This is a genomic window from Streptomyces sp. NPDC001880 (assembly GCF_053594575.1).
The window spans coordinates 1-42,376 of sequence record NZ_JBSFET010000054.1; the positions used below are offsets into that span (position 1 = coordinate 1).

Sequence of the window (42,376 nt, forward strand, 5' to 3'; positions counted from 1 at the left end):
ACGGTCTGCCCAAGTACAACGAGTACAAGAAGGCCGACAGCGACCACCTCCTGGAGACCACCGGCCGCGAGCTGCGCAAGCTCATGAGCTGGGTCGACGACGAGGACGCGTAGCCGCGAATCGGCCGACGGACGTCCGGCCCCCGGCGCGCGAAGGCGCCCGCGGGGACCGGACGCCGCGCCGTCCGGGACTGCCCGTGTCGGTTGCCGCCTGTGGGCGGGACGGCGAGCGGGTGCCGTGGCGGTCGACGTTCAGGTGGTCTTCGGAGCCGGGGCGGGCGCGGTCGACGGGCGGAGGGCCGACGTGGTCCCCACTTCGAGGGCACGGACATGCGCGCCGTCCACGGCGCAGTCGTCCAGGTCCGGCAGGTCGGTACGGCGTAGCCGGCTCAGCAGGGCTCTCTGCGCAGGCGGGGCCGGGCGCAGGCCTCGGTCCGGTCCCGCAGTCGGCGCCAGGCCGTCGCTCCGGAGCAGCCCACGGTCTCCGCGGGAACGTCCCGCCGGGCGTCACCGGTCCGCAGCACGTACATGACGCCGGCGAGAGCTGTTTTGCCGGGAACACTCAACCGCCCCGGAAAAGCCGAGTCAGCCGCCTCCCAGCACCACGAACCACGGTGATCGGGACGTGGAGTTGAGGCGGGCACGTGCAGCGGTCCCGTCAGCCGCTGTTGCGGAAGACGAGCAGATAGCGCCAGAAGAGGAGCCTGCGGATGCTGCAACCAGGCAGCAGGACTGCGGCCTGGCGACGGATCTGCAGCAGGGGAACGGTCGGCCGGCTCACCGGAGCCTTCACCTGTTCTCGACCGGTCGAAGCAGCGGCAGGGCGAAGCCTGTCCTGCAAGGCGACGGTCAGCCTGGCGACAGCGTTGACGGGCACGGCCGCCAGGCTCCAAGCCCAGTCGGACCGGGTCTTCTCCGGATAGCAGCCCAGGATCACGAGGACGCCGCCGGGCGCGAGTGCGTCACGCAGTGCGGCGACGGTGTCGAACGGCATGTGATGGATGCTGGCGAGGCACGAGATGAAGTCGTAGTGATTCTTGGGCAGTTCGACTTCGGTGACGCTCGCGTGCTTGAAGCATGGGCTCCGGTCACCGGCTGTCCGCCCCGACAGCGCGCGGGCCTCAGCGATGGCCTCCTCCGACGGGTCGATCGCATCGACCTCTATGCCCAGGCGGGCGAGCCGACGAGCGAACCGGCCGGTCCCACAGCCGATGTCCAGGGCCGCACCGCAATTCCGCGGCACCTGGCGCAACAGCAGCCTGTGGTAGTGGTCGTTGTGATCAAAAGGCATGGTCCGACCCTGCCACAGCGGACGCGCACGGCCCGGCGGTCCCACCACCAGAACCCGGGCCGTGAACGGTGCCACACCGGCGGGGCTGCCGGGGTGATTCCCGGAATGGGCGAGGTGGTGCGACGATCCGTGGATCGTGAGGTGCCCTCCCCGGATAGCCTGGGGAAATGCTCACCGAAGTCACAGCGACCCGCTATGTCACGCCCCTGCGGGAGGGCGGATCGCTGCCCGGGATCGTCGAGGCCGACGATCTCGGCACCTATGTCGTGAAATTCACCGGCGCCGGGCAGGGCCGCAAGACGCTCGTCGCGGAGGTCATCTGCGGGCAGCTCGGCCGCAGGCTCGGGCTGCGGGTCCCCGACCTCGTACAGATCCAGCTCGATCCGGTCATCGGGCTCGCCGAGCCCGACCAGGAGGTGCAGGAGCTCCTGAAGGCCAGCGGCGGGCTCAACCTCGGGATGGACTTCCTGCCCGGTTCGATCGGTTTCGACTCGCTCGCCTACCAGGTGGACCCGGTGGAAGCCGGACGGGTCGTCTGGTTCGATGCGCTGATCAACAACGTCGATCGGTCCTGGCGCAATCCGAACATGCTGATCTGGCACGGTGACCTGTGGCTCATCGACCACGGCGCCACCATGATCTGGCACCACAACTGGCCCGGCGCCCAGGCGTCCGCCGCCAAGCCGTACAACGCCTCCGACCACGCGCTGGCCCCGTTCGCACCCGATATCGCGGCGGCCGCCGCCGAACTCGCCCCTCTGGTCACCGAGGAGCTGCTCACCGAGGTCGCGGCGGACGTCCCCGACGAATGGCTGGTGGACGAGCCGGGCTTCGACACCACAGACGAGCTGCGCCGTGCCTACGTCGAGGCACTGCTGCCGCGCGCCGCGACCATCCATGAGCGGATCACGATGGCGGGTCCCACCGAGCCCAAGCCGTCCCAGGCCCCCGGCTGGCTCACCGAACACCTCACCCCCTGGCCGCACCCCACCAAGAAGAACGACAAGGACGGCCGGCCGTGAGCGAGCGCGATGTCTTCGAGTACGCGCTGCTGCGCGTGGTCCCGCGGGTGCAGCGCGGTGAGTTCTTCAACGCGGGTGTGGTGGTGTACTGCCGCGCACGCGGTTTCGTGGCCGCCCGCACTCATCTGGACGAGACCAAGCTGAAGGTCCTGGATCCGAGCGCCGACGTGGTCGGTGTACGGGCCGCCCTGCGCGCCGTCGAGGGCGTGTGCCGCGGTGGTACGGACGCGGGCCAGGCGGGCGGTGACGACGCCGGCCGCCGCTTCCGGTGGCTGATCGCGCCGCGCTCCACCGTTGTCCAGCCGGGCCCCGTGCACAGCGGCCTCACGGCCGACCCGGAGGCCGAGGTCGAACGGCTGCTGGAGCTGCTGGTGCGCTGATCCGCCGTCCCGCGGCGCCGCCCGTGGCCACCGTGCGGGCGGCGCCGCCGGGTGTGACATGCGCCCCGGCGGCCGTGGGCCGTTGACACCGGGTGCCAGGGATTCTAGCGTCTCGTCTGCTGAAGGTACTAAGCGGTTGCTCAGCTATCGGGAAGGTTCCGTGCGCATCAGGTTCCGTGCCGGGGCTGCCCCGACGTCCGCTGAGCGGCGATCCAAGGGCGAGGAGAACCAAGCATGTCCACCACCGAGCAGCGCGTCGCCGTCGTGACCGGAGCGGCGCGGGGCATTGGCGCCGCCACCGCGGTACGCCTGGCGGCCGAGGGCCGCGCCGTCGCCGTACTCGACCTCGACGAGGCGGCCTGCAAGGACACCGTCGAGAAGATCACCGCCGCCGGGGGTACCGCGCTCGCGGTCGGCTGCGATGTGTCGGACAGCGCCCAGGTGGAAGCCGCGGTCGCGCGGATCGCCGCCGAGCTGGGCGCTCCGACGATCCTGGTCAACAACGCGGGGGTGCTCCGCGACAACCTGCTCTTCAAGATGAGCGAGTCCGACTGGGACACCGTGATGAACGTGCACCTCAAGGGTGCGTTCCTGATGGCCAAGGCCGTCCAGAAGCACATGGTGGACGCCAAGTTCGGCCGGATCGTCTCGCTCTCCTCCTCCTCGGCGCTCGGCAACCGCGGCCAGGCCAACTACTCCGCGGTCAAGGCCGGTCTCCAGGGCTTCACCAAGACCCTCGCCAAGGAGCTCGGCAAGTTCGGCATCACCGCCAACGCCGTCGCCCCCGGCTTCATCGTCACCGAGATGACCGCGCAGACCGCCGCCCGGGTCGGCATGGGCTTCGAGGAGTTCCAGGCGGCGGCCGCCACCCAGATCCCGGTGCAGCGCGTCGGCCACCCCGAAGACATCGCCAACGCCATCGCCTTCTTCACGGGCGACGAGGCCGGCTTCGTCTCCGGTCAGGTCATGTATGTCGCAGGCGGACCGCTCAACTGACCCGAAGGGCTGGGGACATCATGACAGTGCAGGACAGCGGGAAGGTCGCGCTCGTCACGGGCGCGAGCCGGGGCATCGGCTACGGCATTGCCGAGGCGCTGGTGGCCCGCGGCGACAGGGTGTGCATCACCGGGCGCGGCGAGGACGCGCTCAAGGGGGCCGTGGAGCGGCTGGGCTCCGACCGGGTGATCGGCGTGGCGGGCAAGGCCCACGACGAGGCGCACCGGGCGGTGGCCGTGGATCGCACGATGGAGGCGTTCGGCCGGCTCGACTTCCTGGTCAACAACGCCGGTACGAATCCGGTCTTCGAACCGATCGCGGACCTCGACCTCAATGTCGCCCGCAAGGTCTTCGAGACGAATGTGCTCTCGGCTCTCGGCTTCGCGCAGCTGACGTGGAAGGCATGGCAGAAGGAGAACGGCGGGGCGATCGTCAACATCGCCTCGATCGCCGCCCTCTCCGCCTCGCCCTTCATCGGCGCGTACGGCATGAGCAAGGCCGCGATGGTCAATCTGACCCTTCAGCTGGCGCACGAGTTCGCGCCGGTCGTCAGGGTCAACGCGATCGCCCCGGCGGTCGTGAAGACGAAGTTCGCCCAGGCGCTGTACGAAGGCCGTGAGGCGGAGGCCGCGGCGGCATATCCGCTCGGCCGGCTGGGAGTTCCCGAGGACATCGGCGGCGCTGCCGCGTTCCTCACCTCGGGCCAGGCGGACTGGATCACCGGACAGACCCTGGTGGTCGACGGCGGGATCTTCCTGAATGCGGGCGTGGGCTGAGACAGCCTGTGCGGATTTGGTCCTGATTGACTCAAGTGCCCTGTCGGGCCTGCGGATTGACCCGACGGGGCACTGCGGTATGGTCTGCCGACCCATGGCTGATCGAGGAGCGTTCACGTGTTCTACCGGGCCAGTCTGCAGGCCACTGCAGCCGTTGCTTCCCTTTCTCTGCTGGCAGGCTGCGGACTTCTTTCCGACAGCGGTTCGGAAGTCGAGCAGAAGATAGTCGTCGGTACGACCAGCGAACCCTCCACCCTCGATCCGGCGGCGGCGTGGGACAACTCCTGGGAGCTGATGCGGAATGTCTTCCAGACCCTGGTGAGCTTCCCCACCGGCAGTACGACCCCCGAGCCCGATGCGGCGGAATGGTGCAAGTTCACCGACACCACCAGCACTTCCTACCGGTGCAAGCTCCGCGAGGGCCTGAAATTCTCCAACGGGGACAAGCTCGACGCCGATGCGGTGAAGTTCTCCATCGACCGGATCTCGGAGATCAAGTTCAAGGGCGGCCCGGTCGGCATGCTCGGCTCGCTCGACCGCGTCGAGACCAAGGGGGACGACATGGTCGTCTTCCATCTCACCAAGCCGGACGCCACGTTCCCCTTCATCCTCGCCACGCCCGCGATGTCGCTGGTGGCGCCCAGCGCCTATTCCCGGCACAAGATACGCAGCGACGGGAAGATCACCGGATCCGGTCCGTACCTCCTCGATTCGTACAAGCCGGGAAACCGTGCCGAACTGGTGAAGAACCCGGACTACAAGGGATTCGCCAACCGCAAGAACGACGCGGTGACCATCCGGTACTTCAAGGAGTCCGCCCCCGTGGTCGCGGCGCTGCGGAAGAACCGGATCGACGCGATCTACCGCGGCCTCACCGCCGAGGAGGTCGTCAGCCTGGAGGGGAACCAGAACAAGGACAGCAATCTGCAGATCGTCGAGACGGTCGGCGCGGACATCCGCTTCCTGGTCTTCAACCCCAAGGACCCGGCGGCGGGGAACGTGGCCGTACGGCGGGCCATCGCCCAGCTCGTCGACCGTGACGCCCTCGTGGCCAAGGTCTACCAGGGCACGGCCGAGCCGCTGTACTCCATGGTCCCCAAGGGCATCGCCGGGCACACCACCAGCTTCTTCGACGCCTACGGGGACCCGGACCAGGCCAAGGCGAAGCAGATCCTGGCCAAGGCGGGCATCACCAAGCCGGTCGAGCTGACGTTCTGGTTCGCCACCGACCGGTACGGCTCCTCCACGGCCCCCGAGTTCGACGAGCTGAAGCGGCAGCTGGAGAGCTCCGGGCTCTTCAGGATCACGCTGAAGGGCAAGCCCTGGAAGACCTTCCAGGAGGGCTTCACCAAGGGCCAGTACCCCGTCTTCGGCCGCGGCTGGTTCCCGGACTTCCCGGACCCGGACAACTTCATCGCCCCGTTCGTCGGCGAGGAAAGCATCACGGGGATGCCGTACATGAAGAACGAGATCACCAAGGAGGTGCTGCCGCAGACCCGCAAGGAAAGCGACCGGGGCGCGGTCAGCAAACAGTTCGAACGGGCCCAGAAGATCCTGGTCGACGACGTGCGGGTGCTGCCGCTGTGGCAGGGCAAGCTGTACGTCGCCTCGGGCGAGGACATCGGTGGCGGCGAGCGCACCCTTGACCCGCAGACGGTCATGCAGTTGTGGGAGCTGTACCGCAAGGCCAGCTGGTAGGCCCGGACGGGGCTGGCAGGGCGCTTTGTCAGTGGCCCCCGGTAGGTTCTCGGGTGAAAGGCTGATTGCTTACCGGAGGTTGTTGAAGTGACCGAAACCGACCTGCTGCCCGAGTCCTGGCGCGGCGTCCTCGGCGAAGAGCTGCAGAAGCCGTACTTCAAGGAGCTCACCGAGTTCGTCGAGGAGGAGCGGGCCAAAGGGCCGGTCTACCCCCCGCGCGACCAGGTGTTCGCCGCCCTGGACGCCACGCCCTACGACAAGGTCAAGGTCCTCGTCCTCGGCCAGGACCCGTACCACGGGGAGGGGCAGGGGCACGGGCTGTGCTTCTCCGTGCGGCCAGGTGTGAAGACGCCGCCGTCCCTGCGGAACATCTACAAGGAGATGAAGGAGGAGCTCGGCCTGCCGGTCCCGGACAACGGGTATCTGATGCCGTGGGCCGAGCAGGGCGTGCTCCTGCTCAACGCAGTGCTGACGGTGCGCGCGGGCGAGGCCAACTCGCACAAGGGCAAGGGCTGGGAGAAGTTCACCGATGCCGTGATCCGTGCCGTCGCCTCGCGGCCCGACCCGGCGGTTTTCGTCCTCTGGGGCAACTACGCCCAGAAGAAGCTGCCGCTGATCGACGAGGAGCGCCATGTGGTCGTGAAGGGGGCGCACCCGTCGCCGTTGTCGGCCAAGAAGTTCTTCGGCTCCAGCCCGTTCCGGCAGATCAACGCGGCGGTGGCCGCACAGGGGCACGAGGCCATCGACTGGCGCATCCCCGACCTGGGCTGACGGGCGGTTTCGCCCCGGCCGTCGGCGGGCGTCCGGCGGTCGGCCGGGGACGCCCGCCCGAGCCTCAGCGGGATTGACCGCCGCTGCGGCTAGCGTCGAACGCGAAACAGGGGGACAAGCGCGCAGGGAGGTCGCAGTGACGGAGCAGCGAGAGGCGTCCACGGACGCTGTCATGACCAGGATCGGCCAGGCGGTCATGCTGCTGCACGGCGGTGACCGGGAGGAGGCCCGCAATCGTTTCGGCGAGCTCTGGTCGGAGATCGGCGAGGACGGTGACGCCCTGCACCGGTGCACCCTCGCCCACTACATGGCCGACACCCAGGACGACCCGGGTGACGAACTGGCCTGGGACCTGAGGGCGTTGACCGCGGCCAACGGCCTGGCCGACGAGCGGGCGACGCAGCACCCCGACGCGCCGGCGGTACGGGCGTTCTACCCCTCGCTGCATCTCAATCTCGCGGCGGACTATGTGAAGCTCCGGCGCCCCGACGCGGCGTGGTTCCATCTGGGCCGGGCCCGCGCCGCCTCCGGCGTGCTCGCGGACGACGGGGCGGACGACGGATACGGGGGAGGGGTGCGTGCGGCGATCGCGCGGCTGGAGCTGCGGCTGCGTGAGCTGTGAGAGTGGCCCGTCCGAGGTGGACGGGCCACTGCTCCGTCGGTCCGTCTCGGGCTCAGTGGCCGTAGGTGTCGTCGCAGATCCGGGACTGCGGGCTGCCCGCGGGCCAGTGCCCGTAGCCCCGTCCCAGCGCGCAGACGCCCGTCCCGGAGACCGGGGCCGGCGGGGCCGGAGCGGGGGCGGTCACGGCAGGCGGGGCACGGTGCGGCCGGGGCCGCGTGACACTCGGGCGCCGTTGCTGCCGCGGGGCGCGGCGGGTGTCCGGCGGCGCGGCGTTCGCGGGGCGGCGGGTGTCCGGCGGCGCGGTGTTCGCGGGGCGGGACGCGGGGGCGGACGGCTCGGGGGCAGACGGTTCGGGGGCGGACGGTTCGGGGGTCGGCACTGCTCCCAGGGAGTCGTGGACGGGAGGCAGTACGGCCTGCGGTGTCAGATCCTGGGCGGGACCGCTGGTCCGGGGCCGGGGCGGAACATCCGCTCGCTGCTCCACGGACACACAGCCGGACAGCGTCGTGACGGCCATGCCGACCAGGAGGCTCACGGTGATTCTGGTTCGTTGCACCTGATCACTCTGCGGTGCTGACAGGGCTCCGGTGCGCCGGGCAGCCGGGATTGGCCCGCACGGGTGACGCCGGGCAGCGCGGCCCGGCCCACTGGAGCGAGTCAGCGCCGCCCTGCCCACTCGGGTCCCGGCATCCCGCGCAGCAGTTCGGCGAAGCCGGTACGCAGCTCCTTCTCGCTCGGGACGGAGCGGCTGTACGATGCCGCGGCGCACGAGAACATCAGCCCCTCGCACCAGGCCACCAGGGACAGGGCGTGCCGTTCGGGATCGGACGATCCGGCGGCCGTCATCAGCGCCATCACTGGCTCGCGGAACGGCCGGTCCGTCGCGTCGAAGAACTCTCGCAGCGCCGGACGCCGGGTGGCCTCCAGCGCGAGTTCGTGCCGCCGCGGCCGAGCGGTTCGGCGGCCCGATCGTCCTGCTGCACCGGGCCACCTTCGTCGACCGGCTCGTTACCACCGGGGCCGCACCCTACTGGTCGGCGACTGCGCGCACGCGATGGCGCCGAGCCTCGGCCAGGGCGGCAACCAGGCCGTCGAGGACGCGATCGTGCTCGCCCATCGTCTGGTGCCGGGCGGTGACCTCGGTGCCGGGCTGGCGGCGTACACCGCCGACCGGTTGCCCCGCTCGTCGGCCATCGTCCGCAAGGCCGCCCGCACTTCGCGTCCGATGCGCCTCACCAGCGCTCCCGCCGTCGCGGTGCGTGACGCGCTGGTGTCCGCCGTCTCGCGCCTCGGTCCCACCCTCGTCCTGCGCACCTTCGACGGGATAGCGGACTGGCAGCCGCCGTAGCACACGTATGCTGCCCCTCGCGAGGTGAACACCACGCCGGCGGGCACCGGACAGTGAGAGGGAGGCCCCTGTGAAGGTCGGCTGCATCGGGCTCGGCGACATCGCGCAGAAGGCGTATCTGCCCGTTCTGACCGCCCTGCCCGGGGTCCAGCTGCATCTGCAGACCCGTACCCCCGCCACCCTGGCCGCGGTTGCCGAGACTCACCGGATCCCGGCCGGGCAGCGCCACACCGACCTCGAATCACTGATCGCCCAGGGGCTGGACGCCGCGTTCGTCCACGCCCCGACGGCCGTGCATCCGGAGATCGTGGCCCGGCTGCTGGAGGCGGGCGTCGCCACCTACGTCGACAAGCCGCTGGCCTACGAACTCGCCGATTCCCAGCGGCTGGTGACCCTCGCCGAGGAGCGCGGAACGAGCCTTGCCGTCGGCTTCAATCGCAGGGTCGCGCCCGGCTACGCCCAGTGCGCCGAGCACCCGCGCGAACTGATCCTCATGCAGAAGAACCGGGTGGGCATGCCGGAGGATCCGCGCACCGCGGTGCTCGACGACTTCATCCATGTCGTCGACACCCTCCGCTTCCTGGCGCCGGGGCCGGTCGAGCACACCGTCGTGCATGCCAGGATCCGCGAGGGCCTGCTGCACCATGTGGCGCTGCAGCTGGCCGGTGACGGATTCACCGCCATCGGCACGATGAACCGGCTCAGCGGCTCGACCGAGGAACGGCTGGAGGTCTCCGGCCAGGACTCCAAGCGTGAGGTCGTCAACCTGGCCGAGGTGATCGACCACAAGGGGCAGCCGAGCGTGCGGCGGCGCGGCGACTGGGTGCCGGTGGCCCGTCAGCGCGGCATCGAGCAGAGCGTGCTGTCGTTCCTGGACGCCGTACGCGCCGGAAGGGTGCTGGATGCCGGGGACGCCCTGCGGACACACGAACTCTGCGAACGCATCCTGCGCGACCTGGACGGCGTGCAGAGTGTCGCGCCCTCATAGGCCGCCGGACCGGTGGGGCCGCTGAACCTCCGGATGCGTCGGGCCGCGTACCGATGCAGGCTGGGGTGGTGGACCACCGGCCCGTGGAGGTGACCTCGTGAGACCTCACGACGAGCCAAAGGGCTGGGGAGCGCTCCAGCCGCCGCCGGGTTACTACTCGGCCGACGGGCGGCCGCCCGACGAGATGCAGCGCGGCCTCATCCTCGACTGGGCGGTCAACCAGCGGATCGCGAGCGGCTGGCGGGTGGAATCGCGCTCCGGGACACAGGTCGTCATGGTCCGGGGGAAGCCGTTGAACCATGTGCTGCACGCCCTCCTGACGGTGTTCACCTGCTTCCTCTGGGGCGCCGTGTGGCTGGTGCTGGCCGTGACCAACAAGGTCGAGCGGGTCTCGCTCACCGTCGACGCCCAGGGGCGCATCGTCTCGGTGAACGGCCCCGGATAGGAGTCTCGGTGAACGGGCCCGGCCAGGACCGGCCGCTGCCGACTTGAGACCTCCCGGCTCATGGCCCCGAGCGGGCGGCCGGCCCGACAGCCGCACCTGCCTCACCCGTCACCCCGGCGGGCCCGACCCGGCCGCGCCTCCTGCGCGACCGGACCGCTTCGGCTACGCAGAACAGGACCAGCACCGCCGCCGCCCCCTGCACCGGCCAGTCGCCCAGCCGCACGTAGAGCGTGGTGCCCGTCGCCAGCGGCACTTCGTACACGGCGGTCCCACTCGTCTCCGTACCTAGCGGAGCCCCGACCCGCGCTCCCTGCGGTCCGTACGCAGTGCTGACGCCGGTGAGCGTGGCGTGCACCATCGGGCGGCCGTTCTCGGCGGCCCGCAGCGCCCCGAGCGAGGCATGCTGCTCGGGTGCCCAGCTGTGCTGGAACGTGGAGGTGGACGACTGGGCGATCAGCACCTGCGCACCGTCCTGGGTGAGCCGGCGGCTCATATCGGGGAACGCGGACTCGAAGCAGACCAGCGGGCCGATGCGCAGCCCGTGCCCGCCGTCGGCCCCGGGCAGTGACATGACCACCTGCCGGGTGCCCCGCAATCGGTCCTCGCCCGCCGCCCGGCCCAGGGACGTGACCCAGCCGAGCGCCGACCGGGCCGGGATGTACTCCCCGAACGGCACCAGCCGCATCTTGTCGTAGCGCTGTCCGGTCAGCCCGTCCGGACCCACCAACACCGCCGACTTGAAGATCCCCGTCCGGCCCGACCGGTCTGTCTGCTGGGCGTCCATGTTGACCAGCACATCCGCGCCCACCCGGCGCGAGAGGGCGGCGATCCGGGCGGTGATGTCCGGGTGCCGGCCGAGATCCACCCCCACACTGCTCTCGCCCCACACCACCAGGTCGAGATCGCGCCCGGCCAGGGAGCCGGTCAGCCGCTCACTGACGGCGAGCCGGCGCTCGACGCTGTGCACCCCGGCGACCACACCCGGCTGTACGACGGCGATCCTGGCCACCCCAGACTCCTCGGGCTGCGGCGCCCACCTCGCCATCGCCCCCACGGCCAGACCGCACACCACGATGCCCACCGCGGCCACCGCACGCGCGGCCGCGGTCACGAAGAGCAGGGCGACAGCGGTGTTCACCGCCACCACCAAGAGGCTCACCAGCCACACCCCGCCCACCGACGCCACCCGGAGCGCGGGAGCCACCTGCCACTGGCTGGCGCCGAGCAGACCCCAGGGACCGCCGAGCGCCTGCCAGGAGCGGGCCAGTTCGATCATCAGCCAGCCGCAGGGCACCACGACGACCGCCGAGGCGGCAGCCGCGGCGGACACCCGCCCGCCCAGCATCCGGAGGACCAGCAGCCCCCATGGGGCCCAGAGCAGACCGAGCAGGGCCGCCAGGACCAGGATGAAGACATGGAGGCTGGGCATCAGCCAGTGATGCACCGCGAGCATGTAGCCGGTGCCGCCGAGCCAGCCGTCCAGCGCCGCCCGGCGCCCCGTGCCGGCGGTCCGGATCAGGAGCAGCCACGGAACCAGGCCGAACCAGGCGAGCCACCACAGGGAAGGAGCGGGGAACGCGAGCGCGGGCAGCGCACCCGCGAGCACCGCCAGGCAGCCGCGCCACCGGCCGGACCGCAGCATCCGCGACCACTGTCCGCTCCGACCGGCCGGAATCCGCATGCCGCGCCTCCTCGTCCTGCCTGATGAGCAGTCTCCCCCCTCGGAGCCGTTCCGCAATCCCTGGCGGGCGTGCGACGCAGCCCTTCGTCCCCCGCTCCGCGGGTCTTCCCCGGTGTGGGAAAGGGGAAGCAGCGGTGGTGCGGCTCAGCCCACGGCCGAGGGGCTTGCCGGGCCGCGCCACTTCTCGTGGACGGTCACGGTACGGATCCGCCAGCCGCTGTCCGTACGCGAGAGCGAGAACGCGTACCGCCCGCCGGAGACGAAGTTCGGCGCGGTGGCCCGTACCTCCGCGTCGCCCGGACCGGCCGCGGCGCTCTCCAGCCGCATCGGGTTCAGGTAGTCGGCCAGCACCTCGGCACGGTCGCCCGGGTAGCCGTCGACGCCCTGGAACCCGATCCGGCGGTTGACGACCAGATGCTGACGTACGGGGAAGAGCCGCATCGTCCGCGCCAGCCACTCGGCGACCTCGTGCACCGGCCCTTCGACACCACCGGCACCGCGGTAGTCGGCGCGGCCGTCCGCGGTGAACAGGGCCCGGTAGTCCGCCCATTCACCGTCGTCCACCGCCACCGCGTAGCCGGTGATCACTGCATCGATGGCCAGCCGGTCCATCACGGTCGCGAGATCCACGCGCTGCGTCATCGGGTAAGTGTCTGCCCGCCGGCGTGCAAGGCCAAGAGGCGTGCACGCACGGCGGGACGGCGCCGCTGTCAGCAGGGCACCACGGCGACCGGGCCGAGCGCGTGCGTGAGCGTGGTCTGCGCGACGGGGGAGAGCCCGAGCCCGAGGGACTCACCGCCCCGGCGACGCCCGACCACGGTCAGCGCCGCGGTCGCCGACGCCGTGACCAGGGTGCGTGAGGCGGAGCCGCCGATCGGTTCCCTGACGACCTCTACCTGCGGGTACTTCTCCAGCCAGCCGGCGGTGAGTTCCGCGAGGGTCCGTTCGGCCGAGTCCGCCACCGCGTCCCGGTCGAAGACGGGGCCACCAGAGATCATCGAGGAGAACATCGTCCAGCCGTGCACGATCCGCAGTCGCGCACCGGGCCTGGAGGCAGCGGTCTCGAAAGCGAACTCGAGAACCCCTTCACTGCTCTCGTCGGCGGCCACCCCCGCGACGATGTCGGTGCGTGTTTCCGCCGCACCAGCTGCCCCTGCTGTCTTCGCCGCCTCCGTGTCCTCGTCCGAAGGCCCACTGCGGACCACGACGACCGGGCAGTCGGCCATCGACGCGATCGCCAGGCTGTTGGAGCCGAGCAGCAGGGACCGGAAACCGCCCATACCGCGGGAGCCGACGACCACCAGGGAGGCCTCACGGCTGAGCGATGTGAGCGCTGCCGAAGGGAAATCCAGCGGCGTCAGCTTCGAGGTGTGCAGCTCCGGAGCGATCTCGGACACCCTGCCCACGGACCGGTCGAGCAACTCCTGTGCCTCGCGCCGCTGCGCGTCCGGTTCGACGTGCCGGTCCGGTGTCCTGGCGTGCACGATCGTCAGCCTGAGGCCCCGTCGCACGGCTTCGTGGGCGGCCCAGTCGAGAGCCTCGAGGCTGTGTGACGAACCGTCGACTGCGGCGATCACGGGACGGTCGGTGCTGGTCATGAGTTCCCTCCAGGTTCCGGCGGTGCATGTCCCAGGCTGGTACGCGCGGTTGTCGCGCGGCAGGGACTTTCGACCCTATCTGCCCGGAAGATCCGGGACGTTCTGCCACTCGCTTCGGGCCGTGACGCCTGCCGGGTCAGTGGTTGGCGGCCGGCACGCGGCGCGCTTCCGCAGGAGCGGTCACGGGGGCACGGTCCTTGGTGTGGTTGCGGAGGAGGAGGCAGACCAGTGCCCCTGCCACCAGGGCGGTGATCGGCAGGACGGCTGTGGCATGCAGAGTGGTGGCGAAGGCCGTGGCGCACGTCTTTCCGGCGGCCGGTTTTCGGTGGGGAGCCTGCCCTGGAGCGGCGCGCCGACGGCTGCCGCGCCGACCACGGAACCTGTCCGACGGACGGTGCTGTCGACGCCGGAGGCGGCGCCCGCGAGGTGCTCCGGGATGTGGCGCATGGCCTCGGTGGACATCGGGGCGATGAGGCAGCCGACCCCCAGGCCGGTGGCCAGGGTGGCGGGGATGAAGGCGTACCGCGAGGTGGCGGGCCGGGCGGACCAGCAGCCGGCGAGCGGCGGCTCGGCCTGTCGGCGGCGGCGTGCACCAGCGGCCGGGTGATGTCTGGGACGTGGGGAGCACCGGCGCGATCACCGAGCACGAGGTCCGGGCCCGGGTCGCGGCGGTGCTGGGCCTGGACCCGGTGCGGACCGAGGCGTTCATGGCCGATCTGTGGGACGAGTACCTCGGCAGCCCCGACGAGGACCTGATCGCCCACGTACGAAGCCTCCGGAGCCGCTGCCGCCTCGGCATCCTGAGCAACAGCTTCGTCGGCGCCCGGGAGAGGGAGCAGGAGCTGTACGGCTTCGGTGGCCTGGTGGACGACATCGTGTACTCGCACGAGATCGGCATCAGCAAGCCCGATCCGGGCGCCTTCGAAGTGACGTGCGCCCGACTGGGGGTGCGGCCGGAGGGCTGTCTCTTCGTCGACGACGCCGAAGCCGACTCATTGCCGCGGAGGCGGTCGGCATGCGAGGGCTTCTGTTCACGGACAACGTGGAGACGGTCGCGGGCATCGAGGCCCACCTGGCGCTCCGATGCGCTCCGTGAGGCCTACTGCCCCCTGCGATTGTCAGTGCCGGGTGCGATCCTTCCCCCATGGACGAGCTGATGCGGCAGCGGCGCGTGTACGGCGCCGACCATGACGATCCCGACCCGGGGCCCCGGCCGGGTCACAGCTACCGGGAGTTGGTGGGCGGTCCGCTCGACGGCCTGCTTCTCGACGTGACCGGCTGGGCGGACCGGGCGCTGCGCGAGGGAGCGGCGCTGAACACGGAGATCGGGCGGTTCGGGCCGGGCGGGAGAGCGGAGTACGGGCCGCGGGACGGCGATCCCGACCGCTGGGACTGGTGGGGCGACACCCCCTGACCCGTGGGAGCGGGTCGCATGCCGGGGCCTGCGGGCGCGGCCGGCCATTGCCGACGCCCGGGGCCCAGGGGCGCAACGGATCCGGCCCGGCAGGACCAATCCGGCGAAACGCTCGATACTGGGTGCATGGCACAGAAGACGTCCGGACCGCATGCCCCTCCGACCCTGACCGTCAAGGGCCGGAATGTACGCGTCCGCACCATCGGCGCCGTGGTGCTGGCCGGGCTCGCGATCTGGTTCATCGCCGCGAACACCGGGTCGGTCCGGATCCGGCTGTGGATCCCCACCGTCACCCTGCCGCTCTGGGCGGTACTGGCCGTGACCCTGGTCGCCGGAATGGTCCTGGGCGGATACCTGTTCCGCCGCCGCGGCAGGCGCTGATCCGACGGCCGTGCCTGCCGCACCGGCGGCGGAACCTAGCCCGCCGACTCACCCGCGTGAGGGCTCAGCACACCCGCGGCCACCAGCACGAAGAGCAGCACACCGAGCAGTACGCGGTAGATGACGAACGGCATGAAGCTCTTGGTCGTGATGAACTTCAGTTCGTCACTCACGGCTCTTTGCTGCCTTGACCTGGGCTTTCATCCATTCGGCAAGATCGACTGGGAGGGAAGTGGGAGGTACTGGCAGCCATTCGGGGTCCAGCGTCACAACGAAACCCTCCCACCGCATCTGCAACGACTCCATCATGCGGCGTTCCATCGTCGTGGTGACGTTGCTGTACAACCCCTCGACACCCGCGACCTCATGCCCCATCCGCGACTCGACCACCACCCGGGCGTGCCCACCGCCAACCTCGTCAATCCACTCCTTGTGCCCGTGCCGCACCAGGTATAGGCGCTTGCCCGCGTATGGCGTCGCAGGAATCCTGGGCAGGGGCCGACGCGAGCGCACCGTCTGCTTCCGCCCCAGCCTCGTCCTGTCGAAGTTCTCATGGACCGCCCTTCCGTCGGCTACGGGCCTCCAGTAATGGTAGGTAAAGTTCGCGTTCGCCAGCAGACCACCACGTATGGACAGAAAGACCCATTCGCTGTCATGGCTGCTCAGAAGCATCTCCAGCAGTTCCGTCAAGAATCGGGGGATCACCAAGTCACGGTATGACTCGTACTTCGGTGGAAACAGCCTTAACTGGCCCTTTTCCCGCTGATGTTGCCACTGCACCCGTATCGCCGGCATCGTGTCCTGGCCGACGTATCGCTCCAGCGCCTCCTCTCGCCGGTCAGGGTCTGGATCGGCGGCTGGCCAGGCTGGGTGACAGAACTCGCGACGGAGTGCGTACAACTCGCCCGGCCGCATCCCGGTCATGGCCATCGTCCAGACGAACACGTAGCCGGGGAAGCCCCACGTCCGTGAGGCTGAGTCGCTGTACCGCCGACCTGAGACGACGAAGGAACGGCTGGTCAGCGAGCACGGCCCGTGCCAGCGGAAGCGAGAACCTACAAACGAAGCCAGCCCGGCCCGGTGTCCTGACCTGAAGCGACTGAGTTGGATGTCAGACGGCCCGTTTCACCCAGCTCACCCTCACGACGAGCGCGGGATCCCCACGAACACCCTCGCTCCGAGCGACCTTCTCTTCGCCAACGGAACAGCGTCGGCACCAGAACACATGGTCATAGCTATCGGCTACGGCTACGTGGTACACGTGTCCAGGACAGGCAGGTCGCCACGCACCCCGGACCATTAAGCCACTGGTATTGGGTCTAACCCCGGGCCGCCCCGGCCGAACGGGCGACCAGTGCCTCCGCGTTGCCCGAGAGCCAGGCGGATACTACGTCGTCGGGCAGCGGGAGCGCGGCCAGTTCGTCGGCCAGCGGGCCCGTCGGCCCCGGGTTGACCCAGGTCGAGGTGCCGAACAGGACCCGGCCCCGGGCCATGCCCCGGGCGTGGTGCAGCAGCGGTTCCCAGCCGGAGCCGGGCTTGGCCATGTGCCGGGGGCGGTGCGAGGAGAACTCCAGGAAGACTCCCGGGTGCCGGGCGGTGGTGAGCAGCGTCTCCTGCACGTCGGGCCAGCCCGCGTGCCCGGCGACGAGCAGCAGTCCGCGATGGCGGCCCGCCAGGGCCTCGACCGTACGCCAGCTGCCCAGGCCGCTCGGGTAGTCGCGGGCGAAGTGGTGGCCGGTGTGCAGCCACACCGGCAGCCGCGCCGAGGCCGCCGCGTCCCAGACCGGGGCGAACCGGGGGGCCGCCGGATCGGTGCCGTCCAGGAACGGGATCACGCACAGCCCCGTCGCCCCCGCCGCCAGCGACCGTTCCAGTTCGCCCAGCGCGGCGGCCGGGTCGCGCAGCGAGAGCCCGGCCCAGACCTGGACGCGGTCGGGCACGTCCCGGACAGTCTCCAGCAGCCACTCGTTGACCGTACGGCCGTCCGGCAGCCGCTCCTGCGAGCCCATGGCGAACTCGCGCGTCACCCCCTGCCGCCGCTGCTCCGCGAGGTGGGCGGCCAGGTCGAAGGGGGGGCGTCCGGGCGGCAGGAGCACGTCCACGGCGTCCTGCCAGCGGACGGCCAGCGCCTCGCGGTAGGCGGCGTGCCCGGCACCGAAGTACCGGCAGAACGAGGCGGAGAACACATCCAGGTACTCCGGGGCGTTCTCGCCGAGCCGGTGCAGGTACACCCGCCAGCCCGCGTCGTCGTACAGCAGTGCGCAGGCGTCCACGACCGGGGGGCGGGTGGGGGCCCCGGCGTCCGCCACGGCGGTGGCGGACGGGGTTCCGGGGCTCGGGGCGGGGCGGGACGACACGTTCACGGTCACTCCGTCGGGGATCGGAAGCGGGAAGCGGCCAGGAAGCGGCGCTGCGAGCGCGGACCCGGCAGTGGGCCGGGCCCCGGGCTCAGGAGGGGGCGTGCTGGGTCTCCCAGTCGGCGACCAGGGCTTCGGTCTGCTCCACGAACCCGCTGAACAGGTCGGCCAGCGAGGCCAGCCTGTTCCGGGCCTCGCCGTGCGCCACCGAGACCCCCGAGGTGAGCGTCTCGGTGAACTTGCGCATGTGCGCGTTGTTCACCAGCAGCAGGTGCTGGAGGTCGCCCATCGCCTCGTAGCCGACCCGCCTGCTGCCGGGCCGGGTGGAGCGCCGCACCAGGGTCCAGGACTCCAGCTGCCGGGCCGCCACGCTCAGGCCGCTCTTGGCCTGCCCGAGGTCCCGGGTCATCGTGTCGAGGTCCACAGGCTTGTTGCGCAGCAGCAGGTAGCCGAAGAGGCGCCCGGTCGCCTGGGGCAGGCCCCAGCGCTCCATCAGCGAGCCCATCTCGCTGATGAAGGAGGTCTCCCGGTCGCTGAGCCCGTCGGAGCCGGGGGCCGACGGTTCGCCGGCGGGGGTGGCAGCTGTGTCAGTCATGGTCTTGTCGGGTCTCAGGCTTTCAGGAAGGCGACGGTCAGCCGGTTGACCTCGTCGGGTCGGTCCAGATTGGCGACGTGTCCGGCACCGGGGATCAGGTGGAACTTGCTGTTCGGATCGCGTTCGTTCCACCGTCGCATCGCCGTGCGGATGTTACCCGTGCCGTCGTGCTCGCCGCAGATCAGGAGTTCCGGCTTGTCGATGCGGTAGTCCGGGGACGGGTCGATCGCATGCGTCATGCCGTCCCAGGTGGTGAGGAAGGAGCGCCGCCCGTTGGTCAGGAACGCCTCGTGCAGGTACGCCTGGGCCTCGGGGTCCTCGGCCGAGGCGCGGGCCATCGACCGGGTCAGCCGCTTGTAGGGCATCAGCCGCATCAGGGTGCGGGAGAGCGCCAGGCGGCAGCGCTCGCCCGGCGTGATGGACAGGGTGGTGGAGGTGGAGCCGATGATCACGAGCGCGGCGACCTCGTCGGGCCTGCGGCGCACGTACTCCTGGGAGATGTTGCCGCCCATCGACTGCCCCAGCAGCACCACGGGCCGGCTGATCCCGGCCAGGTCCAGCAGGGCCGCCAGGTCCTCCGCCGCGTAGGCGGTGCGGAACCGGCCGGTGTCGGAGAACGAGGCGCCGTGGTAGCGCACGTCCCAGCGCAGGGTGCGGAACCCGGCCTCGACGAGGGCGGGGATCTGCGGGTCGAACATGCGGTGGTCGGCCCCGGCGCCGTGGGTCAGGGCGATCACCGGGCGGTCCGCCGCTCCGGCGGTCCAGTAGTGCAGCCGGGCTCCGGAGACCACCGCGCTGTGCGCCGTCTCCTCGACCCCGGTGCCGCTCGCGGCCCCGTTGTCGGGGCCGGTCATGGGTAGGGCTCCCGGTCGTGGCCGGGGGTGGGCGGGGGCAAGGGCGGCGAGGCCGCCGGGCGGTGGATTCCAAGCGGTTCGTTCATCAGAATCAGAATACTCTTTTCGTCGCGGCCGCAAACAGAGGGCCCCGCCGTGCGCGCCGACGGGGCGGAAAGCATCCCTCCGGCGGCCGGGAACTGGCCGGCCGGGGCCCTCCGTACCGGTCAGCCGCCGGTGAAGCGGGGCGGGCGCTTCTCGGCGAACGCAGCCATTCCTTCACGGGCGTCGGCCACCGTGGCGTGCGTCTTGAGGTGGTACGCGTCCTGGAGCCGCAGCCCGTACTCGGCCGGCTGGCCCCAGCTCCGCTCCCGCAGCTCCTTGAACAGCCCGACCGACGCGGTCGGCAGCGCGGCGAAGCGGGCCACCAGCTCGGCGAGTTCGCGGTCGAAATCCTCGGGTTCGCACAGCCGGTCGAAGAGCCCCAGGCGGACCGCCTCGTCCCCCGAGACCATCCGTCCGGTGAGATAGATCTCCGTAGCCCGCGCCGGACCGGTCAGCCGCGACATCAGGACCACGTTCCCGACGTGCCCGACTCCGGCCAGGCAGCTGCCGATCGAGGCACGTGTGTCGGCCAGCCGGAAGTCGGCGGCGCAGGCGATCTCCGCGCCCGCCCCGGCCGCCGCCCCGGTCAGCCCCACCACCACCGGCTTCGGCAGGTGCAGCATCGCCTCGCAGATCCGCAGGTAGTGCGCGTCCGAGGTGACCGGGTCGAAGGGCGTGTCCACCCGGTCGCCCAGCCGCCACCGCTGCACGCTCTCCACGTCGTCGCCCGCGCAGAACGCGCCGCCGCTCCCGGTGATCACCACCGTACGGACCCGGCGGTCGTCGCCCGCCGCCATCAGCCCGAGCAGCAGATGGCGGGAGAGCGTCAGGTCGAGGCTGTTGCGGCGGCGCGGCCGGTCCAGCGTCAGGGTGGCGACGCCGCCCTCCAGCGAGGCGCGCAGCGGCACGTCCTCCTTGCCGTCCACCCGGTTGGCGAAGTCCGCGAACGACTCGGTCGCCGCCCCCGTCCACTCGGCCACGGGCTCCCCGCCCGTCCGGGACGCTTCCTGGCTCATACGATCCTCTCCCTGCGAATCCGGATGCCCGCCGCCTCGCGGTCCCACGTCCCCGCGACCAGGCCGTCGGCGCGCAGCGTGTGCTTGGTCGGCTTGCCGGTGGGGGTCTTCGGGAGCGCGGCCACCACCCGGATGTAGCGCGGCAGCATGAAGTGGGCCAGCCGCTCCCGCAGGAACTCCAGCAGCTCCGCCGGCTCCACCGGGACGGCAGGGTCCCGGCCCGCCACCACCAGCAGCACCTCGTCCTCGCCCTCGTCGCAGGGCACGGCGACCGCCGCCGCCTCCAGCACCGACGGATGGGCCACGGCCTGCGCCTCCACCTCGAAGGAGGAGATGTTCTCGCCGCGCCTGCGGATGGCGTCCTTCTTGCGGTCCACGAAGACCAGGCCGCCGTCCGGGGCTCGCCGGAAGGTGTCCCCGGTGTGGAACCAGCCGTTGCGCCAGACCTCGGCGGTCTCGGCCGGGCGTCCCAGGTAGCCGCTGAGGAAGGACCACGGACGGTCGGCGCGCAGCACCAGCTCGCCGGTCCCGCCCTCCGGCACCTCCCGGTCGTGGTCGTCGACCACACGGGCGGTGATCCCCGGCCGGGGGCGGCCGCAGTGCAGGGCCTCGGCCGGGTCGTGGTCCGGGGCGGAGAGCACCGGGCACGACACCTCGGTCATGTTGAACAGCGCGCGGACCGATACCCCGAACCGCTTGGAGAACTCCGTCGCCCCCTTGGTGAACGGGATGACGTAGGCCGCCCGCAGCGGGTGCCCGGTGTCCTCGGGGGACGGCGGCTGCTTGAGGAGGTACGTCGCCATCACGCCGAGCAGCGTGCACAGGGTCGTCCCGGTCCGCCGGATCAGCGGCCAGAACTCACTGGTGGTGAAGGCGGGCACGACCGTCACCGAACCGCCGCGCACCAGCATCCCGTACGCGCCGATCGTGCCGCCCGCGTGGAACAGCGGCAGCTGCAGCAGGTAGCGGTCCTCGGGCCCGGCCATGCCGTCGAAGGCGGCCGTGCAGCTGGCGTAGAGGTGCGCGTAGGAGGAGACGACGCCCTTGGAGGGGCCGGTCGTCCCGGAGGTGTAGATGACGGTCTGCGGGTCCCACGGCCGCGGCGCCGGCACCGGCTCCGTGAATCCGGCCCGGTCCGCCCGCAGTCCGGTCTCCACCCGGTAGTGGGCGGCCAGCCGTCCGGCGAGCGCGGCCACCTCCCCGGGCTCGTCGTCGGGCCCGGCCAGCAGCACGACCGTGCGCACCGCCCCGGCCCCGTCCGGCAGCTCCTCCAGCCGGGCCGCGAGCGTCGGCCGGCAGACCAGCACCTCGGCCCCGCTGTCGGCGATCACCTGGCTCAGGATCGAGCCCCGGTAGGCGATGTTGATCGGGACCAGGACGGCGCCCGCCAGGTTGACCCCGTACCAGACGCGCAGCGCGTCCGGGCCGTTCGGCAGCCAGCTCAGCACCAGCTGTCCCGGGGCCACGCCGAGCTCCTGGAGCGCGGTGGCCGTCTCCTCGGTCTCCCGGAGCGTGCGCGCGTAGCTCCACAGCTCGCCGTCGGGCATCAGCGCGTACGGCGCGTCCGGGGTGCCGACGGCGCGCCGCCGCAGCAGCGGGCCGAGCACGCACTGCTCGGCCGTCGGCACGGCGGGGGACGCCGGGTCGAGTATGCCGTCGTCGCTCACGAAGCCTCCTCGGCGCCCGGCGTGGGCAGGACCTGCAGCCGGAGCACGCTCTCGTACGGTCCGCCGTACCAGACCGACTGCCGGGCGGGGCGGCAGTGGTCCGCCTCGCCGACCGCGCCCGGAACGTTGGGGTGCCGGTCCAGGTGGGGGAAGTTGCTGCTGGTCACGTGGACCCGCAGCCGGTGCCCGGGGGCGAAGCGCCACGCGGTGTCGCCGAGCAGCAGCTCGGCCGCGAACGGCTCGTCGCCGGAGCCGTCCGCCGCGTCCAGCCGCAGGTTCGCCTCGGCCACCAGCAGTGAACGCCCGTCCGGGTGCACATCGGTGAGCTTGGCGACCACGGCGGTGGCGGGCGCGTCGGAGCCGAAGCGGAGGGACAGCCGCTGCCTGCCGACCACGTCCAGCGGCTCGGTGAGCGGCTTGGAGGTGAAGCAGAGCACGTCCGGGCGGGCCTCCAGGTGGCTCTGGTCGAGCGGTCCCGCCACCAGCCGGCCGAGCTGGAGCACCCGGCCGCCGTGCGAGGGCACCGGATTCTCCGGGTCGTAGGTGAACTCCCGGTGCCCCGGGGCCACGTCACCGGCGTCGGGCAGCAGCCGGCCGCCCTCTCCGTCACCCTCGCCGCCCGCCAGGTGCCAGGAGGAGCCGACGGCCTCCGGCGGCGGCCAGCTCGCGGCCCGGTGCCAGGTGTCGTACCCGAAGAGGAAGTACCGCACGTCGCCGCCGCCGTCCCCGGCGGAGCCCTCCCGCTCCGGCCGCAGATGGCGGTCGAAGAAGTCCAGGTGCAGATCGGCCAGCCGGGCGCCCTGGGCGGAGCCGTACAGGCCCGTGTTCACCTCGCCCTGCACCTGCGGCAGCTGGCCGGAGTGCACCCAGGGGCCCACGACCAGCTCGTGCCGTCCGGCCGCCGGGTCCTGGGCGCGCATCGCGCGGTGCAGCTCGATCGTCCCGTGCGAGAACACGTCGTACCAGCCGCCCACCGAGAAGGTGGGCACGCCGACCTCGCCGAGGCGGTAGTCGGCCACCGTCGCCACCTTCCCGGCGAAGATGTCCCGCAGCCGCCCGGGGAAGCCCTCGAAGTCGAGGACGGTAGACAACGGCCAGCGGCGCAGCGGCACTTCGGGCGTGGTCAGCAGCTGCACGACCTCGGCCACGATCGACCCGTCCACCGGGTCCCCGGCCGCCGCCCGGCGCTGCACCCACTCCAGCGCGGTCAGCCCGAGCCAGCTCGTGAGGTGGTCCAGCCGCAGGAAGCCGCCCATCTGCTCGGCGTCGAAGGGCGCCGAGGTGGACATCGCCGGCGCGATGGCCCGCAGGTGCGGCGGCTTCTCCATCGCGGCCAGCCACTGGACGATCGCCTGGTACGAGGTGCCCGCCATGGCCACGTTGCCGTCGCACCACGGCTGCTCGGCCGTCCACTCGACGGTGTCGTAGCCGTCCGGGCCCTCCTGGGACCAGTCCAGCGGGGCCCAGTCGCCTTCCGAACCGAACCGGCCCCGGGTGTCCTGCACCACCGCCGCGTACCCCCGGTCCACGCACTGCGCCGGGGTCAGGGTGGCCAGCCCCAGCGGGGACTTGCCGTACGGGGTGCGGAAGAGCACGGCCGGGGAGGGCGGGCCGTCGGCCGGACGCCACACGTCCGCCCGCAGCACCGTTCCGTCACGCATCTCCACCGGCACGTCGTGCTCGACGAGCGTGGTCCTGCCCATCAGCGGGCCTCCTCAACAGCCGGTCCGGCGCCCTCGGCGCGGGAACGGGTCAGATGGCGGGTCATGGCGTCGCCGGCCGCGGCCCGGCTCGCCGAAGGTTCGATGCGGACCAGCGGGCCCACGCTCATCCGGGCGGGCCGGTCCAGCAGCCACTCCACGGTGTCCGCGATGTCCTCCGCGTCCAGCACCTCGTCCTCGGGCACGCCGAGGTCGGCGGGGCGGGCCGCCAGCCGGGTCGAGACCCAGCCGGGGGCGACGGTCACCGCGCGGACGCCGAGGTCGCGGTTCTCCTCGTGGATCAGCTCGGTGAGCCGCTGCACGGCGAGCTTGCTCACGCCGTAGCCGCCGCTGCCGGGCACCACCTCGGAGCCCACGCCCGAACCGATGTTGACGATCCAGCCGTCGCGGCGCTCCCGCATCCCCGGCAGCACCTCGCGGGCCAGCAGGAACGGGACCGTGAGGTTCACCCTCAACTGCCGCTCCCAGTGCCGCTCCTCGGTCTCGTGGACGGCAGCCAGCCGGATCGCCCCGGCGCTGCACACGAGCACCCCGACCGGTCCCAGCGCGGCGGCCGTCGCGGCGACCGCCGCGGCGGGGGCGCCGGGCTCGCCCAGGTCCAGCGGCAGCGGGAGCGCGGTGCCCCCGGCCGCCCGGACCGACTCCGCGACCTCCTTCAGCTCCGCCTCCCGGCGCCCGACCAGGGCGACCGCGCTGCCGCGCGCGGCGAGCCTGCGGGCCACCGCGGCACCGATCCCGGAGGAGGCCCCGGCGACCAGCGCCACCGGGTAACCGCCCGTCGCTCCAGCGGCGTTCACCGGCCGCCCCCGTCCACGAGCACCGGCCGCTCCGGGAACCCCGGCCGCAGCGGCGCCACGTCCCCGAGGCCGAAGCCGCCGTCCGCGCGCAGCACGGCACCGGTCACCCGGGACGCCACGTCGCTCAGCAGATGGCCGAGGACCGCCGCCACCTCGCGCGGTTCACCGACCCGCCCGGCGGGGATCCGGCTGATCCAGCCGCGCCGGTGGTCCGGGCCCGCCGCGTCGCCCATCGGCGTCTCGATGATGCCGGGGGCCACGCAGTTGGCGCGGATGCCGTGACGGGCCACCGACACCGCGAGGCAGCGGACGTACTGCGCCATCGCGGCCTTGCTCGCCCCGTAGTAGTCCAGTCCCGCCACCGGGCCGAACGCGGCGCTGACCGAGGAGACGGCGACCACCGAACCGGGCACCTTCCCGTCCCGCCAGCGCGCGGTCAGGTACTCGGTGACGGCGACGAAGCTGTGCAGGTTCACCGCGAAGGTCCGGGCGGCCGACGCCGCGTCGCCGCCGACGGCGCTGAAGCCCAGGTGCCCCGCCGCGTACAGCAGCCCGGTGAGGCCCCCGGACACCTCCCAGGCGCGCTCGCCCAGGGTGGCCGCGTCCTCGGGGTCGGAGAGGTCGCAGCGCAGCGCCCAGGACCGGCGGCCCAGCGCGGCGATCTCCTCGCACGCCTCCTCCAGCGCCTGGGTACGTCGGGCGGCCAGGACCACGTCGGCCCCGCGCCCGGCCAGGTGCAGCGCGGCGGCCCGGCCGATGCCGCTGCTCGCCCCCGCCACCAGGACCGTCCGGCCCAACAGGTCCTGGGCGCTGACGGGCACCGGCGGCGCCTGCTCGCGCGGAGCGGAGCGGCGCGGCGCGGGCGCGGCCGGGGGACCGGCCGGCAGCGACGGGATCTGGCCGATGCCCGCGCCCCCGTCCACCGGCAGGGTCTCGCCCACCAGGTACGAGCACGCCTCGGAGACCAGGAAGGCGACCGAGGCCGCCACGTCGGCGGCCGTGGTGGCCCGCCGCTGCACGAGGTAGCGCATCAGCCCCGCCTCGGCGACCGGGGACAGCCGGTGGCCGAGCTCGGGGGAGTAGCCGGTCACCACGGTGTTGCCCGTGACGCCGTACCTGGCGACCTCGGTGACCAGGTGCTGCCACCAGGCCCGGTCGGCGGCGAGCCGCGCGTGCCGGTCCGGGTCGGTGCCCGTGTGCGGCTCGCCCGTCGCGTCGGTCACCAGGACCAGGCGGCCCCGGCCCGCGGCCGCCATGGCCAGCGCGGCGGCGCGGACCCGCGCCCGGTCCAGCCCGGCCGAGGGCGTGGCGCCGTACGCCTCCTCGCCGAGCAGCAGCGCGCAGTAGGCGGCCGGGGCGCCGGAGCTCCCGGCCCCGGGCGCCGCGGCCGGGGAGGCCGCCCCGGGCTTCTCCGGCGCGAGGCCGAGTGCGGCGAGCGCGTCGCGCAGGGCGGCGTCCCCGCTCCCGGCGCCCGCCGCGTCGAACACCACACGGGTGCTGATCGGCGCCCGCAGCGGGTCCGCTCCCGCGGCCGCCGCGGGCCGCGTCGCCGTGTTGTGGACGTGGGTCATGGCAAGTTGCCGCCTTCGTATTCGATGACCATGCTCGTGGCGTCGCCGCCCGCTCCGGACGCGAGCACCAGCGCGCTGTCGCCGCCGGTCGCCCGGCCGCCCGCGAGCACCGGATCGCCCGGCAGACCCGCGTACGGGGTCAGGGTGTTGGCGCTCGGCGCGATCCGGCCGTGGTGCAGCATGAGGAGGCTGCCGAGCAGTTTGACCAGCCCGCCGGTCCCGGCGACATGGCCGAACACCGCCTCCTGGTTGGTCAGCAGCAGGTCGCCCCGGTAGCCCGCCGCCTCCCGGATGCCGGACAGCGCCTCGCACAGGTGGTCCTCGACGAACCGGTTGCCGTCCGCGTAGTCGTTCACGAACGCCAGGTCGCCCGGACCGCGCCCGGCCGAGGCCAGCGCGCCCAGCACGTCGCCCACCACGTTGGCGGGCGGGCCGGTGGCCACCGTCGAGGGGCCGTTGGAGCGCGAGGTGCGCAGGTGCGCCCGGTAACTCAGCCCCGGGCGGTCGCCGGTCGCCGCCGGGTCCTCCAGGACGACGGCGAGCGCGCCCTCCCCGGTGGCGTTGCCGGTCTGGACCTCGTCGTGCGGCCGGACGTCGGCCGGGTCTCCCGACAGCGAGGAGGCGCGGTAGCCGCTCCGCCCCGTGTGGCTGGTGCCCGCGACGAAGACCGGGTCCACCGTGGTGTCCACGCCGACGACGATCGCCCGGTCGATGTCCCCGCACCGGAACATCTGCTGCACCAGGTGGAGGGTGCGCAGCGCCACGTTGCAGGAGCCCGCCACGCTCAGCGTCTGGCAGGGCAGCTGGAGCCCGGACGCCACGGTCCCCACCACGCTGGGCGGGGTGCCGTTGAGCCAGTACTCCATTCCCAGCGCCGGGAAGCCCTCGTCATGGGCCAGGGCGTAGTAGCGCTCGGTCTCCGGGAACGCGAACTGGAGCGAGCACGCGACCAGCGCGGTCCGCTCCGGATCGAGGTCCGCCGAACTCAGCCCGGCCTGCTCCAGGGCCTGGTGGACGGCGCCCGTCGCCATCAGCCCGGCCCGCGAGGAGCGGCGGATCTGCCGCTCCGACAGCGGCAGCGCCGCCAGCGGGTCCCAGCCCTGGACCGTTCCCGCGATCCGCAGGGGGAGTTCGGGGTGCGTGTACGGGGAGAGGCAGCTCGTCCCGTCGCGTACCACGCGCCAGAACGTGTCCAGGTCGGTGCAGGCCTTGCCGTCCGGCCCCGGCAGGACGAACCCGGCGCCGGAGAGCCGCAGCAGCGGATTCTCAGACGGCATCTCCACCTCCCAGCAGCAGGGCGCTGTTGACGCCGCCCACCTGGTAGTTGAAGCTCAGCGCCCGGTCGAAGCGCAGCGCGCGCGGCGCGGTGCCCGGCACCGGATCGAAGGTGCAGACGGGTGAGGGGGTGGTGCAGTTGGCCGTCGGGCAGACCAGGCCCTCGCGCATCATCATCAGCGTCAGCGCCGCGCCCAGGTTGCCCAGCGGCGCCCCGCTGTGCCCGAAGCAGGCCTCCTGCGAGCTCACCAGCACCTGGCCGGACCTCTCGCCCCACAACCTGCGGACCGCGTTGGACTCGATCCGGGTGAACAGCGCGTCGCCCTCGCCGCCCCCGTTGACGTACGGGACCTGCGCCAGCGAGGTGTGGTCGCCCAGCGCGCGGCGGGCCGCCTCGGCCAGCCCCGTACCGCCGGTGTCGATGGCGACCGCGCTGTTGAGCCCGCCGCGGGTGGTGGCCTGCCCGAGCACCGCGCCGTGGGAGCGGGCGCCGCGCGCGGCGGCGTGCTCGCGGCTCTCCAGGATCAGGGTCACCGAGCCGTCGCCGTAGTTCATGCAGTCGGCCGCCGCGTCGTACGGGCGCATCGCCCGGTCGTGGCGCGGCGCGGCGGGCGGGTCGTCGTTGTGGCGCACGGTCACGCCCTCGCGCTCCACGACCTCCCGCAACCGGTGCCCGTGCAGCACGCGTTCGGTGTCGAAGCGGTCCACGCCGGTCACGACCACCAGGTCGCTCTGGCCGGAGGCGATCATCATGCGGGCGATGCCGAGCAGCACCGACGACGAGGCGCAGCCGCAGCTCACCGTGTAGTTGGCGCCGGTCGACCCGAGCAGCGCGGCCTGCACCGGGCCGACGTCGCTGGAGGTGCCCGCCACCAGCAGCCGGACGAACAGCGACTTGGCGTCCGCCGGGCTGACCATCGCCGGATCGGCGTCGTGCCACGCCCGGTAGCTGTCGTAGTTGCTGTCCACCCCGGCACGGGCCGTGAGCACGTCCGCGCCCCGCAGCCCGCCCGTACGGTGGTCGAGCCCGGCGTCCCGGCACGCCTCGACCAGCGAGACCAGGCCGTAGAGGTGCACATCGGCGTAGCTGCGCAGATAGCGGGCCGGGACCTCGGGCAGTAGCTCCCCGAACGCCTCCCGGGCGCCGAGCACGGTACCGTGGTGGAAGCCGTCGCGCTCGACGTGGCTGGTGCCGGTGGAGGCCGCGGCCCACACCTGCTCCGCCGTGCGCACCGGTTCGTCGCCCGCTCCGGGCAGGCAGAAGCCCATCCCGGTGACCAGCGCGTCCCGGGGCCCGGGGGCCCAGGGACGGGCCGCCGGGGTGAGCAGGTCCTCCGGTGCGGGCGGCGGGACCGTGTCGTCCCGCCGCCCGCCGTACTCCTCGCTCACAGAGCCCCCGCGTCCACGTTGACGGCCTGTCCGGTCATGCCGCCGGAGAGGTCGGAGAGCAGGAACAGCACCTGGGCGGCGATCTCCTCGGGCCGCACCAGCCGACGCAGGATGGTGCTGTTGACCGCGCGCTTGAGGTAGCGCTCCCAGGTCAGGTCCGGCGGGCCGTGGTGCTTGGCGATGGCGGCCATGAAGGGGTCGCCGTAGCGCTCGCCGTCGGTGGCGGCCGGGCTGTCGGTGAGCCCCGGGCAGACCGCGTTGACCCGCACGCCGAAGGCGCCGAGCTCCGAGGCGAGCGCCTGGGTCATCCCGTTCAGCCCGAACTTCGAGGCGCAGTACGAAGTGTTGGCGGGCAGGCCGCGCTTGCCGGCGATGGAGGAGACCATCACGATGTTGCCCTCGCGGCGCTCCATCATCCCCGGCACGACCGCGCGGGCGACCCGGAAGGCACCCAGCAGGTTGACGTCGAGGGTGGCCATCCACTGGTCCTCGTCCTGGTCGCACAGGAACGCCTGGTCGCGGGCGGCGCCCGCGCAGTGCACCAGCCGGTCGATCGGGCCGAGCCGCTCCTCCGCCTCGCGGACGGCCGCGCGCACGCTGTCGGCGTCGGTGAGGTCGCCGGGGACCGCCACGGCCCGTCCGCCGTTCGCCTCGATCTGCTCGGCGAGCAGGCGCAGTTCCTTCTCGCTGCGGGCCATGAGGGCGACGCTGGAGCCGTGGTCGGCGAGCATCGTCGCGAGGACGGCGCCGATGCCGCTGCTGGCGCCGGTCAGGAAGGTCGTCCTGCCCTGGAGCAGGGTGGGTGCGAAGCCGCTGGTCATGCTGTCTTCTCCACTTTCTCGGGGAGGTCCGCGCGTGCGGCTTCCGTGCTCGTCCCCGCGGTACGTTCCGCGGGGGCCGGGGTCCGGCCGACCGGGGGCAGGACGCGGGCGGGCAGTCCGCCCGCGTCGACCTCCAGCACGGTGCCGGTCACCGAGGGGTTGTCGGCGGCGAAGGCGACCGCCTCCGCCACGTCCTGCTCGTCGCACCAGCGGCGCAGCGGCACGTGGCGCTGGAGGTCGGCCATGTAGGCCGCGTGCCGCTCGCTCGCCGCCGTCCGGCGGCGCAGGGCCTCGCCGTCGATGACGCCGGGGGCCACCGCGCTGACCCGGATGCCGTACTCGCCCAGCTCGGTCGCCCAGGTGCGGGTGAGAGCCTCCACTCCGGACTTGGCGGCGCAGTAGGCCGACTGCCCGTAGGCGCCGTGGCGCACGGTGGAGGAGATGTTGACGATGGCGCCGGGCGTGCCGGCGGTGAGCATCGCCTGGGCCGCGTGGCGGCCGACCAGGAAGGTGCCGGTCAGCAGGGACGACACCACCCGCTCGAAGTCCTCCAGCGCGTGCGGGGAGAGCAGCGGGGGCCCGTCGGGCCGCTCCTTGACGCTCACCAGGCGGCGGGAGAAGTTGTTGCCCGCGTTGTTGACGCAGAGCCCGAGCGGTGGGGCTTCCTCGGCCAGCCGCTCGAAGAGGGCGGCCACCGACTCCTCGTCGGTGACGTCTGCCCGTACCGCGTGCAGCACGAGCCCCTCGTCGGCGGCCGCCTCCACTCCGGCGTCCAGGCTCTCCTGGTCCCGCCCGCAGATCACGGTGTGCCAGCCGACGGCGGCCAGGTGGCGGGCGATGGCGGCGCCGAGCCCCCGGCTGCCGCCGGTGACCAGCGCCGTACCGCGGACGCCCGTACGGGGGAGGTGGGGTGATGACAGGTCAGGCACGGAAGAGCAGCCCTCCGTAGTACCAGCCGGAGCCCACGGTGGGCGTGTAGCAGAGGTCGCCGGGCTTGAGGCGGCCGTCCCGCACCATCTCGGAGAGCACGATCGGCACCGACGCGCTGCCAGTGTTCGCCCGCGTCTCGTAGTTGGTGATGAACCGCTCCTCGGGGATGGACAGGCGCTCGCGCACGGCGGTGTGCAGCTGGCCGGTGCCCGGGTGCGGCACCACCCAGTCGATCTCGTCCATCGTCACGCCCGAGCGGTCCAGCATCCGGGCGGCCAGATCGGCGTGGGAGCCGGCGGCGATGGAGACCAGCTCGCGGCTGCTCTTGATCCAGCCGTTGGGCGGGTACACGGTGACCGTCTCCCGGCCCGAACCGTCGCTGACCAGCAGTGAGTCCCACAGCCCGTCGCCCGGCTCCGCGCCGCGCGACAGCACGACGGCCCCGGCCGCGTCGCCCACGATCAGCTCGCCCTTGCTGCCCGGCCGCACCCGGCGCGAGAAGCGCTCGCTGGAGACGACCAGCGCGTGGCGCCACGTGGCGTGCGCCCCGAACAGCGCCGCCGCCGTCTGGACCCCGTGCACGAACCCCGTGCAGGCGCCGCACACGTCGAAGGCGAGCGCCCGGTCGGCGCCCAGCAGGTGCGCGGCGTGCGGGCCCCACTCGGGGACGAACTGGCGGTCCGTCCAGTTGCTGAAGACGAGCAGGTCCACCTCGTCGGCGCCGATGCCCGCCTGCTCCATCGCCTCATGGGCGGCGCGCACGCCCATGTACGCGGGGGTCTCCTCCTCGTCCGCCACGTGGCGGCTGCGGACGTCGAGCCGGCCGATGACGGCCTCGTCGACCGCGTTGCCCGCGGGGTCCTCGGCGGTCTCGTTCTCGACCAGGAGGCGTGGGTAGTAGTGCCCGTATCCGGACAGGCGCAGTCCGCTCTCGCGCCACAAGGACGTTTCGTCGTGCATCTTTCGTCTTCCCGTGCTGTGCGGTGGTGCCGGGGAACGCCCGGCGGAAGAAGGGTTCGCCAGGGCTTACGGAACGCGCAGGAGCATCGCGCCCCAGCTGAAGCCGCGGCCGATGCCGATCGTCGCGACCAGGTCGCCGGAGCGGATCTTCCCGGAGCGCAGGTTCTCCGAGAGGCAGCTAGGGATGGAGACGCTGGAGGTGTTGCCGCGCTCCTGGATGTTGGTGAGGAGCTTCTCGCGGGGGATCTCCAGCGTCTCGCACACCTGGTTGATCATGTTCAGGTTGCCCTGGTGCGGCACGAACCAGTCGACGTCGGCCACCGTCAGGCCGTTGCGCTCCAGGATTTCCTGGCCCACGTGGGAGAGGAGCTTGGGGCCCACCGCGCCGACCTCCCGGCCGCGCATGAGCATCTTGTCGTTCTCGTCGATGTCGAAGGCGTCGAAGTACGAGCCGTCCGCGTGCAGCGCCACGTCCAGCAGCCCGCGCTCCTCGGTGTCCGCCGACCAGACGGCGGCCGCGGCCCCGGCCCCGAACAGCGCCGAGTAGCGGTAGTCGAAGTTGAGGATCGGGCGGGGGTTCTCGGCGCAGACGACGAGCGCGTTGCGCATCCCGAGCGCCGGGAGCATCGAAGCTGCGGTGGCGGTGCCGTACATGAACCCGGCGCAGGCGACCGAGGTGACGTCGAAGCAGGTGGCGTGGCGCAGCCCGGCCTGCTTCTGGAGCGGCAGCGAGATGTCCATGTAGTTGTTGGTGGCGCTGGACGGGTTGACCCGCGGCCGGGTGGTGGACGTCGTGCCGATGACGAGGTCGATGTCGTCGGGCTGGAGGCCCGCGGCGGTCAGGGCGTCGTCCACCGCCTTGGCGGCCATCTCGACGGCGCGCTCCTTCTCGTCGGCCGGCCAGTGGCGGCTGACGATCCCGGTGTTCTTGCGGATCCAGGCGTCGTCGATGCCCAGCGCTTCGAGCTGCTCGAAGTGGGAGTTGGTGATCGGCTCGCCGGGGAAGTAGTGCCCGATCCCGGCCAGCCGCACGGGGGCGATCGCCGTGGGCGGCAGCGGGCGGAGGTGGGCGGTCGCCGGGTCGGGGACGGTGGTGGTCATCGGTAGCAGCCTTCCGGGTCCATGGTGCGCAGAAGCGTGAGCTCTTCGGTGGTGACGGCCTTCTCGTCCGTCGGGGAGGGGCCGACCCCGGTGGCGGTCCCGGGGAAGGTCCAGCCGGTGAGGTCGCGGACCGCGGCCTCGGGATCGTCGGGGAGGTCGGCCTCCGTACGGCCGCGGCCGGGCACCGGCGGCAGCCAGGTCGACAGCTCGAAGGGGGTTCCGGGCCCCGGCCGGGTGAAGCGGCCGAACTGGCTGACCACGTCCCGCACCCGCAGGCCGGGGCTGGTCAGGTGGGTCAGCCGGGGTACGTAGCGGCGCGCCGAGGCGACGGCGATCACCACGCAGTCCACCGACGAGGCGATGTCGTTGGCCCCGCCGGACCCGGTGATCCAGCGGCCGTCGGGCAGCAGTGTGGTGTTGATGTTGGCGTCCGGGTCGATCTCCGCGGCGGAGAGGACGCCCAGGCAGCGCGGGTTGGCGGCGACGGCGCCGCCCAGCGTCTCGGCCACCCCGGCCAACATCTGCGAGCGCTCGGCGTGCCGCTGGCTGAAGAGGAAGACGTCGCCTGGCTCCGGGTCCATCGACTGCAGGCCCAGCTCGGCGGCGACCTGCACGTGGACGCCGTCCTTCGCCAGCAGCCGGGCCGCCAGCCACGCGGACATGTGCGAGGTGCCGATCCCGGCGAGCAGCGTGTCGTAGCCGCGCTCCCGGACCAGGTCGGCGACCGCGCGGGCGCCGAGCACGATGAGCTGCTCCTGCTCGGTGGGCCCGGTGAGGCCGTCCACCGAGGCCGGGGCGGCCGGTGCTGCGGGGGCGTCGGCGGGGGCCGGGAAGACGAGCCCGGCGCGGCGTTCAGTGCCCAGCCGCTCCAGGTACGCGGCATGGCCGCCGACGCCGCCGACCCACTCCTCGTACCAGGCGGCGGCGGTCTCCGGGTCCTTGCACGCGGTCACGATGTCGGTGAGGAAGGCGTAGTCGTCGAGGTAGCCGTCGACCCCGGCCAGTCCGCCGGTCCGCAGCGACTGGGGGTGGGCGCCGAGCGGCGCCTCGCACAGGCCCAGCACCCGGGCGGCGGGGATCACCACCCGGTCCGGCATGGAGTCGATCACCTCGTCGTCCACGATCGCCTCCACGGAGGCGAGGACGCCCTCGGTGGCGGCGTACGCGGCCCAGGCGCCCTCGCCCAGCGGGGGACAGGCCACGACGTTGCCCCGGCGGTCCGCGACGACGCCGTGGAACAGGGTGATGCGCGGGCGCAGCGGACTGAGGAGGGTGACGGTGCGGTCCGGGTCCTCGGGGTGCGGCACCAGGTGGAGGCTGCCCTCCTTGCCGTGCCGCAGGTCGGTCTCGGCGAGCATCGAACCGGTGGTGGCGAAGGGCTGCCCGAGCGCGGCGGCCATCAGCCGCTGGGTGTAGCTGAGCAGCGACCACATCTCCATCTCGAACGGCCGGCCCTCGGCGAGTTCGCGGTAGAGGCGGTTGGGGCGCGGGGAGGGGAAGGTGTCCCCGACGAAGCCCGTGATCACCTTGCGCACCGCGCCGGAGAGGGCGAGCGCGTGGGCGCTGGAGTGCACGGCGGTGGTGCTCACCGTGAGGCTGTGGGTCCCGGCGAAGGCCCTGCACACCGCGTTCAGCAGGGCGTTGGGCCGCGACATCGTCGCCGCCGCGTGCACGTGGTCGCCCTCCCGGACGAAGTGGCGCACCAGGTCGTCGGGTCCGTCGGCCAGGAAGGGGGCGGCCCGGCGGGCGGCGGGGGCGGGGCGTTCGGGTGCTGTGGTCATGCGCGCTCCAAGGCCATGGCGGAGGTCTGCGAACCGAAGGCGAAGGACAGCGAGACCGCGAGGTCGATCTCGGTGTCGCGCGGCCCTTCGGCGACGTGGTCGTAGTCGCACTCGGGGTCCGGCGTCAGGTGGTTGGCCGTGCGGGCCAGCCGCTGGTGGTGCAGCATCAGCGAGGTGGCGGCGACGTTGATGATTCCTGCCATGCCGAACGTGTGGCCGTAGACCGGCTTGTTGGAGCCGTGCGGCGGCAGTTCGGAGTCGTCGTGGCGCGGCAGCAGGCGTCGTAGGGCCCGGCTCTCGGCGATGTCGTTGTAGCGGGTCGCGGTGCCGTGCCCACAGACGTAGCCGATCTCCTCGGGCTTGCGCCCGGCGTCGTCGAGGACCCCCGCCACGACCGAGGCGGTGACGTCGCCGACCAGGTCCATGCTGGTCGCGTGGTTGGCCTCGTTGAGGGCGCGGTGGCCCAGCACCCGGGCGTAGATCCGGGCGCCGCGCTCCCGGGCGGACGACTCGCGCTCCAGGCAGAGCGTCATGGCGCCCTCGCCCAGGGCGAATCCGCGCCGGTAGCGGTCGTAGGGGCGCACGGCGCTCGCCGGGTCGTCGCTCTCGGGCGAGAGTACGCCGTCGCCGAGCGCCAGGTAGCAGCGCGCCACCTCGGGGACGATCGGGAACTCGTGCCCTCCGGCGAGGACCACGTCGGCGGTGCCGGAGCGCAGTTCGCGCAGGGCCAGTCCGATCGCGTGGTGGCCGCCCACGCAGGCGCTGCTGACCGTGGTGACCAGGCCCTTCGCGCCGACGTCGATGGCGGCCAGGGTGGCGGGGCAGCCGGCCAGACCGCGGAACATCGCGGTCGCCTTGCCGCCGTACGGGTCCTTCTCCGGGTCCGCCGTGATGGTCTCGGCCCACCAGGACAGCGGGCCGCGGGACGAGGACTGGACGATGCTCATCCGCTCCGGGGCGATCTGGCCCCGGGCGATCCCGGCGTCCTTGAGCGCGTCGTTGACCGCGGCCATGGTCGCGAGGATGTCGCGGTTGTACTTCGCGGCGTGCGCCGGACGGAGGTCGGGGAGCCGGGCCGCCGTGTCGAACTCGCCCAGCTGCGCGGCGGCGTGGACCGGCAGGCCGGCGGCGGCGAAGGCCGGGTTCTGCATCCGGCTCACCTGTGAAGTGCCCGTGGAGATGTGGTTCCAGAACGCATGGACATCGGGTGTGCCGGGCAGTACGCACCCGATGCCGGTCAGCACGATGGGATCGGAGGGGGTGAGGGAATGGGCTCGGCTGCTGTCCATGGCTCGAAGCTAGCCGCCCTTACATGAGCCTCGATATGGCCGTCAAGTACTCATCAACGCATTCTCTGATGACCGGCGGTACTCGATTTTCGGCCCCCGGGGGTGACGACATGAGGTATAGGGGCCCGTACACGCCGACGGCCCGGTACCTCCGCCGGGGGAGGTACCGGGCCGCTTCGGCCGTCGAAGGGCGCGGGGATCAGGCGTTCTTGACGTCGCGCCGGTTCACCGCGTACGTCCCGGCGGCGACGACGACGGCGGAGAGGGCCACCAGCAGCGCGACCCCGCCCCACGGAACGCCGTTCAGCAGCGGGTCGTTGCCCAGGGCCCACTCCCAGGGCGAGATGTTCGCCAGCGGCTCCAGGGCGTCGGACATCGGGGCGATGGCGTGGAGCAGGTAGCCGACGACGAGCACACCGGCCGCCACGCCGAGCGCGGGGCCGCGCCCGAAGCCGAAGCCGACCACGGCATACGCGACGCCTGCGTGCAGGACGGCCAGCAGACCGACGGTCAGCGTCACCGCGGCCATCCCGCCGCCGGAGACGTCCATGTCGAAGGAGACGACCGAGCCGTACACCGACAGCCAGACCAGGACGCTGGTGACGGTGAGGCCGAAGGCCACGCAGAGGAAGCGCACCAGGAAGACCTGGCGGCGGGCGACCGGCAGCGCGAGCAGCAGTTCGAGCCGCCCGGCCTCCTCGTCGCCGCCGGTCAGGGCGGTGGTCGCGGTCACGGCCATCAGGCCGAGGAGCAGGGGCAGCAGGACCGCGTAGAGGTTGCCCTTGAGGTAGCCGCTCGCGCTGCTGATCTGGTCGATGCCGAAGGCCGCGGCCATCTCCGGCGAGACGCCGGAGGCGAAGTCCTCCAGTGCGCCGGACTTCTCCATCGAGGGCCAGGCCCCGACGACGGAGAGGGCGAGCAGGACCAGCGCGGCCGACCAGGCGATCAGGGTGCGCTTCTGGATCTGTACTCCGCGCCGGAAGATCTCCGAGCTGGGCGATGACATGTGTTTCCCTTCCGGCCGGCCCGAGGACGGCCTTGATGACTGTGACCCGTCGCGGTTCGCCCGCGGTCGTTACCGCACCGGGTCGGCGGCCGGGGACTCCTCGGCCGTGGAGTTCCGGCCGTCGGGGGCGTCGTCCCGGTAGTACTCCAGGAACGCCTCCTCCAGGTCCGGTTCGGGCGCGGCCAGCGTGGTGATCCGGTGGCCCACCAGGAGCTTGAGCAGCGCGTCGGGCGAACCGGCCCAGGCGAGCGAGACTTCCTGGCCGCCCGGCCGCCGCCGCTCCACGCCCGAGGCCCTGTCCAGCGCGGCCAGCGCGGTGAGCGGGACCTCCTCGCCCTCGGCGAAGGTGATGTGGAAGCGCTGCGCGGCCTGGCGGCGCAGTTCCTGCGTCGTCCCGGAGGCGGCGAGCTTGCCGCCCTGGAGCACCGCGACCAGGTCGGCGACCCGCTCGACCTCGGAGAGGATGTGCGAGGAGAGCAGCACGCTCTGCCCGTTGTCCCGGGCCTCCTCGACGGTGGAGAGGAACACCTGCTGCATCAGCGGGTCGAGACCGTTGGTCGGCTCGTCGAGGATCAGCAGCTCGGGCTTGGCCATGAACGCGCCGACGAGGCCGACCTTGCGGCGGTTGCCGGTGGACAGGCCGCGCACCTTGCGGGCCGGGTCGATGCCGAACCGCTCGACCAGCGAGTCCCGGTAGGCGGTGTCGGTCAGACCCCGCAGCCGGGCCCAGGACACCAGCGTCTGACCGATGGTCAGCCGGTCGTCCAGCCGCAGCTCACCGGGCAGGTAGCCGATGCGCCCGCGGACGGCGGGGTCGGTCGGGTCCTCGCCGAGCACCCGGACCCGGCCCGAGGTGGGGCGGGACAGGCCCATGAGCATGCGGATCGTGGTGCTCTTGCCCGCTCCGTTGGGGCCGAGGTAGCCGTAGACCACCCCCGGGGGGACCGTCAGGTTGAGTCGGCTCAGCGCTGTGAAGTCGCCGAACTTCTTCGTGACTTCGGAACATTCGATGAGGGGGGTCACGTCTCTTCTGCTCTCCTCTTGCGCCCACGGCTCGTGCGTCCACGGTAGGCCGGGGCGTCCGGCAGGCATCGGGGGTGGGGGCGCCGCGTCCGCCGTACGGCGCGTGCAGCTGATTCACTGATTGCTGAATCTGATCAACAACCCTAACGGCGCAGCTCGCGGGCTGCAATGAAGGGCTGAGCCTCTATGGCTGGGAACGTTCTGGCCCGGGGGGCGGGCCGGATGGTACGGCGGGGCGCCGGCTCGCGGCCGAAGCGGCCTGCCACCAGTAGCCGTTCTCCACGCCGAGCGCCGCCGTGCGGTCCAGGTGCCCGGAGTCCCGCAGCAGGCGGACCCCGGCCTCCAGGAGCGCGGGGTCCCCGGCCGCCACGGCCGCCGCCAGCGACCGGGCCTCGCCGAGCGCCGCGCCGTCGGGCACCACGCGCTCCACCGCGCCCAGCCGGGCGAGTTCGTCGGCCCGCACCCGCTCGCCGGGGACGAGCAGCATCCGGGCGGCCACGCCGCGCCCGGCCCGGCGCACCAGCGAGTGCACCGCGCCGCCGCCGGGGACGGCGCCCACCCCCAGCTCCGGCAGGCCGAACAGCGCGCCCTCGCCCGCCACGACCAGGTCGCAGGCCAGGGCGAGTTCGAGCCCGCCGCCCAGCGCGTACCCCTCGACGGCCGCCAGTACGGGGAAGGGGGCTTCGTGCAGGGCCGCGAACACCGCGCGGAAATGGGCTCGCCGGACCGCCCGGCGCGACAGGTCCGACCAGTCGGGTTCGCGGGTGTCCGCGCCGCTGGAGAAGGTCCCGCCGGTGCCGGTGAGTACCAGGGCACCCGGGGTTTCCGTGTCACGGACCGTCAGCCGACCGAGGCGGTCGGCCAGTTGGCCCAGCAGTTCGGTCGACATCGCATTCCTGCGGTGCGGCCGGTTCAGGGTGAGGGTGACCACCCGGTCGTTCCGCTCGATCAGCAAGGGGTCCCCGGAGGCGCTGGGGGAGTTTTCCGGTGGTGTCATCCGCAGGGCCTCAACATCCTGAACAGTTCCTTGCGTCCGGACACGCCCACCTTCTGGAAGACCCGGCTTGCGTAGTTCTTGACGGTCTGCTGGGTGAGGCAGAGCTCGTGGGCGATCTCCTCGTTGGAGCGCCGACGCAGTAACAGCCCGAGGATCTCCTCCTCACGCCCACTCAGCTTCCACTGTCCGCCCGCGCGCTTCGGTACCGGTGCGGGTTCGGGCTCGTCCGCGCCCAGATGCCAGAAGCTGCGTCCGCTCAGCACGTCGTGCAGGCCCTTCACGATGGACTCGGGCGGGCACGACTCGTGCACGAACCCGGCGGCCCCGCCCCTGATGCAGTCCACCACGCTCCGCGGGGTGTTGTCCCTGCTGTAGAGGATGATCCGGGTGCCGCTCCAGTACGCGAGGTTGCCGAGCACGTCCTGCCACTGCTCGTACTCCACGAGCGCTACGTCCGGACGGCGCACGGGGAGGCTGCTGACAGAGGTCGGGCGGGGGCAACCGCCCAGTACGGTGACGCCTGGGTCGCCCCGGAACAGATCGAGAATCGCCTTGCGTATCAAAGGTGACGAGTGCAGGACCATCAGTCCGCGTCTGCCCTTATCGGCCATACCAGAACCCCTTGTATGCCGCGTGTCGTTCGGCATGTTGTGAATGTGTTGAACCATGCCCTCGAGGTGATGCCCCCGCGCCCGATGGGAGCCCGCCCCGGCGCGGGTCCGGAGCGGAACGGGAAAGCGGGAAGGCTGCGCCCTTCGGCGCGCGACCGTATTACCTTCGGTTACCGTCAGGTATTCAGGCGGTGGGAATTCCCCTGCCGACGGCCATTACTGGTGCGTAGATACCCCGTGTGGGAATAAGGTTTCCCATTGAGGACGCTTCCGCTCCGTGCTCGGTTTCAGTTTCGCAGCCCTTTCAGGCCAGATTTCGGTGCGCACGTTAAGGTTCTGCGACATCCACAGGAACAGTCTGTCCGGTGCGCACGAGCGGCGACACGGAGGCCCGAAACGGCCCGGACTGTAGTGGTGTGGCGGGGAACTCCGCCTGGTCCTGCCGGGATGAAGCACCCCTGAGGGGTTAGCTGGCTGAGGCACGGTTCCCCCCCTGGTTGTGCGTTCCAGCCCGACGGCCGCTCAGGGCCGCACGGGGCCGGCCAATGCATCAGCTCCGGCCCCGAATCCAGGCCAATAGTAACCGGAGAGGGTTCTGGCACAAGATCCGGGCTCTGTCGCTATTTTGGGGGTAGCTGGGCATCAATCGGGTGTGATGGGTGGGGGTTCAGGTCGCGGACGTTCTGCTGCCGGGTGTCAGGGTGCAGGTCGAGCATGTGGTGCTCACGGATGCGGAGGTCCGGCTCGCCGTGCGGTCACGAGCCGCGTCGGCTGCGTGCCCCGGATGCGGGCACAGATCTTCAAGGGTGCACTGCTACTACCAGCGGACTCTGGCGGATCGTCCTGTCGCAGGCCGGCATGTACGAGTAGGCCTGCGGGCTCGCCAGCTTGTGTGCGGGAACAGTTATTGCGACCGTCGGACGTTCGCCGAGCAGATACCGGCCCTGACGCGTCGGCATGCACGCCGCACGGACGCTCTCACCTCCCAGCTCACCGACATGGCCCTGTTCCTGGGTGGCCGGGCAGGAGCCCGTCTGTCCGAGCACATGGCCATCAACACGTGCAAGGACACTCTGCTCCGGCTGATCCGCGCCCTGCCGCTCCCGCCCCGGTCCCAGTCCCGATTCTCGGCGTCGACGAGTTCGCCGTGCGACGCGGACGGACCTACGCGACGATCCTCATCGACATGTCCGCCCACCGCCCGGTTGACGTTCTCGCCGATCGCGCCGCGAACACCTTCGCGTCCTGGCTGCGGAACCACCCTGAAGTGCGGATCATCTGCCGCGACCGTGCCGGCTCCTTCCGTGACGGGGCCCAAGCAGGTGCTCCGCAAGCCCGGCAAGTAGCCGATGCCTGGCACCTGCTGCACAACCTGGCCGAAGCAGTCGAGCGGGTCGTGGGCCGGCACCGCGCCGACCTGCGAGAGCGCCTCGGTTCCCACGACGACCGGAGCAAAGACGACCAGCCTCAGGAAGTCTCAGGCCGCGCAGAGCTGGACATCCACGGACGGCCGCGCCCCTTGGTCAGCCGTACCCATGAACGCCACCAACAGATCCACGAACGCATCGAACGCGGCGACAGCCTGCTGGCCATTGCACGAGACCGATCGTTATCTAGTGCTGTCAAGTGTCTCTGCAGGCCAACGGGTTGATCTGGCGTAAGGCAAGTTAGCCATGTAGCACGAGCCGCCCGTCGGCCGCCTTGGGCTGGGGCAGCGCGACCAGCATCCGCCGCAGCCGCCCGGCGTCGATCCAGCCACGACAGAGCCTCGTACAAGGCGCCGTGTCCACGGTGATGCTCGGCCAACAGCGTCAGATCCACCGGCGTCCTCAACCGGTCCTTCCGCGCACAACAACGCGTCGGTCAGTTCGAACAGTTCGTCGAAGCCCGCTGAACTTCAATTCAAGGAGAGTCCACGATGCATGCAACACTGCGCGCCGCATTAATTGCGGTTGTGACTTCACTCGGAATCACCATGGCAAGTACGCCCGGAAACGCGGTCTCCGCTTCGCCGGGATCCCCTGGCGACCCAAAGTACCAAATCAGAAACCTGGCCACCGGCATGTGTCTCTACACAAAGATATACAACATGCAGGAAATTCATACGGGCGGGTGTAATTCAGCGTATGACGACCAGCAGTGGAGAGTCACCGTACACGGAGACTACGTGTTGCTTCAGAATGTCTCCAAGGGATCGTGCGCAGCTGGGGATCCGAGAACAAATAGGATGCTGTATCCGGACAGCTGTGGTAGTGAATACGCAAAATGGACCGTCAAAGGCGAGTTGAATCCGACCGGTACGGTTACTCTCGTGCAGCAACAAGGAGCAGTCTGTATGGATAGCAACAATGATGGTAAGGCATATACCTGGACGTGCAGCATGAACAGTGACCGCCAGAAATGGCAGGTCTCACTCGTACCGTAAGTACGCTAGTGCATTAGTAAAGGGGAGCGCTTTCGCCGCTGGAGGCCTCCATCGGTGCGAGTGGCCCCGAATTGGGATTGCAGCCCCTGCGGGACCCTGACGCGGTCGACGACGAGGATACCGAAGGCTGACCAGGACCAGGGCCGGGCGCGATGCCACGGCTTGTCGTATGGGCCGCCGCAGGTGCTGCACATGCCGGTGTGTAGAGGGCGGCGGCCGGGCCTATCCGGCCGCCGGGCTCGGACGGACTTAGTCCTAGTAGTCGGCGGTGGGGGAGCCGCAGTCATTGCCCATGCACATCTGGATGGGCAGGATGTCCACGTCGTTGAAGTTGATGTCGTCCGCGGCAGCGCTGCTGGCACCGGTGACGAGGCAGGTCAGGGCCAGGGCGGTGGCGGCGAGGACGGCTCGAATGGTCATAACTCTCCCAGGGTGGGGTTCCGTTGCGTGCCCATGAGTGCTCACAGATTGACCCCGTTTCCGGTTTGTGGCGCGCCCTTCATATGCGACATTCCACAAGTTCCTGAGCCCTGCTGAGTCCTTGCCCCCGTGGCTCACTCTGCCCGAGGCCCGTCTCCAACGGAATCGTGTCAGGCTTGCCTGAACCGCCCCGGGTTCGGTAGAGATCTCAGATTGTGGTTTTGACCTGGGGTTTCGCGGTGGTGAGGTAGTAGTTGGTCTCGTATTCGACGGGTG

Annotated in this window: 41 protein-coding genes and 6 pseudogenes; 17 read left to right on the forward strand and 30 right to left on the reverse strand. The window is 71.7% G+C overall.

Going from position 1 to position 42,376, the window contains the following annotated elements:
- Positions 1 to 113, forward strand: a pseudogene (locus ACWCQ6_RS24740) (ketol-acid reductoisomerase); the annotation flags it as partial.
- A 544-nt stretch (positions 114 to 657) separates the two neighbouring features.
- Here the strand turns inward: ACWCQ6_RS24740 and ACWCQ6_RS24745 are convergent.
- Complete coding sequence (locus ACWCQ6_RS24745; protein ID WP_451092610.1) at positions 658 to 1,290, reverse strand: class I SAM-dependent methyltransferase; 633 nt, start codon at positions 1,288 to 1,290, stop codon at positions 658 to 660.
- A gap of 167 nt (positions 1,291 to 1,457) precedes the next feature.
- Here ACWCQ6_RS24745 and ACWCQ6_RS24750 point away from each other — a divergent pair, with 167 nt between their 5' ends.
- The 7 genes from ACWCQ6_RS24750 (at position 1,458) to ACWCQ6_RS24780 (ending at position 7,555) form a co-directional block, all read left to right on the forward strand.
- On the forward strand, positions 1,458 to 2,312 hold the full coding sequence (locus ACWCQ6_RS24750; RefSeq protein WP_451092612.1) for a HipA family kinase: 855 nt from the start codon (positions 1,458 to 1,460) through the stop codon (positions 2,310 to 2,312).
- Positions 2,309 to 2,692: a DUF3037 domain-containing protein gene (locus ACWCQ6_RS24755; protein ID WP_451092614.1), complete on the forward strand. Its 384-nt coding sequence runs from the start codon at positions 2,309 to 2,311 to the stop codon at positions 2,690 to 2,692. The genes ACWCQ6_RS24750 and ACWCQ6_RS24755 overlap by 4 nt, the downstream gene beginning before the upstream one ends.
- A 234-nt stretch (positions 2,693 to 2,926) precedes the next feature.
- On the forward strand, positions 2,927 to 3,688 hold the full coding sequence (fabG, locus tag ACWCQ6_RS24760; protein ID WP_072489657.1) for a 3-oxoacyl-ACP reductase FabG: 762 nt from the start codon (positions 2,927 to 2,929) through the stop codon (positions 3,686 to 3,688).
- A gap of 20 nt (positions 3,689 to 3,708) precedes the next feature.
- On the forward strand, positions 3,709 to 4,464 hold the full coding sequence (locus ACWCQ6_RS24765) for an SDR family oxidoreductase (protein WP_451092616.1): 756 nt from the start codon (positions 3,709 to 3,711) through the stop codon (positions 4,462 to 4,464).
- Between the two features lie 117 nt (positions 4,465 to 4,581).
- Positions 4,582 to 6,162: an ABC transporter substrate-binding protein gene (locus ACWCQ6_RS24770; protein ID WP_451092618.1), complete on the forward strand. Its 1,581-nt coding sequence runs from the start codon at positions 4,582 to 4,584 to the stop codon at positions 6,160 to 6,162.
- Between the two features lie 87 nt (positions 6,163 to 6,249).
- Positions 6,250 to 6,933 carry a uracil-DNA glycosylase gene (locus ACWCQ6_RS24775; RefSeq protein WP_451092620.1) on the forward strand — a complete coding sequence of 228 codons (684 nt, stop codon included), beginning with the start codon at positions 6,250 to 6,252 and terminating at the stop codon, positions 6,931 to 6,933.
- A 136-nt stretch (positions 6,934 to 7,069) separates the two neighbouring features.
- Positions 7,070 to 7,555, forward strand: coding sequence for a hypothetical protein (locus tag ACWCQ6_RS24780; protein ID WP_451092622.1), 486 nt, complete (start codon positions 7,070 to 7,072; stop codon positions 7,553 to 7,555).
- Between the two features lie 52 nt (positions 7,556 to 7,607).
- On the opposite strand, the gene ACWCQ6_RS24785 is transcribed toward ACWCQ6_RS24780, so the two are convergent.
- Together ACWCQ6_RS24785 and ACWCQ6_RS24790 are read right to left on the reverse strand one after the other, a co-directional pair.
- Positions 7,608 to 8,111 carry a hypothetical protein gene (locus ACWCQ6_RS24785; protein ID WP_451092624.1) on the reverse strand — a complete coding sequence of 168 codons (504 nt, stop codon included), beginning with the start codon at positions 8,109 to 8,111 and terminating at the stop codon, positions 7,608 to 7,610.
- Between the two features lie 101 nt (positions 8,112 to 8,212).
- Positions 8,213 to 8,524: pseudogene (locus ACWCQ6_RS24790) on the reverse strand (TetR/AcrR family transcriptional regulator); the annotation flags it as partial.
- 19 nt (positions 8,525 to 8,543) lie between these two features.
- Here ACWCQ6_RS24790 and ACWCQ6_RS24795 point away from each other — a divergent pair.
- From ACWCQ6_RS24795 to ACWCQ6_RS24805, 3 genes and pseudogenes are all read left to right on the forward strand, one after another.
- Positions 8,544 to 8,903, forward strand: a pseudogene (locus ACWCQ6_RS24795) (FAD-dependent oxidoreductase); the annotation flags it as partial.
- Between the two features lie 70 nt (positions 8,904 to 8,973).
- Positions 8,974 to 9,891 carry a Gfo/Idh/MocA family protein gene (locus ACWCQ6_RS24800; protein WP_451092626.1) on the forward strand — a complete coding sequence of 306 codons (918 nt, stop codon included), beginning with the start codon at positions 8,974 to 8,976 and terminating at the stop codon, positions 9,889 to 9,891.
- 97 nt (positions 9,892 to 9,988) lie between these two features.
- Complete coding sequence (locus ACWCQ6_RS24805; RefSeq protein WP_451092628.1) at positions 9,989 to 10,336, forward strand: hypothetical protein; 348 nt, start codon at positions 9,989 to 9,991, stop codon at positions 10,334 to 10,336.
- 58 nt (positions 10,337 to 10,394) lie between these two features.
- Here the strand turns inward: ACWCQ6_RS24805 and lnt are convergent, their stop codons facing one another.
- From lnt to ACWCQ6_RS24820, 3 genes are all read right to left on the reverse strand, one after another.
- The gene (gene lnt / locus ACWCQ6_RS24810) at positions 10,395 to 12,017 is read right to left on the reverse strand and encodes an apolipoprotein N-acyltransferase (protein ID WP_451092630.1); all 1,623 of its coding nucleotides are present in this window, start codon (positions 12,015 to 12,017) and stop codon (positions 10,395 to 10,397) included.
- Positions 12,018 to 12,161: 144 nt separating this feature from the next.
- Complete coding sequence (locus ACWCQ6_RS24815) at positions 12,162 to 12,659, reverse strand: nuclear transport factor 2 family protein (protein ID WP_451092632.1); 498 nt, start codon at positions 12,657 to 12,659, stop codon at positions 12,162 to 12,164.
- A 68-nt stretch (positions 12,660 to 12,727) separates the two neighbouring features.
- Positions 12,728 to 13,615, reverse strand: a complete 888-nt coding sequence (locus ACWCQ6_RS24820) for a universal stress protein (RefSeq protein ID WP_451092634.1) — start codon at positions 13,613 to 13,615, stop codon at positions 12,728 to 12,730.
- Positions 13,616 to 14,232: 617 nt separating this feature from the next.
- Between ACWCQ6_RS24820 and ACWCQ6_RS24825 the strand changes: the two genes are divergently transcribed.
- The 3 genes from ACWCQ6_RS24825 (at position 14,233) to ACWCQ6_RS24835 (ending at position 15,410) form a co-directional block, all read left to right on the forward strand.
- Positions 14,233 to 14,772, forward strand: a complete 540-nt coding sequence (locus ACWCQ6_RS24825) for an HAD family hydrolase (protein WP_451092636.1) — start codon at positions 14,233 to 14,235, stop codon at positions 14,770 to 14,772.
- On the forward strand, positions 14,760 to 15,029 hold the full coding sequence (locus ACWCQ6_RS24830) for a hypothetical protein (protein WP_451092638.1): 270 nt from the start codon (positions 14,760 to 14,762) through the stop codon (positions 15,027 to 15,029). The genes ACWCQ6_RS24825 and ACWCQ6_RS24830 overlap by 13 nt, the downstream gene beginning before the upstream one ends.
- 126 nt (positions 15,030 to 15,155) lie before the next feature.
- Positions 15,156 to 15,410 carry a LapA family protein gene (locus ACWCQ6_RS24835; protein ID WP_451092640.1) on the forward strand — a complete coding sequence of 85 codons (255 nt, stop codon included), beginning with the start codon at positions 15,156 to 15,158 and terminating at the stop codon, positions 15,408 to 15,410.
- Positions 15,411 to 15,445: 35 nt separating this feature from the next.
- Here the strand turns inward: ACWCQ6_RS24835 and ACWCQ6_RS24840 are convergent.
- The 22 genes and pseudogenes from ACWCQ6_RS24840 to ACWCQ6_RS24945 all read right to left on the reverse strand — a co-directional run.
- Positions 15,446 to 15,571: pseudogene (locus ACWCQ6_RS24840) on the reverse strand (undecaprenyl-diphosphatase); the annotation flags it as partial.
- A gap of 4 nt (positions 15,572 to 15,575) precedes the next feature.
- The gene (locus ACWCQ6_RS24845) at positions 15,576 to 16,355 is read right to left on the reverse strand and encodes a hypothetical protein (RefSeq protein ID WP_451092642.1); all 780 of its coding nucleotides are present in this window, start codon (positions 16,353 to 16,355) and stop codon (positions 15,576 to 15,578) included.
- Between the two features lie 374 nt (positions 16,356 to 16,729).
- Positions 16,730 to 17,773, reverse strand: coding sequence for an amidohydrolase family protein (locus ACWCQ6_RS24850; protein ID WP_451092644.1), 1,044 nt, complete (start codon positions 17,771 to 17,773; stop codon positions 16,730 to 16,732).
- A gap of 85 nt (positions 17,774 to 17,858) precedes the next feature.
- Positions 17,859 to 18,362 (reverse strand): GbsR/MarR family transcriptional regulator, encoded by a 504-nt coding sequence (locus tag ACWCQ6_RS24855; protein ID WP_451092646.1) that lies wholly within the window; start codon positions 18,360 to 18,362, stop codon positions 17,859 to 17,861.
- Between the two features lie 14 nt (positions 18,363 to 18,376).
- Positions 18,377 to 19,216, reverse strand: a complete 840-nt coding sequence (locus ACWCQ6_RS24860) for an alpha/beta fold hydrolase (RefSeq protein WP_451092648.1) — start codon at positions 19,214 to 19,216, stop codon at positions 18,377 to 18,379.
- A gap of 206 nt (positions 19,217 to 19,422) precedes the next feature.
- Positions 19,423 to 20,316 carry an enoyl-CoA hydratase/isomerase family protein gene (locus ACWCQ6_RS24865; RefSeq protein ID WP_451092650.1) on the reverse strand — a complete coding sequence of 298 codons (894 nt, stop codon included), beginning with the start codon at positions 20,314 to 20,316 and terminating at the stop codon, positions 19,423 to 19,425.
- A complete protein-coding gene (locus ACWCQ6_RS24870) occupies positions 20,313 to 21,983 on the reverse strand; it encodes an ATP-dependent acyl-CoA ligase (RefSeq protein WP_451092654.1) in 1,671 nt (556 codons plus the stop codon). Before ACWCQ6_RS24870 ends, ACWCQ6_RS24865 begins: the two co-directional genes overlap by 4 nt.
- On the reverse strand, positions 21,980 to 23,686 hold the full coding sequence (locus ACWCQ6_RS24875) for a CocE/NonD family hydrolase (RefSeq protein ID WP_451092656.1): 1,707 nt from the start codon (positions 23,684 to 23,686) through the stop codon (positions 21,980 to 21,982). Before ACWCQ6_RS24875 ends, ACWCQ6_RS24870 begins: the two co-directional genes overlap by 4 nt.
- Complete coding sequence (locus ACWCQ6_RS24880) at positions 23,686 to 24,501, reverse strand: SDR family oxidoreductase (RefSeq protein WP_451092658.1); 816 nt, start codon at positions 24,499 to 24,501, stop codon at positions 23,686 to 23,688. Before ACWCQ6_RS24880 ends, ACWCQ6_RS24875 begins: the two co-directional genes overlap by 1 nt.
- The gene (locus ACWCQ6_RS24885) at positions 24,498 to 26,072 is read right to left on the reverse strand and encodes an SDR family oxidoreductase (RefSeq protein ID WP_451092660.1); all 1,575 of its coding nucleotides are present in this window, start codon (positions 26,070 to 26,072) and stop codon (positions 24,498 to 24,500) included. The genes ACWCQ6_RS24880 and ACWCQ6_RS24885 overlap by 4 nt, the downstream gene beginning before the upstream one ends.
- Positions 26,069 to 27,349, reverse strand: coding sequence for a beta-ketoacyl synthase (locus ACWCQ6_RS24890; RefSeq protein ID WP_451092662.1), 1,281 nt, complete (start codon positions 27,347 to 27,349; stop codon positions 26,069 to 26,071). The genes ACWCQ6_RS24885 and ACWCQ6_RS24890 overlap by 4 nt, the downstream gene beginning before the upstream one ends.
- On the reverse strand, positions 27,339 to 28,736 hold the full coding sequence (locus ACWCQ6_RS24895; protein ID WP_451092664.1) for a beta-ketoacyl-[acyl-carrier-protein] synthase family protein: 1,398 nt from the start codon (positions 28,734 to 28,736) through the stop codon (positions 27,339 to 27,341). The genes ACWCQ6_RS24890 and ACWCQ6_RS24895 overlap by 11 nt, the downstream gene beginning before the upstream one ends.
- Complete coding sequence (locus ACWCQ6_RS24900) at positions 28,733 to 29,557, reverse strand: SDR family NAD(P)-dependent oxidoreductase (protein WP_451092666.1); 825 nt, start codon at positions 29,555 to 29,557, stop codon at positions 28,733 to 28,735. The genes ACWCQ6_RS24895 and ACWCQ6_RS24900 overlap by 4 nt, the downstream gene beginning before the upstream one ends.
- On the reverse strand, positions 29,554 to 30,486 hold the full coding sequence (locus tag ACWCQ6_RS24905) for an SDR family NAD(P)-dependent oxidoreductase (RefSeq protein WP_451092668.1): 933 nt from the start codon (positions 30,484 to 30,486) through the stop codon (positions 29,554 to 29,556). The genes ACWCQ6_RS24900 and ACWCQ6_RS24905 overlap by 4 nt, the downstream gene beginning before the upstream one ends.
- A complete protein-coding gene (locus ACWCQ6_RS24910; protein ID WP_451092670.1) occupies positions 30,479 to 31,447 on the reverse strand; it encodes a ketoacyl-ACP synthase III in 969 nt (322 codons plus the stop codon). The genes ACWCQ6_RS24905 and ACWCQ6_RS24910 overlap by 8 nt, the downstream gene beginning before the upstream one ends.
- Before the next feature lie 66 nt (positions 31,448 to 31,513).
- A complete protein-coding gene (locus tag ACWCQ6_RS24915; protein WP_451092672.1) occupies positions 31,514 to 32,548 on the reverse strand; it encodes a ketoacyl-ACP synthase III in 1,035 nt (344 codons plus the stop codon).
- Complete coding sequence (locus tag ACWCQ6_RS24920) at positions 32,545 to 34,329, reverse strand: CoA-transferase (RefSeq protein WP_451092674.1); 1,785 nt, start codon at positions 34,327 to 34,329, stop codon at positions 32,545 to 32,547. Before ACWCQ6_RS24920 ends, ACWCQ6_RS24915 begins: the two co-directional genes overlap by 4 nt.
- Positions 34,326 to 35,618: a beta-ketoacyl-[acyl-carrier-protein] synthase family protein gene (locus ACWCQ6_RS24925; protein WP_451092676.1), complete on the reverse strand. Its 1,293-nt coding sequence runs from the start codon at positions 35,616 to 35,618 to the stop codon at positions 34,326 to 34,328. The genes ACWCQ6_RS24920 and ACWCQ6_RS24925 overlap by 4 nt, the downstream gene beginning before the upstream one ends.
- 199 nt (positions 35,619 to 35,817) lie before the next feature.
- Complete coding sequence (locus ACWCQ6_RS24930) at positions 35,818 to 36,624, reverse strand: ABC transporter permease subunit (protein ID WP_451092678.1); 807 nt, start codon at positions 36,622 to 36,624, stop codon at positions 35,818 to 35,820.
- Between the two features lie 69 nt (positions 36,625 to 36,693).
- A complete protein-coding gene (locus ACWCQ6_RS24935; RefSeq protein WP_451092680.1) occupies positions 36,694 to 37,647 on the reverse strand; it encodes an ATP-binding cassette domain-containing protein in 954 nt (317 codons plus the stop codon).
- A 184-nt stretch (positions 37,648 to 37,831) separates the two neighbouring features.
- Positions 37,832 to 38,644 carry an enoyl-CoA hydratase/isomerase family protein gene (locus ACWCQ6_RS24940; protein ID WP_451092682.1) on the reverse strand — a complete coding sequence of 271 codons (813 nt, stop codon included), beginning with the start codon at positions 38,642 to 38,644 and terminating at the stop codon, positions 37,832 to 37,834.
- The gene (locus ACWCQ6_RS24945) at positions 38,641 to 39,255 is read right to left on the reverse strand and encodes a LuxR C-terminal-related transcriptional regulator (RefSeq protein ID WP_451092684.1); all 615 of its coding nucleotides are present in this window, start codon (positions 39,253 to 39,255) and stop codon (positions 38,641 to 38,643) included. The genes ACWCQ6_RS24940 and ACWCQ6_RS24945 overlap by 4 nt, the downstream gene beginning before the upstream one ends.
- Positions 39,256 to 39,914: 659 nt before the next feature.
- Here ACWCQ6_RS24945 and ACWCQ6_RS24950 point away from each other — a divergent pair.
- Positions 39,915 to 40,139: pseudogene (locus ACWCQ6_RS24950) on the forward strand (transposase family protein); the annotation flags it as partial.
- Positions 40,040 to 40,906, forward strand: a complete 867-nt coding sequence (locus tag ACWCQ6_RS24955) for an ISL3 family transposase (RefSeq protein WP_451092687.1) — start codon at positions 40,040 to 40,042, stop codon at positions 40,904 to 40,906. The pseudogene ACWCQ6_RS24950 and the gene ACWCQ6_RS24955, both read left to right, overlap by 100 nt.
- A 25-nt stretch (positions 40,907 to 40,931) precedes the next feature.
- Here the strand turns inward: ACWCQ6_RS24955 and ACWCQ6_RS24960 are convergent.
- Positions 40,932 to 41,131: pseudogene (locus ACWCQ6_RS24960) on the reverse strand (transposase); the annotation flags it as partial.
- Positions 41,132 to 41,230: 99 nt separating this feature from the next.
- On the opposite strand from ACWCQ6_RS24960, the gene ACWCQ6_RS24965 reads away from it, so the two are divergent.
- Positions 41,231 to 41,680, forward strand: coding sequence for an RICIN domain-containing protein (locus ACWCQ6_RS24965; protein ID WP_451092689.1), 450 nt, complete (start codon positions 41,231 to 41,233; stop codon positions 41,678 to 41,680).
- A gap of 255 nt (positions 41,681 to 41,935) precedes the next feature.
- Here the strand turns inward: ACWCQ6_RS24965 and ACWCQ6_RS24970 are convergent, their stop codons facing one another.
- Complete coding sequence (locus ACWCQ6_RS24970) at positions 41,936 to 42,100, reverse strand: hypothetical protein (protein ID WP_451092685.1); 165 nt, start codon at positions 42,098 to 42,100, stop codon at positions 41,936 to 41,938.
- Positions 42,101 to 42,376 lie beyond the last annotated feature (276 nt).

Coding starts and splice junctions, on each gene's coding strand:
- ACWCQ6_RS24910 (WP_451092670.1), bottom strand. CDS start 31,447: ATGCACGACGAAACGTCCTTGTGGCGCGAGAGCGGACTGCGCCTGTCC.
- ACWCQ6_RS24865 (WP_451092650.1), bottom strand. CDS start 20,316: ATGAGCCAGGAAGCGTCCCGGACGGGCGGGGAGCCCGTGGCCGAGTGG.
- ACWCQ6_RS24930 (WP_451092678.1), bottom strand. CDS start 36,624: ATGTCATCGCCCAGCTCGGAGATCTTCCGGCGCGGAGTACAGATCCAG.
- ACWCQ6_RS24855 (WP_451092646.1), bottom strand. CDS start 18,362: ATGACTGACACAGCTGCCACCCCCGCCGGCGAACCGTCGGCCCCCGGC.
- ACWCQ6_RS24965 (WP_451092689.1), top strand. CDS start 41,231: ATGGCAAGTACGCCCGGAAACGCGGTCTCCGCTTCGCCGGGATCCCCT.
- ACWCQ6_RS24835 (WP_451092640.1), top strand. CDS start 15,156: ATGGCACAGAAGACGTCCGGACCGCATGCCCCTCCGACCCTGACCGTC.
- ACWCQ6_RS24940 (WP_451092682.1), bottom strand. CDS start 38,644: ATGACACCACCGGAAAACTCCCCCAGCGCCTCCGGGGACCCCTTGCTG.
- fabG (WP_072489657.1), top strand. CDS start 2,927: ATGTCCACCACCGAGCAGCGCGTCGCCGTCGTGACCGGAGCGGCGCGG.
- ACWCQ6_RS24815 (WP_451092632.1), bottom strand. CDS start 12,659: ATGACGCAGCGCGTGGATCTCGCGACCGTGATGGACCGGCTGGCCATC.
- ACWCQ6_RS24765 (WP_451092616.1), top strand. CDS start 3,709: ATGACAGTGCAGGACAGCGGGAAGGTCGCGCTCGTCACGGGCGCGAGC.
- ACWCQ6_RS24885 (WP_451092660.1), bottom strand. CDS start 26,072: ATGACCCACGTCCACAACACGGCGACGCGGCCCGCGGCGGCCGCGGGA.
- ACWCQ6_RS24900 (WP_451092666.1), bottom strand. CDS start 29,557: ATGACCAGCGGCTTCGCACCCACCCTGCTCCAGGGCAGGACGACCTTC.
- ACWCQ6_RS24920 (WP_451092674.1), bottom strand. CDS start 34,329: ATGACCACAGCACCCGAACGCCCCGCCCCCGCCGCCCGCCGGGCCGCC.
- lnt (WP_451092630.1), bottom strand. CDS start 12,017: ATGCGGATTCCGGCCGGTCGGAGCGGACAGTGGTCGCGGATGCTGCGG.
- ACWCQ6_RS24970 (WP_451092685.1), bottom strand. CDS start 42,100: ATGACCATTCGAGCCGTCCTCGCCGCCACCGCCCTGGCCCTGACCTGC.
- ACWCQ6_RS24955 (WP_451092687.1), top strand. CDS start 40,040: ATGCGGGCACAGATCTTCAAGGGTGCACTGCTACTACCAGCGGACTCT.
- ACWCQ6_RS24860 (WP_451092648.1), bottom strand. CDS start 19,216: ATGACCGGCCCCGACAACGGGGCCGCGAGCGGCACCGGGGTCGAGGAG.
- ACWCQ6_RS24830 (WP_451092638.1), top strand. CDS start 14,760: ATGGACGAGCTGATGCGGCAGCGGCGCGTGTACGGCGCCGACCATGAC.
- ACWCQ6_RS24750 (WP_451092612.1), top strand. CDS start 1,458: ATGCTCACCGAAGTCACAGCGACCCGCTATGTCACGCCCCTGCGGGAG.
- ACWCQ6_RS24925 (WP_451092676.1), bottom strand. CDS start 35,618: ATGGACAGCAGCCGAGCCCATTCCCTCACCCCCTCCGATCCCATCGTG.
- ACWCQ6_RS24945 (WP_451092684.1), bottom strand. CDS start 39,255: ATGGCCGATAAGGGCAGACGCGGACTGATGGTCCTGCACTCGTCACCT.
- ACWCQ6_RS24875 (WP_451092656.1), bottom strand. CDS start 23,686: ATGGGCAGGACCACGCTCGTCGAGCACGACGTGCCGGTGGAGATGCGT.
- ACWCQ6_RS24820 (WP_451092634.1), bottom strand. CDS start 13,615: ATGACCAGCACCGACCGTCCCGTGATCGCCGCAGTCGACGGTTCGTCA.
- ACWCQ6_RS24745 (WP_451092610.1), bottom strand. CDS start 1,290: ATGCCTTTTGATCACAACGACCACTACCACAGGCTGCTGTTGCGCCAG.
- ACWCQ6_RS24890 (WP_451092662.1), bottom strand. CDS start 27,349: ATGCCGTCTGAGAATCCGCTGCTGCGGCTCTCCGGCGCCGGGTTCGTC.
- ACWCQ6_RS24915 (WP_451092672.1), bottom strand. CDS start 32,548: ATGACCACCACCGTCCCCGACCCGGCGACCGCCCACCTCCGCCCGCTG.